The organism is Ruegeria sp. AP7, from assembly GCF_056539905.1.
The window spans coordinates 1-56,878 of sequence record NZ_JBQFVT010000011.1 but is presented as its reverse complement, the minus strand read 5'-3'; the positions used below and the strand labels follow the sequence as shown (position 1 = coordinate 56,878).

Here is a 56,878-nt window from a genome sequence, read left to right as displayed (position 1 = left end):
TCCCCCTGCACGGCGGCAAAGGTGAAATAGACGCCTAACATAAAGGCGACCGAGTAGAATGCGAATGCCCCAAGACCGGGTCGATAGGAACGGGTCACCGTGTAAACCACCGTAGAACGAACTGCCTCAAAACGTGCCCTTAGCGGGCATCTACCGGTACTATGTCACAGGTGATTCGGCTTGTGAATCCCCTGTGAATAAAAAGGTCAAATCTGAGGGTTGGGCGCTTACCGAACCAGAGCGGCGACGCCTGGCAGGGCCTTACCTTCCATCCATTCCAGGAACGCACCACCTGCGGTGGAGATATAAGAAAATTCAGCCGCTGCACCCGATGCGTTCAGCGCGGCCACCGTGTCACCTCCACCCGCGACAGAGGTTAGTTTGCCATCTCGGGTCAAAGCCGCGGCTTGCAGCGCGGCGGCATTGGTGGCGGCGTCGAACGGGGTCAGCTCGAACGCGCCAAGCGGGCCGTTCCAGATCAGAGTCTGGCTTTTCTCCAGCACCTCGGCCACGGCTTCGACGCTTCCGGGGCCAGCGTCCAGTATCATGGCGTCGGCAGGGCATTGATCCGCGGGCAGAACCTGATGCGGTGCGTTTGCCTCGAATGCCTCGGCCACGACGATGTCGCGCGGCAGGACGATCGTGCAGCCTGTAGATTCGGCTTTGTTCAGGATTTCTGCAGCGGTGTCGGTCATGGCGTGTTCGGCCAGAGATTTTCCGACGTCGATCCCTTTGGCCACCAGGAAGGTATTGGCCATACCTCCGCCGATTACGAGGTAATCGACCTTCTCGATCAGGTTGCCTAACAGGTCTAGTTTGGTTGACACTTTCGCGCCACCGACAACGGCAGTGACGGGGCGATTGGGTGCACCCAAGGCAGCCTCAAGCGCGCTGAGTTCCTGTTGCATCAGACGACCGGCGCAGGCCGGTAGCAGGCGGGCAAGTGCTTCGGTCGAGCTGTGCGCGCGGTGGGCGGCCGAGAAGGCGTCGTTGCAATAGACATCGCCCAGTTTTGCCATGCCTTCAGCAAGGGGCAAGCTGTTCTTGGTTTCTTCGGCATGGAAACGGGTGTTTTCCAATAGCAGTACCTCGCCTGCACCCAGCGATGCTGCGGCAGCTTCGGCCTCAGGACCGACGCAATCATCGGCGAACCGAACCGGTGTGCCAAAGGCGGTCTCGAGCGCCGGGACCAATTGCCTGAGAGACATCTCGGCGACGCGTTCGCCTTTCGGCCGACCGAAATGGGCCAGCAGGATCGGCTTGCCGTTTGCGGCGAGGATATCGCGCACGGTTGGCACGATGCGCTGAATGCGGGTGTCATCCGTGACCACACCATCCGCGACGGGCACGTTGATATCCACACGTACCAGAACCCGTTTGCCGTTCAGTTCCATATCGTCCAGAGTTTTCCAGCCCATCGCGTCTATCCTTGCCCATTACATCCAGTTTCAGGCGGTTCTTTTCCTGCATTTTGCCTTCAGGTCAATGCGTCACTTGGCATTCGCGCGTCTGCGTCATAGGTATTTGCGCAAGTTTCAAAGACAGGAGGGCCAGATGGCCGAGATCAAAGACCCCGAAAACACGATCATCATCGAGCTGAAAGACGGCAATGTCGTTATCGAGCTGCTACCCGACGTGGCCCCTCAGCACTCGGCCCGCATGAAAGAGCTGGCGCGTGGTGGCGAATATGACAACGTTGCCTTCCACCGTGTGATCGACGGGTTCATGGCGCAAACCGGTGACGTACAGCATGGCGACATGGAAGACGGTTTCAACATTCGCATGGCAGGCACTGGCGGATCGTCGCTCCCGAACGTACCTGCCGAGTTCTCGAAGCTGCCCCATGATCGCGGCACTTTGGGCGCGGCACGCTCGGCCAACCCGGATTCGGCCAACTCGCAATTCTTCATCAACTTCAAGGACAACCATTTCCTGAACGGTCAGTACACCGTGTATGGTCGTGTCATCGATGGAATGGAGCATGTGGATGCCATCGTTCGTGGTGAGCCGCCTGCGAGCCCTGACCGGATGATCAGCGTGAAGGTGGCCGCCGATGCATAAGCTGGCTGCTGCATTCGTCGTGTTGGCCAGCCCTGCGCTGGCGACAGGCCTTGAGATCGAAATCGAAGGCGAGGGGGCGAATGGAACCGTTACGGTCGACCTCTTCGAAGACCTTGCACCAAAGCATGTCGAGCAGATTACCGCTCTGGCCGCTGACGGTCAGTATGATGGCGTTGTGTTTCACCGCGTGATTGATGGCTTCATGGCTCAGACCGGTGATGTGCAACATGGCCGCGTAGGCGCGGACATGCGTCGCGCCGGAACAGGTGGGTCAGATCGCCCAGACCTGCCTGCTGAGTTCTCGGACTACAATTTTGACCGGGGCGTTGTCGGCATGGCACGGGCACAGGATCCCAACAGCGCAAACTCGCAGTTCTTCATCATGTTCGAGCCCGGTCCGTTCCTGAACGGCCAATACACCGTCGTTGGCCAAGTTACCGACGGGATGGATGTAGTCGATGCGATCAAGCGCGGCGACGGCCCTAACGGTGCTGTTATCGGTCAGCCCGATGCGATGAAAAAGGTCACCGTGACCGAATGAACGAAAAAAGCCCCGGCTCGCGACAGCGGACCGGGGCTTTCAGAAACGGACCGATCAGTCGTCGGACGACATCGCCCGCCAGATCAGCGCGCCAATTGCGCCGCCAATCAGGGGCGCCACCCAGAACAACCAAAGCTGAGCTAGTGCCGGACCGTCGGCAAACAGCGCCACGCCAGTTGACCGGGCAGGGTTTACCGAGGTGTTCGTCACTGGAATCGAAATCAGATGGATCAGCGTCAGCCCCAACCCGATGGCAATCGGCGCGAATCCTGCCGGAGCACCGCTGGACGTTGCCCCCAAAATGATCACGATGAAGAAGGCCGTCATGACGATTTCGATTACCAACGCGGACATCATCGAATAACCTTCGGGCGAGGCCTCGCCATACCCGTTCGAGGCAAACCCTCCGACACCTTCAAAACCCGGCGCTCCGCTTACGATTAAATAGAGCACGGCTGCTGCCGCGATGGCTCCGATCACCTGAGCGATCCAATAAGGGATCAGATCTTTGGCGTCGAACCGCCCGCCTATCATTAGGCCAAGGCTGACTGCCGGGTTGAAATGCCCGCCCGAGATATGCCCGACCGCGTAGGCCATGGTCAGCACTGTGAGGCCAAAGGCAAAGGAAACGCCCAGCCAGCCGATACCCACATCGGCGACGCCCGCAGCCAGAACCGCGCTGCCGCAGCCTCCAAGTACGAGCCAAAAAGTGCCAAAGAATTCAGCCATAAGTTTCGATGACATGAAAAGTCCTCCAGAAAACAATGGTTTTAAGACTAATTCATAAAGTGCGTTTTGTGAAACTGACGTTTGCGGGGAAATTCTTAGGCTCTTTCACAGCGAGTGGAAACTATCCAGTGCGTCCGTAGAACGTCTGGCGCGCGCTTTCCGATAATGAGATGCCGGGTTCAGTATTGTAGGCGAGCACGGCAAGAATACGGGTTTGTTCACCCTCGTTTGGTGCAACCCGATGGATCGAATTCCGGCCGCGGAAGAACACCAGCGTTCCAGCGCTGGCGTCAAGCCTATTAACCGGGGTACGGCCATTAAGGATGTCTCCAACCGCGTCAAAGCTCATCTCACCGGCATCTGCATTGCGCACATCACGAACGTACTCAAATGACCCGCCCTGTTCCGGAGGTTGCACCATCAAAGTGATCGCGAATGAAGAGTTGTCGAAGTGCCAACCCAACTCTTGGCCTTGCTCGGCAAAATGCAGGTTAATGGACGACAACGGGTCGGCATATTCATACAGCGCGTCTTCTTCCAGCACGTCGCACAGAAAGGCGCGGAATACATTTGAATCATATAACGCCCGCAGGGCGGAGGATTCGGCAATTTGATCATCTGTCAGGCAGCCTTTTGAGGATGTAACCAGCCTGTTGCGCGGGTGATCAGGATTGTAGGCAGGGTCCTTCGGGCTGAGATAGACCGTATGTTTTTCGGTCTTCGCATAAACCTTTTCCCGATTGGCTAGACCTTCGGCCCGAATCGAGGATATCGCGCCCTCTTTGACAAAACCCGGCATCTCCAGCACACCGTCGCGTTGATAGCACTGTCTGAGTTTCGCGCAAAATTCCGCATCCTCGATCGGGTATGTGGTGAGGTCAACAATATCTGCCAGTTCCATTGAGCCTCCAGGCCGTTGAGTGCAATTTTCCCAACCGGTGTAGGACTTATTCTGTAACCGAGAAACAAAAAAAACGCCGCGATCAGGATCGCGGCGTTTCAGCAGGACAGAATGACCTGTCGTTATTGTTTGACTTCTGCTGCAGGGTTGGCACCCGATTTGCCGCCGCGACCGGGGTTCAGCGGGTCGTCCTGACGCTGTACGGAACCCTCAAAATGGGCGCCGCTTTCGATCGCGATGGTCTTGTGGATGATGTCGCCTTCGACTCGTGCGGTCGAGGTCAGGCGGACCTTCAGGCCACGTACGCGGCCCACGATGCGGCCGTTGACGACGACGTCATCGGCAGTAACTTCACCCTTGATGGTGGCAGTTTCGCCGATGGTCAGCAGATGGGCGCGGATGTCACCTTCTACGGTGCCTTCAACCTGGATATCGCCCGAGGTTTTCAGGTTTCCGGTGATGTGAAGATCCGAGGACAGGACCGATGCGGGCGGCTTTGGCTTGGGCGGGGTGCTCGCCTTGGTTTCAGCCGGTGCAGGAGCCGCCGGAGTGGCCGGTGCGGCTGGTTTTGCTGCCTCAGTCTCTTTCGATCCGGGTTCGTTGATTTTGCTCTTAGAAAACATTTCTCGCAGCCTTGATATAAGTCATTGGGTTAACAGGTTTTCCGTTCACACGGACCTCGTAGTGCAAGTGTGTGCCGGTCGACCGTCCGGTGCTACCCATATCAGCAATATGATCCCCGCGCGAGACCCTTTGACCAACCTTTACGCGTACCTTGGTGTTATGAGCGTAAAGTGTCTCAATCCCAAAGGCGTGCTTGATCTTAACCAGCCGTCCGAAACCCGATTGCCAGCCTGCATGAGTGACAACACCATCAGCAGTCGCGAAGATATCGGTGCCCGAGGGGCCGGCAAAATCAGCGCCATTATGCATGCGGCGACCGCCGGTCTTGGGATCGCGCCGCGTACCGTAGCCGCTGGTGAAACGAACCGCTGCACGCACCGGGCTGGCGAAGGGGGCCTTTTCGGCAGCGATGCGATAGAGGTTCAGCTGGTCCATCTGTTCCAGCAGGATATTTGCGCGGATCTGGTCGGGGGTCAGTTCCTCACCGCGCGTACTAAGGGATAAAGGGGTCAGCGGACCGCCCATACCGCTATATCCGCGACGAACCTCGTCGAGGATACGATCTGTGGGCATGCCCGCGTTGCGGAACATCTTGTCGAGGGGTTCGACCGAGATCACCATGGCCTCTTCCAACTGGCGGAAAATCTCGTCGCTGCGTTCCTGCATCAGACGAATTTCAAGTTCTAGCTCATCGCGCTGATGCAGCGCGCCTTGTGCGTCAGCTGCAATCTGGTCGCGCTGTGCAGCGGTCCTAGCCAGAGCGTCTGTCATGAATGCCATTTGCGCGGGATTGGCCGATGCCGCCATATACGCAGAATCCCGACCGGCGCTTTGTTGCAGTTCGGCCAATTCAATTCGGGCGTCTTCACGCTGTTTCATCGTGGCGCGCAGTGTGGTCTGGATAACCTCGATGCCGGTCTCCAGCTCGCGGCGGCGGTTCTCGGATTCCAGCAACTCGGACTGCATGACCGAAATCTGTTCCAGCGCCGCGTTGAACCTGTCATGGGCGGCCAAAGCCTCGGCAGCGCGCGTATCACGTTCATCCGACAGGATATTCAGGCGCTCTTGATAGGTTGCTTGATCGCGCTTGGCTTGTTCCCGGAAATTGCCAGACCCAATACTGTCCATCAGCAGGATCGACGTGGCAATGGCGGTCCAGGCGACCATTACCCCGACACCAGCGACGGCGGCGATCTGGGTCTCCGAACTTAGCCGGATAAACCGTGTATCATTGTCAGATTTCAGAAAAACCCGGCGCTCTGGAAAGTGCCGCTCAAGCAGTGAGTGTAGTTTAATTGCCAGACGTGTCCGCACGCGTCCTACCTCAATTGTCCCCATATCTCGGAGCCGGTCGTGAGTGAGTAGCCGCTCCTTGACGCGATTGCATAAAGGGGTCGGGGCATTCGGGCAAGTTTGTTAACCAATCGAGCGCAATGAACGGAGTTTTACCGCACGTGATCGGCGGGAATTTGCCGATAACAGGCGTTTGCTGTCAGTCTGATACAACTCCGGGTGGTGGCAGGTCTTCGGTCAGGGGCCAATAGAAATCAGGGGGCAGTCCGGCCTCGGCGCGCTTCTCTTCGTTGAAGGGGGGTTTCAGCGCTCCGTGGAAATAGCGGCGCACAAGGGCGTGAAACACATCCTTGGGATCCGCATTCTCGCGCCCGCACAGAAAGTGAAACCATTTCGAGCCATAGGCAACATGGCCGACCTCTTCGGCATAGATCACCTCAAGCGCGGCAACGGCGTCATCAGCCTTGGCCTTGCGGAAGATGTCTACCATGCCAGGGGTCACATCAAGCCCGCGCGCTTCAAGAACCATCGGGACGACGGCAAGGCGGCCCATCAGGTCCTCGGCGGTGTCCTCGGCGGCGCGCCACATTCCCGCATGGGCGGGCAGGGCGCCATAATGGCTGCCCATCTGTTCGAGGCAGTCGCAGACCATCTCGAAATGGCGCGATTCTTCTTCGGCACATTTCACCCAATCGTCATAGAAGCCGATGGGCATCGGCACATGGCCAAATCGGGCAATGATGTCCCAATGCAGGTCCACGGCGTTCAACTCTATATGCGCGACGGCGTGTAACAGCGCGATACGGCCCGCCTCGGACCCGGGCCTGCGGCGGGGCACATCCCGAGGCGACAATAGTTCGGGCTTTTCAGGCCGCGCAGGGTAAAGCGGTGGCTCGGCGGTGCCCACTTCGATCTTGGGCGCGTCGCCCTGCCGGGATGTAAACCAGGCAACGGCGTATTGTTTGGACAGGGCGGTTTTCTCGCGTCCGACCGATGTGGTCAAAACCTCAGTCGCCATTTCGGTCAGTGTTTTTGACACGCTTGCCCCCTTACGCTGCAGTCCGCGTGGGTCATACCCTTGATGCCCGCCCGGGTCGAGAGGGTCAGAGTGCGCGCGCAGCCTCAAGCACTTCGTCCACATGGCCCGGCACTTTCACCTTGCGCCAGATACGGGCTATTTTGCCCTCGGCATCGATTAGAAAGGTTGAACGTTCAATGCCCATCGATTTCCGCCCATACATGTTCTTTTCGACCCAAACGCCATAATCCTCGCACACGGTCTGACCCTCATCGGACAAAAGTGGCGTGGTCAGGCCGTGCTTCGCGACGAATTTGTCGTGCTTTGCCAAGGTGTCGCGCGAGATGCCGAAAACGTTAGCACCCGCATCCGCAAAGGCTTGCAGTTGTTCCGAGAAACCGATGGATTCCTTAGTGCAGCCCGGCGTATCATCGCGGGGGTAGAAAAATAGAACGACGGCACGGCCGCGTTGTTCCGACAGGGACACCTCGCCGCCGCCATCGCGGGGCAGAGTAAAGTCGGGTGCGATGTCTGAGACTTCGGGCATATTCAAACTCCGGCTGGGAAATTAACGGTTGCCGCATATCATAGGGCTCCGTTTGCAGGTTGAAAGGCGTGGGACGTAAATTGGTCCAGCAAGAACAGCAGGATGACGCCGGTTCGGTTAAAAAGCCCCGACGTCGGTCGCGTCGACGGACTGCTGGCTTGTGGACACTGCGCGGTGTCTTCATTCTTGTTCTTCTGGCCCTGGTCACAGGCTTCATGGTGGTGGGGCAGCGCATGCACGCGCCGGATTGGCTACGTGATCGGGTTGAAACTCGGTTAGATCAGGCGCTGGGCGGCGTCAAAGTGCGGTTCGGCGATGTCAGCTTTATCATTCATGAAGGCTGGCGTCCTCGATTGCGTTTGACCGATGTCCGCATCAGTGACGCGGACGGACGGCAGATCGCCGAAGTGTCCGACCTGCGGGCCAGCCTCTCTATGCGCCCGCTGCTGCGCGGTCATGTGCGGCCCAAGCGGATCATCCTGCAAGGCGCGCAGATCGCTTTGACAAGGCGTGTGGACGGAGCCCTTTCTCTGACGGTGGGTGCGGGCAGTGCGCCGGTCGGGCAAGCTCCGAATCTGGCGCAGCTGATCGAGGCTTCGGATGAGGTGTTCCAGGCGCCTGTCTTGTCAGCCCTGACCTCGGTTGAACTGGATGCAATTACGCTGGACTATCAGGATCTGCGGCTGGGCCGGTCCTGGGTGCTGGATGGTGGGCGCATTCAGGCGACCCGCAGCGCGCGCGAGGTTCGACTGGCCACCAGCTTTTCGGTACTTGCCGGGCGGGACTACGTAAGCACGATCGAGGCCAATTATACTAGTTCGCTTGGCAGCCCTGCCGCACAGTTTGGCATTTCGATCACCGATCTGCCTTCCGAAGATATTGGCGGACACAGCCCAGCTCTTGCATGGATGCAGGTGTTGCGCACGCCCATCTCTGGTGCTTTGCGTGGTAGCGTGGACCCCGAAGGCGCACTGGGTCCGGTCTTTGCCACACTGAACCTCGGTGCGGGTGCGGTGCAGCCGACACCAGAAACAACACCGATCAAGTTTGAATCGGCGAGGACCTATTTTACATACGATCCAAAGCTGCAGGCGCTGGACTTTAATGAGGTCTCGATCAATTCCGCTTGGGGAACAGTGCAGGCGGATGGAATTACCTTCCTGAAGGGGGTCAAAGCCGGCGGCTTGGAGAGCATGTCAGGGCAGTTCCGTCTGAGCGGGATTGAGATCAATCCGGTCAATTTGTTCCCTGAACCATTGAATCTGGCACGGGCCGATGTGGACTTTCAGATGAAACTGGCTCCGTTTCGGATGCAGTTGGGTCAGATGACAATCGAAGATGGTGCCCATCGCGCGCGCCTTAGCGGGTCATTGGCCGGTCTGACCGAAGGTTGGGTTGCCGAGATTGACGCGCAGATCGACAAGATGAGCTCAGATCAATTGTTGAAATACTGGCCAGAACGTCTTGCGCCGAAACCGCGTCTCTGGATCACTGAAAACCTGTATCAGGGCGAAATGTCGGATCTGGATTTCGCTCTGCGTCTGCGGCCCGGAGAAAAACCCGACATCTATGCCGATTTTGAGTTCGAAGATACCAAGGTCCGGTTCGCCAAGACGCTTCCGCCCATTCAGGATGCGCAAGGGCAGGCAAGCCTGCTGAACGGACGGTTTACGGTTTCGGCCCAGAAGGGGATCGTAATTGCGGACGAGGGCGGTGCGGTTGATGCTTCGGGCACTTCGTTTATCATTCCAGACACCCGTATCAAGAAATCCACGCCCGGGATCGCCCGCGTGCAGGCCAAGGGTAGCGTGACGGCTGCCCTGTCTTTATTGGATCGGCCACCGCTGCAATTATTGACCAAGGCCAATCTTCCCATAGAGCTGGCAGAAGGTCAGGTCAGTCTTTCGGGTACGTTGTCGTTGCCCATGATCAAGGGCTTGAAGCTTGAAGACACACGATTCCATTTTTTGGGCGAACTGGTCGATCTGGACAGTGACAGGCTGGTGCCGGGGTTTGAAGTCAGTGCCGACCAGCTCGATCTGAAAGGGGATCAAACGGAGGTCGCCATTTCGGGCGAGGGCCTGTTTGGCGTCGTACCAGTTAAAGCCACCTGGCGACAGCCCATCGGCGGCGACACCGCGCAACGTAGTGAGCTGACAGGGCAAATTGAAATCTCTCCGCGCCTGATGGAACAGATAAATGCCGGTTTACCCAAAGGGATGCTAACCGGACAGGGGGTCGCCGACTTTTCACTGGGTATCGGCGCAGGTGAACCGCCACTTCTGAACGCAAACTCTGACCTGGTGGGGGTGGCTCTGGCCATCCCCGAGTTGGGGTGGAGGAAAGGGGCAAACAGCAGTGGCGCCTTAACAGCCGAAGCGACGCTAGGCGCGCAACTCAGCGTCGATGAGCTGCGCATCGAGGCGGCGGGGTTGCGAACATCAGCCACGATCTCTTTCAGAGATGGTGGGTTTGACCGCGTGCGCTTCAGCTCATTTGAATTGGGCAACTGGTTGGCTGTTCCTGCGGAACTGATCGGGCGAGGGGCGGCGTTACCGGACATCCGCGTGTTGGGCGGCGTGCTTAATCTGGGTAAATCGACCTTGGGTGAAGGGGCTAGCAGCGGAGGTAGGGCAGCTGGACCTGGGCCGAAACTCGACGTCAAATTGGACCGGTTACAGGTTACCGAGACGGTGGCATTGACCGGGTTAACCGGCTTGTTTCAAACCACAGGCGGGTTGATGGGTGGATTCGCAGCTCAGGTCAACGGTGGCGCGCGGATCAAAGGCCAGGTGACGCCGCGCGATAATCGAACGGCGGTTGGGCTGACTTCCGAAGATGCGGGTGCGGTTCTGCGTTCGGCTGGTGTTCTGACGCAGGCGCGTGGCGGGTCCATGCAATTGCAACTCGACCCGATTGCCGAGCCCGGAAACTACGACGTTGACCTAAAAATCAAGAATACACGGATCACCGACGCTCCGGCGATGGCGGCCTTGTTGAACGCGATCAGTCTGGTGGGGCTGTTGGACGAGATGGCGGGACAGGGCATATTCTTTGCAGCCATCGATAGCAAAATGCGCATCACCCCGACCGAAGTGAAGGTTTTAAGTGGCAGCGCCGTGGGGCCATCTATGGGACTTTCATTCGAGGGCACCATTGATACGGTGACTCAAATGCTGAACCTGCGCGGCGCGATCTCGCCAATTTATCTGGTTAATGCGATAGGCAGTGTTCTGTCGAAGAAGGGCGAGGGGGTTTTCGCCTTCAATTATACCCTGACAGGCCCACTGAGCGATCCAAAGGTTTCTGTCAATCCGCTGTCCGGGCTGGCCCCGTTGTTCCTGCGAAACTTGTTGCGCGAGCCCGCGCCGACTGTCTCGGATGGCCCAAATGCAACGCCTGACCGATCGGACCAACCCCATCCGGCTGTGCAATCACGCGGCGAGGACCGTTGATCTGAGCGGTGGCCGAATCTGTTGGGCCGATGTATGGCGCGGCCATGAAACTCAGCGATTTTGATTTCCATCTGCCTGAACACCTGATTGCGACGCGGCCTGCCAGCCCGCGCTCATCGGCACGCCTGCTACTTGCGCAGCAGGATACCATTCGGGATCAGCGAGTCCACGAACTACCGGACATATTGCTCCCTGGGGACCGGCTGGTCTTGAACGACACGCGCGTCATCCCAGCACGCCTAAATGGCCGCCGCCATCGCAGCAGCGCACAGGGGCCTGTGTCTGCAGCGATCGAAGCGACGCTGCTGGACCCGCAATCCGACGGCTGCTGGGCTGCACTGATCAAACCGCTAAAGAAGGTCAAACCTGGCGAAGAAATCGTGTTTTCAGATGACCTAAGTGCGACCCTGGATCGGGTTGCCGATGGCCAGGCCTTTCTGCGTTTCAACCTGACCGGAGAGGATTTCGACCAAGCCTTGGAGCAGGCTGGCGCGATGCCATTGCCGCCTTATATTGCGGCGAAACGTGCTGCGGACGAACAGGATAAGACCGATTATCAAACTGTATGGGCGCGGAACTCTGGTGCTGTCGCAGCCCCGACAGCGTCGCTGCATTTCGACGATGCGTTGCTGCAGGCGCTTTCAGCACGTGGTGTCGAGTTTACCCATGTCACTTTGCATGTGGGTGCGGGCACCTTTCTGCCAGTTAAGGTCGAGGACGTGGCGACCCACAAAATGCATGCTGAATGGGGCCGTGTCAGCGCGCAGGCCGCAGCCGATATCGCCGCGACCAAAGCAGCGGGTGGGCGGATCATTCCTGTGGGCACGACGGCCTTACGTCTGATCGAAAGTGCTGCACGTTCAGGGCAGATCGAACCGTGGGAAGGTGAGACCGACATATTCATTTACCCCGGATTTCAGTTTCACGTCACTGATGCGTTGATGACTAACTTTCATCTGCCGAAATCCACACTGTTAATGTTGGTTTCCGCGTTGATGGGACAGGATCGAGTCAAGTCAATTTATGATCACGCGATCGCGGATGAATATCGCTTTTTCTCCTACGGCGACGCATCTCTTTTGATCCCCTAGTCGCATCTGTTTCATCCGCGCCGCAACAATGTCGTAGACAGGCGCGACGCGGATAGTATTTGATCGCAAAGCGAACAAAACAAATCAGCAATTTGGGTTGGCAGAATGCTTCAGGTTCTTTCCAGCGCTTGGGCGCTTCTTCTGGGTATGGGATTGCTGATGGTCGGCAACGGCCTGCAGGGCACTCTGCTGGGCGTGCGTGGCGAGATTGAGGGGTTTTCTACCCTCGAAATGTCATTTGTAATGTCCGCCTATTTTGTTGGATTTCTCGGCGGTTCGCGTTTGGCGCCCGAAATGATCCGTCGCGTCGGTCATGTGCGCGTATTCGCAGCACTGGCTTCGTTTATTTCGGCCGTCATGATAATGTATCCGATGCTTGCCGATCCCATTGCCTGGTCGCTGGGCCGGGTCGTGATCGGATTCTGTTTCTCGGGTGTGTATGTGACCGCTGAGAGCTGGCTGAACAACGCCGCAAACAACGAGAACCGAGGACAGGCCCTTTCGCTTTATATGATCGTGCAGATGGCGGGTGTGGTCAGCGCTCAGGCCCTGCTGCTGGTTGGTGACCCCGCCGGGTATGAAACCTTTGTCATCGCGTCGATTCTGGTTTCGATCTCGTTTGCACCCATTTTGTTGTCGATCTCTCCTACACCTGCGTTTGACACCACCAAGCCGATGACCCTGCGCCAGTTGATGGAAACATCACCGCTGGGCTGCGTTGGCATGTTCTTGTTGGGCGGGATTTTCTCGGCTCAATTCGGGATGAGCGCCGTTTATGGTGCGCAAGTAGGTCTGAGTCTGGTTGAAATTTCGATCTTCGTGGCGGTGTTCTATATTGGAGCGGTATTGCTTCAGTTTCCGTTGGGCTGGATGTCCGACCGGATGGATCGTCGCGTATTGATTATATTGGTCTCGGCGGTTGGCGGGGTCGGTGCCGTTATTGGCATGGTGCTGGGGGTAACATTCACGATGCTTCTTGTTGCGGCCTTCTTTATTGGCGGCATGACAAGCCCGCTCTATTCCCTGCTGATAGCTTATACCAACGATTATCTGGAGTATGATGATATGTCGGCGGCCTCGGGCGGGCTGGTATTCATCAATGGCCTTGGAGCTATCGCCGGGCCAATTATTACCGGCTGGCTGATGGGCACAGGCGTTGTCGGGCCAAAGGGTTTCTTTCTGTTTATCGCTACGCTGATGTTTGCCATGGCCGCCTACGCCGCCTATCGGATGACCCAGCGAGTCTACACACCGGTGGATGAGACGGGCGCGATTGCTCCGATCTACCCAACTTCGTCACCTGTTGCGCTGGAAGTCGCCCAAGAGGTTGCTATTGAAGCAGCGCAAGATGAGCAAGATGCGCAAGAACCCGCCCGTGCGCCGGAATTGTGACTTTAGTGTTGCAATATGTTACTGTCACAAATCTGTAAAAGTGATTTTAATGACGTTACGTCCTGGGGAGGACAATTACGGAGTCTAGGGCAATGGCAGGTCCTGAAGAAGTATTGAGTTTTTGGTTAGATGAGGTCGGCCCCGAGGGGTGGTACCTACAGGATGAAGCGCTGGATGCGCGGATCCGAGACAAATTCCTTTCAACCTGGAAAGCAGCGTGTGAAGGCAAGTTTTCGCTCTGGCTGACCTATCCCAGCGGGACGCTGGCTTACATTATCCTTTTGGATCAGTTGCCTCGCAATATGTTCCGGGGCAGCAAGCAAGCCTTTGCATCCGATAGGGCGGCACTGGCGGCAGCAAAATGCGCGGTCGACAAGGGCTGGGATCTAAAGATCGATGAACCCGCGCGGCAGTTCTTCTATCTGCCAATGATGCACTCGGAAAATTTGTGCGATCAGGAGCGTTGTGTACGCATGATGCTTGAGCGGATGCCCGAAAGTGGCGACAGTAATCTGCTGCATGCGCGCGCGCATCGCGAGGTGATCCGAAAATTCGGTCGTTTCCCATACCGAAACGATGCACTGGAAAGGGCAACTACTGATCACGAAGCCGCATATGTGAGCAATGGTGGCTACGGATCAACAGTACGTGAATTGCAGGCCGCGACCTAGGTCGCGGGCTCGCAACCCTTGATGATCAGTATCCGGTTGGTGATGTTGTCTGCAGAAGTCGTGATCGCATAGTTGATCAGGTCTTCCGGACGTTCGACAAGGTTCGCCAAGCGAGATTGGGTGTTTTCAAGCTTCCCCTCCAAACTGTTCAAGCGTTGCAGTGTGGCGCTGAGCTGTTGGCGCATGGTTTCATCAAGCTGTGCTCTCTGGCCAAATGAGGCAAGATCGCTGCGCAGCTCTGTAATCTCTACTCTTATGCCTTGCGCCTGTTCGCGTAATGGCGCCACTGCTTGCAAGTTCTCAGCAAATCCGGTCCGAATTTGGTCTGCGGATTGCAAAAGTTTCCACCCCAGGAAGAGGCATAAGGCCAGCAATATCAATGTCGCGTTCAAAAAAGCCAGTAATAAGTCCTTGAGGGTTTTGGCCATGTTTCGCCTTTCGAAATATGGTGGATATCAAAAACAAATGGTTCCGAAGTCTCCGTTCTAGCCTTTGCGGCGGCACGGGTATAGGCTGAATTCAGCTTGATAATGGCGAAATTACCCTGCGTCACATATGTCGCGGGAAGTTATGTTGATGCGTTGGGAAAAATAGTTTAACGGTAAACTAGTTTTTAAACCGATCTGTGCCGAGAGGGAAACATGGCTGCACAATCCTATGATCTGATCGTAATCGGGGCTGGCCCCGGTGGCTATGTGGCCGCTATTCGCGCGGCACAATTGGGCCTTAAGACCGCTGTCGTTGAACGCGAGCATTTGGGCGGCATCTGCCTGAACTGGGGCTGTATCCCCACAAAGGCGCTGTTGCGGTCATCGGAAGTGTTCCATCTGATGGAGCGTGCCAAGGATTTTGGCCTGAAAGCTGACAAGGTCGGTTACGATCTGGACGCCGTGGTCAAACGCTCGCGCGGGGTTGCGGCGCAGCTTTCCGGCGGAATCGGTCACCTGTTGAAGAAAAACAAAGTGGCCGTTGTGATGGGAGAAGCGACCATTCCGGCCAAAGGCAAGGTCAGCGTGAAAACTGACAAAGGCACCGAGGAGCTGACAGCGAAGAACATCGTTCTGGCCACTGGCGCCCGTGCGCGTGAACTGCCGGGGCTCGAGGCTGATGGCGATCTGGTCTGGACCTACAAACACGCGCTGCAGCCGCCGCGGATGCCCAAGAAATTGCTCGTTATCGGTTCGGGCGCGATCGGAATCGAATTCGCCAGTTTCTACAACACGCTGGGAGCAGACACGACTGTTGTCGAAGTCATGGATCGCGTTCTGCCGGTCGAAGATGCTGAGATCAGCGCGTTTGCAAAAAAGGCCTTCACCAAGCAAGGCATGACCATCATGGAAAAAGCAATGGTCAAGCAACTGGACCGCGCCAAGGGCAAAGTATCCGCGCATATCGAGGTGAAAGGTAAGGTCGAGAAGCACGACTTTGACACCGTGATTTCGGCGGTTGGTATTGTCGGCAATGTTGAGAACCTCGGGCTTGAGGCTCTGGGCGTAAAGATTGACCGCACCCATGTTGTGACGGATGAATTCTGCCGTACCGAGGTTGAAGGACTTTATGCGATTGGCGATATCGCGGGCGCGCCGTGGCTTGCGCACAAGGCGAGCCACGAAGGAGTTATGGTCGCTGAGCTTATTGCTGGTAAGCACGCGCATCCAGTCAAACCCGAAAGCATCGCTGGCTGTACCTATTGTCAGCCTCAAGTCGCCTCGGTCGGATACAGCGAAGCCAAGGCCAAAGAGTTGGGGTACGACATTAAGGTCGGCCGGTTCCCGTTCATTGGCAACGGCAAGGCCATCGCACTGGGTGAGCCTGAAGGGCTGATCAAAACCGTGTTTGATGCCAAGACTGGTGAACTGCTGGGCGCGCACATGATCGGTGCTGAAGTGACCGAGCTGATCCAGGGCTATGTGGTGGGCCGCCAGTTGGAGACCACCGAAGAAGATCTGATGAACACTGTCTTCCCGCACCCAACGCTGTCGGAAATGATGCATGAAAGCGTGCTGGATGCCTATGGGCGCGTGATCCACCTGTAAGGAAGGGGGCTCAGCCCCCGTCGCGGTACGCCGCGACTCTCCGGGATATTTATCGCCAGATGAAGCAGGGTATCCGTACTTCATCTGGCTGGAAATATCCCGGAGCGCGAGGCAGAGCCTCGTAAAATACCATGCTTATTTCCTGGTCAAAGCGTCCAGAATGCGCGCCCACGAGCGGATTCCCTTGTGGAAACTTTTGACGTCGTATTTCTCATTCGGTGAGTGAATGGCGTCGTCGTCATTAGCATAGCCGACCAGCATGGAATCCAAGCCCAACACCGAATTGAAATAACCAACGACAGGGATCGAGCCGCCCATGCCAGTGAAGACGGCCTCGCGGTCCCATTCATCCGAAAGCGCGCCGCGCGCGGCTTCGAATTCGGGGCGATTGAGGTTCATGACCGAGGCGGGCGAGCCCTCAAGGTCGTTATCCCATACTACTTTGGCATCCGATGACAAGCGATCTTCGACATGTTTGCGGATTCGATTGCGCGACGCATCCGGATCCATATCGCCAACCAGACGGCAGGTAATCTTGCAATGCGCCTCGGACGGGATAACGGTTTTGGAGCCAGCGCCGTTGTAGCCTCCCCACAAGCCGTTCACTTCCAGCGTCGGCCGCGCCCATTGTTGTTCGAGCGTCGAATACCCCTTTTCGCCGTGTGGTTCGGAGTAGCCAACGGAGTTCAGGTATTCCGCTTCGTCGAAACCACAATTCTGCCATTGGCGCAGTTGCTCCGCTGGGACTTCGTGCACGCCTTCGTAGAAGCCGTCGACCGCCACGCGACCGGTGTCTTCGTCGTAGAATGAGGCAACGATGCGCGATAGCTCTCGCAACGGGTTCAGGCCGGGTCCGCCATAATGGCCTGAATGCAGGTCGATGCGGGGGCCGATGATGGTGAATTCATCCTTGAGCATGCCGCGCAGTTGCGACGCGATTGACGGCACGCCGCGCGACACCATAGAAGTGTCACAGACCAGAGCCAGATCAGCCTGAAGCTCGGCTTTATTTGCTTCGAGAAACGGAACCAGAGATGGCGATCCGGATTCTTCCTCGCCCTCAAAGAAAAAGGTAATGCGGCAGGGCAGGGAGCCGTGAACCGCTTTCCAGGCGCGGCAAGCTTCTACAAAGGTCATCAACTGACCCTTGTCATCGGAGGACCCACGACCGCGGATCACTTGACCATGTGCGGTGTCTTCCAATGCTGGATCGAAGGGGTCGCGGTTCCACAGTTCCAGCGGGTCAACCGGTTGTACGTCATAATGGCCATAGAACAGAACATGAGGGCCTTCGTTGCCTTCGCCGACATGACCAACAACCATAGGATGGCCCGGGGTTTCTCGCTTTTCAGCGTTGATGCCGATGCTTTTCAAATCATCGACCAACCAGTCTGCGGCTTTGTCGACGTTCTCCTTGAACGCTGGATCAGTGGAAATAGAGGGGATTCGCAGGAACTCCATCAGGCGATCGATAGAGGTTGTCAGATCGGTATCGATCCGGCTCAGTACAGCGTCAAGCGACATGGGTCTCTCCTGAAAGGTCTGGATTTGGCGCAGAGCCTAGCAGCGCAAACGGGGCCGTCCAGCCCGTTTTGCCTTAAGAATCGGTGAATCTGCCTGCGTCGTTTCCTCGCGTCTGGTTGCCGTAACTTTACTTGTCGGATAGCCGCTTAGTAGGTATTTGATGCAAATCAAAGTTGGGTTCAACGGTTTGGCTGTAGGCAGGTCGGACAGGGGAACGCGAAGCCATATATTCGGCCCGTCTGTGATGTGGCAAAAAATATCGCCCGGGGTTATGATAAACCCGGGCATCCAAGGAGGGTCCGTTGGACTATACTGCTCAGCTCGATACTGCGATTGCCAGGCTGCATGACGAAGGACGTTATCGGACCTTTATTGATATCGAACGCCGTAAGGGTCAATTCCCGCACGCCGTGCGGACTTGCCCGGACGGATCACAGCAGAACATCACCGTGTGGTGCGGCAACGATTATCTGGGCATGGGGCAAAACCCCGTGGTGCTGGACGCGATGCATGAGGCGGTAGATGCGACCGGTGCGGGTTCAGGCGGAACACGCAATATATCAGGGACGACTGTCTATCATAAACGTCTCGAAGCTGAGTTGGCCGATCTGCATGGCAAGGAAGCCGCGCTATTGTTCACCAGCGCTTACATTGCAAATGATGCGACCCTGAGCACGTTGCCCAAGCTATTTCCTGGCTTGATCATCTATTCAGACGAGCTGAACCACGCCTCAATGATCGAAGGCGTGCGCCGTAATGGTGGGGCCAAGCGTATATTCCGTCACAATGATGTCGCACATCTGCGCGAATTGCTCGAGGCCGATGACCCGGCAGCCCCCAAGCTGATCGCCTTTGAATCAGTCTACTCGATGGATGGCGATTTTGGTCCGATTGAACAGATTTGCGATCTGGCTGATGAATTCGGAGCTTTGACCTATATCGATGAAGTTCACGCAGTCGGTATGTACGGCGCCCGTGGTGGTGGCGTGACTGAGCGGGATCGCCTTGCTCATCGCATCGACATCATCAATGGAACGCTGGCCAAGGCCTATGGCGTCATGGGGGGCTACATTGCCGCAAGCGAGAAGATGTGTGATGCCATCCGCTCTTACGCGCCCGGTTTTATTTTTACCACGTCCCTGCCACCTGCGGTCGCTGCAGGGGCGGCGGCTTCAGTTGCCTATCTCAAGCGCGCACCGGAATTGCGTGAGCAGCACCAAACCCAGGCCAGTATTCTTAAGCTGCGGCTCAAAGGGCTGGGCTTGCCGCTGATAGATCATGGCAGTCATATCGTGCCGGTGATCGTCGGTAATCCCGTGCATACGAAGATCCTCAGCGACCGGTTGCTGGATGACTATGGAATCTACGTTCAGCCAATCAATTTCCCGACCGTCCCGCGCGGCACCGAACGCCTGCGCTTTACCCCCTCTCCGGTGCATGGGCCTGACGAAATGAACCGTCTGGTGCAGGCGATGGACGAACTTTGGTCACATTGTGCGCTAAATCGCGCCGAACTTGCCGGGTAATGTCACACTAAAGTGTGCAACGAGTTTGCTGCGTGTTACGCTTACGCTAACAAAAGAATTAGACGAATCGTTGTAGGGGCGATTCGCCGCTAGCGTGCAACACGCGACAGGCAAAGATGGGGCAGCAGGAATGATTGGGCGCAGATCACAGCGCGATTCCGAAGAAGACATGGACGTCAGGCCAAAGGGCTTTGACGATTATGAGGTACGACTCGGCGATGTTATGCGCGGCGAACGCGCGACGATGGGCAAATCTCTTTTGGATGTGCAGCGCGAACTGCGGATCAAAGCCAACTACATAGCCGCCATTGAAAATGCTGATCCTGATGCTTTTGACACACCCGGCTTCATCGCTGGGTATGTGCGTTCCTATGCCCGCTATCTGGGGATGAACCCCGATGAGACTTTCGCAAGCTTCTGTCAGGAGAGCGGATTCGAAGTTGCACACGGCATGTCGGCCGAGGCATCGGTAGTCAAGAAAGCCCAAGGTGGTTTGCCTGCCCGCGGCTCGATGGGGCGTGATCCCTTCGTCTCGCCGAACACGCCCTATATTCCCGGTCGCGAATCCGTGGTCAGCCAGATCGAACCGCGGGCCATCGGCTCGACACTTGTGCTGTTGGCCGTAATTGGCGGAATTGGCTATGGCGGCTGGTCGGTTCTGAACCGAATTCAGCAGGTACAGGTCAGCCCGGTCGAGCAAGCGCCGGTTGTTCTGACCGATCTTGATCCGCTGGACGCTGCGCAGGCGCGGTCGGATGAGGCCGAATTGGCCAGCGTCGACGCACCAAGCACAGAAGCGCTGGATCGTTTGTATCGCCCGCAAGCGCTGGATGTACCGGTGCTGGTTGCCCGCGATGCCCCGATTTCAACGCTTGATCCGCGTACAGTCGGCACTTTCCGCGCTCCTGAGCCACCGCAGATTCAGGTGACTGAAGTTCATACGGTCGAGCGTCCGGCGTTACCGCAGGTGGTTGAGCAACTGGATACGACGCTGAAGATCGTAGCCGTTAACCCATCGTGGATGCGCGTAACGGCCGCTGATGGCAGTGTCATTTTTGAAGGTACACTGGGTACCGTCGAACAAGGCAGCACGTTCGAAGTGCCCCTGACCGAAGAGGCTCCGCTATTGCGAGCTGGCGCATCGGGATCCGTGTATTTCTCGATGAATGGTGAACATTTTGGTCCGGTTGGCGCACCCGGCACGGTGACCAAGGGCGTTGTGCTCTCGAAAGATGCAGTTTCCGAGAAATTTGCAGTTGCAGATCTTGAGGCCGAACAGAACAGCGCGCTCAAGCAACTGGTGGCGGAATTGCAGACTAAGACAGCAGAAGCACCTGCTGAGTGATCTAGCCATTGCTCCCCTTGGGTTGGCGAACTATCTAAGGGGCAACTCAGGCTGATCTGGACCCTCCCTCATGTCCCTTAATCACGTGCGTCCCTGGCGCGACATCTATCGCCGCAAATCTCGCCAGATCATGGTGGGCAATGTGCCTGTTGGTGGAGATGCGCCGATTGCTGTGCAAACCATGACCAACACGCTGACGACAGATGTGGCAGCAACAGTCGCGCAGGTTCAGGCGGCAGCAGAGGCCGGCGCGGATATTGTTCGGGTGTCGGTGCCGGACGAGGCCTCGGCCAAAGCGCTGAAAGAAATCGTGCGCGAAAGCCCGGTTCCAATCGTGGCTGACATTCACTTTCACTACAAACGTGGTATCGAAGCCGCCGAGGCGGGTGCCGCTTGTCTGCGGATCAATCCCGGCAACATCGGCGATGAAAAGCGGGTGAAAGAGGTCATCAAGGCCGCGCGTGACCACAATTGCACGATACGGATCGGGGTGAATGCGGGCAGTCTGGAAAAACACCTGCTTGAGAAATATGCCGAACCATGCCCCGAGGCGATGGTTGAAAGCGGGCTGGAACACATCCGTATCCTCGAAGACAACGACTTTCACAATTTTAAGATCAGCGTGAAGGCCAGTGACGTCTTTCTAACGGCAGCCGCCTATCAAGGCATCGCCGAAGCCACGGACGCACCGATTCACCTGGGCATCACCGAGGCTGGCGGGCTGGTATCGGGCACGATAAAGTCTGCCATCGGCCTGGGCAATCTGCTGTGGATGGGCATTGGCGACACGATCCGGGTCAGTCTGTCCGCCGATCCGGTGGAGGAGGTGAAGGTGGGCTTTGAGATCCTGAAATCTTTGGGCCTGCGCCATCGCGGCGTGAACATCATCTCATGCCCTTCCTGCGCGCGTCAGGGCTTTGATGTGATCAAAACGGTTGAGGCGTTAGAACATCGACTGGAACACATCAAGACTCCAATGAGTCTGTCGATCATTGGCTGTGTGGTGAACGGGCCGGGCGAAGCCCTAATGACCGATGTCGGCTTTACCGGCGGCGGGGCAGGGTCTGGCATGGTCTATTTGGCGGGAAAAGCCAGCCACAAGATGTCAAACGATCAGATGATCGATCACATCGTGGAACAGGTCGAAAAGAAGGCGGCAGAGTTGGACGCTGCAATTTCAAACTGAAACAACGCACGGCGCTTCTTGTATGAAGCGCCGCGTCTAAAGAAATCCAATGCTCACAGATTTGTCAGACTGGGCGTGATTTCCGTTTGCCAATTACAATCAAACCACCAAGTCCAGCCAACAACATCAACACCGCAGGCGGCAACGGTATAGGTGCTACGGTTCCAAACGCATCTAATCCGCTTAGCCCTTTACCATCCCAAGTGAAGGTGTTGTTTTCAGAATTGTTCCTGATCAGTATATAACGAGGATCAAAGGCACTCCAAGCCAGATAGTATTGGCCAGAGCCAGTCCAGGAAAAGAGTGAGCTCCCACTAGGGTCATCTATACCACCGCCACCAACGTTCCCATCGCTTGAGCCCGACTGAGTAGTGAATGAATCTAGCCCAGCAAATCCAAGAACTGTATTCACAAATGAAAGCCGATTGGCGTTGCTATTGTTACTACCAGGTCCAGGCCCTACTAAACCACCATATGAAGCTGCCAGCCAAGATCCAGCGGATGCATTGAAACCGTCGGGATCCAACGCCAAATCCCAAAAATCACATGATCCTGAACAGGTAATATCAACGCTTTTTGTTGAAGTTGCGATAGTCACGGCTGATGCCGAATTAGCAAATATCATGCCAAAAAAGGCTATCGCCAAAACAATTCTCAACCGAAGGCGCGCAGTGAAACCCTTATTCATACCCAATTACTCTCCAAAAAGTAGAGAAAACTCGAACTGCCTGAATTATACCTTAGTTTTCGCAGCGTGTCAAAAAAGAACAATAGCCGGCAAACTTAATTCTGCAGAAGCGTTTTCAATGGTGAAAACTGCAGAGTATCCGCTTCGTCAAATATCGCGTCGTCACCTTGTTTGGCGTATATCCAGAACGCAAGCGGCAACATCTGGTCTGCGATCAAAAACCGCCACTTGATCTTGGAGATGAACAAAAATGTGCTCGTTGGAAACTTGCATCTTTTTTGAGCCATTTTACGTGCCTTGACACCTTTTTCGTCGATATTCGTTACCGCTCGATCCATGCTGAGCTTATCCAAGACGCAAACCTTCTGCTGAAGCACAACAGACGCAAAAAGGGATGGGGTTACTCTGCAAACTTCGGATATATGAAACCGTTCACCGGGTATGAACTGCCGTACCGACCCGGATTGGTTTCCACCCGCACCAGCGTCCAATCATTGTTTTTGGATACGTCCATGACGCCCATTTTCAACGACACTTTGTTGCGGTGCCAGTTTGCATGGTTGATGATGACTTCTCGGTCGGTGACGATATCGGAGACGACGGCGACATGACCCAGAGGCATTCCGCGGGTTGCACGAAACGACATCACAGCACCAACCTCTGGCTCATTGCCCCGGTCAAAGATATTACCAGCCTTGCCCCACCAGTCCTTGGCATTACCGCGGATTTGGATGCCGCTGAGGTTTCGGGCGTAGGGTACGCACCACACTCTTTGCCCGCGGGCATGCTTTTTCGAAACCTCTTGCAGCGCCATTGCCTGTCGCTCCGGATCAAGATCACTATCGTTTGGATTCTGAGCGCAGGCCGAGACAAAACCGATAAGGCCCATCGCAATCACAGCGCGGGCGGTGACTGGCAGGCGCGGCCAAATCGTATTTGTTCTACGGTTGCTGATTTGCAAGAATCTTTGATGCCGGTTTGAGTGGTTACAGAGTTTTAAGGTGATCATGCAGCTTGTGAAAAGAGCCCAAAAAGTTCCCGGCAAAATTTTGCCGGTTCCCTAGTTCCGAGGCGGTCCAATGTATGCTCAGGAAAGCCCAATCAATCGCTTCAATTCAATTGATAGGTTTGAAGAGAAGGCTCACAAAAGGTTCAATATCCGATGAAGATGGCTGTTGGGCCAAAGGTGAGTTGAACCCATCTGTAAAGTGAACGTCGGGCGATCATTCCAACCTCTGCTCTTAACCTTGTTCTGCACGAACTCCGTTCGCAATCTGCAGCATCTGATCTGCGGGTAGGTAACCGCGCAGCATTTCAGTGCCCAGAACAAATGAAGGCGTTCCAGAGATTCGTAGTTTTTGTGCCAGCGCGCGGGTTTTGGCGATCTCCTCGGTGACTTCTTCACTGTCCATCGCCGCGATGATCGCGTCGCTGTCCAGTCCCAGCCCGTCAGAGATGCGGCGCAGGGTGACTTCGGACGGCTCACCGCTAAAGGCCAGGAGGGCATCATGAACCTGTTTGTATGCATCATCTCCCGCCACCTGTTTGGTCGCGATGGCAAAGCGGGATGACACGACGGAGGCATCGCCTAAAATTGGCAATTCCTTAATAACCAGACGGATATTGCCGTCCTGGGCCAGCAGGGTCGCCACTTCGGGCATGGCGCGCCGGCAATAGCCGCAGCGATAGTCCATGAACTCAACCAGAGTTATGTCGCCGTCTGGGTTGCCGCCCACCCAGCTATAACCATCGTTGAACAGGTCTTCCGCATTGGCAGCGACGAGTTCTTTGTCGGCATTCGCCTCGGCTGCGGCGTTGCGCTCTTCAAGGATGTTGATCGCCTCGATGATCACTTCCGGATTTGCCAGCAGATATTCGCGCACCTGCGCGCCAAACTCGGCTCTCTCTGCGTCGCTCATGGCGTTCAGGTCGAGCGCCTGCGCGGGGCTAGTGATCAGGGAAAGACCCAATAGGGCCGGTGCAGCATGTCTCAGGATCATTTCCGTTTCCTTCTTTTGTTCTTTTTCAGGCGCTCCGAGGCAATCAGCACATCCTGCGCCCTTTGCCAACCCGGAGACCCTTCGGGGAGTTGTGCAACCGCGCGTTTAGCATGGATGCCAGCATCAGCAAGACGACCCTGCAGCGCATATCGCTCTGCGGTCACAGCAGACGCCATTCCATTGTTGCCCACCTGCGAATAGGCTAAGCCAAGATCACGCATCAATCGGGCGTTTCGGTAATCTCTTGCCCTTGCTTTTTCAAGAACTTGCAGGGCTTTCTTGGTTTGGCCATCCGCCAGCAGAGCGCGCCCATATCCCGCCAGAATCAGAGAATTGTTCGGTGCCATATCGACTGCGGCACCATAGGCTGCAACAGCCTCGCTCAGGCGTCTGTTCTCCAGCAGAATCTGACCTTTCAGTTCATAGAAAAACGGATCATCGGGGCGGATTGCCAACGCTCCGTCAATCGCGGCGCGGGCGCGGGACAAGTCTCGGTTCTGGTGGTAGGCCGATGCTTCACGCATCAGACGGATGTCGCGGTCGGTTTCCTCGGCTGCACGGCGTAGTGTCCAGGTCGGGGATCGCAAGAAGGCTGACAGTTTTCCTTTTACGCGGGCAAACCAGTAATCTGCGTTTGGGTTCTTTTTAGCTTTGTCGCCATATTGATCCAGAAACGTCTCAGCCGCGCGAAGGCGCTCTCGGCTGGTTGGGTGCGAGCGCATATACGGGTCCTGCCTGATTTCGCTCAGTAGTTCCTGCCCTGCAAACTTGCGGTGCAAATCAACCATCCCGCGTGGTGAGATCCCAGCCCAACGCAGATAGCTGGCAGCACTGCGATCGGCCGAGGCCTCTTCGGCGCGTGTATGCCCCAAGAAACTGCGCAATGCCGAAGCCTGAGTGCCCACAGCAATGCCTGCCGCAGCCTCTCCGCCGCCCGCTGCTGCGGCCGCGAGCGCCAGCAGCGTGCCTAGCTGCGCGTTGCGCTGTGCCGCCCGCAGGTTTTCCGAACGGCGTGCAAGGTGACCGTTGGCGATATGGGCGGCCTCATGCGCGATCACCGCCTGCAACATCTCGGGGGTTTCGACGGTCAGGATCAGACCGTAATTCAGGTAGATGGTGTTGTAGTCTATAACAAAAGCATTGAATACGCTGTCATTTACCACCAGCACCCTAACCCGGTTGGTGTTCAGGCCAGCCGCGCGCAAGATCGGAAAGGCCAGTTCTCGTAGGCCGTGTTCTATATCGGGATCGCGGATCAAGCTTTGCGCGTTGGTCTGAACGACACTGACCAACCACGTCACTGCGATCAGCAACACAGCCGGGATTGACGCCAGCCGGGATAAGCGTTCAAAAGCCATGGCTGCAACATGGGAGATGGCCATGAGAAACTCAACCCGTTCCGGGGTCGATCCCTTCATCGTGATGGATGTGATGGAGGCCGCACGCAAGGCAGAAGAGGCCGGGCGGCATGTCATTCATATGGAGGTAGGCCAACCGGGAACCGGGGCACCTAAAGGGGCGACCGAAGCGCTGGCGAGGGCCATGGAACAGGGGCCGCTGGGGTATACGGTGGCTTTGGGTTTGCCCGCGCTCAGGCAGCGGATCGCGCGGTTGTATGGCGAGTGGTATAATGTTGATCTTAACCCCGAACGGGTGGTGATCACACCGGGGTCGTCCGGCGGGTTCCTGCTGACCTTCACGGCGCTTTTCGACAGCGGTGATCGGGTAGGGATCGGGGCACCGGGGTATCCGTCTTATCGGCAAATCCTCAAGGCGCTGGGGTTGGTTCCGGTTGATCTGCCGACTGCGCCTGAAAACCGGCTGCAACCAGTGCCCGCTGATTTCGCGGGGCTCGATCTGCAGGGATTGATGGTTGCTTCACCTGCGAACCCCACAGGAACGATGTTGGACCATGCCGCGATGCAGGCACTGATCGAAGCCGCGCAGGGGCAGGGCGCGTCGTTCATCAGTGACGAGATTTATCACGGGCTGGAATACGAAGCCAAAGCCGTCACTGCGTTGGAGCTGACGGATGAGTGCTATGTGATCAACTCGTTCTCCAAGTATTTCTCGATGACCGGCTGGCGTGTTGGCTGGATGGTTGTGCCCGAAGATCAGGTGCGCGTGGTCGAGCGAATTGCGCAGAACATGTTCATTTGTGCTCCCCATGCGAGCCAGGTGGCGGCATTGGCTGCGATGGATTGCGAATATGAGCTGCAGGCCAATCTGGATGTTTACCGCCGTAATCGTCTGTTGATGCTGGATGGGTTGCCCAAGGCCGGGTTTGCCAATATCGCACCGCCGGATGGGGCGTTTTATGTCTACGCAGATGTCTCGGATTTGACGCAGGATAGCCGTGCCTTTGCGGCCGAGATTCTGGACAAGGCCGGGGTTGCCGTGACACCGGGGCTGGATTTCGATCCGGTGCGCGGGCACACGACGTTGCGATTTTCTTATGCGCGGTCGAGCGAAGACATTCAGGATGGGCTGGATCGGCTGCAGCGTTTTATGACCGAGCGAGGCGCGATCCCGCAAACGGCCTAAAGCGTTCACAAAGGCAGGGGATTGCTATAGGCTCTGCCTCAAACGATCTCGGGAAAACTTGAGGCCATGAGCAGGATTTTCTTCGCACTCGCCCTGATCTGGGCGCTGACTGGTGCTGCTATCGCGCAGGACTTCAGCGCACTTGCACGCGCCCTTCCGGAGCAGAGCCGCATCGTCGATGAGGGCAATACCGGGGTGCGGCTGGACCTTGGCCTCAGCCAGGGTGTGCCATACCGCGTGTTCACATTGCGTGATCCCTACCGGATGGTGCTGGATTTCCAGGAGGTCGATTGGTCTGGTTTGGACCGCGGGACCTTCCTTCAAACTGACCGTATCAGTGGTGTTCAGTACGGAGCCTATGTGCCCGGCTGGTCGCGCCTAGTGCTGGAGCTTGGTGCTCCTTTGGCTGTAGAAACCGCCGATCTGCGGATTGATCAAGCGACGGGTGCTGCACATTTGTCGTTGCATCTGAAAGGGACTGACTTTGACAGTTTCGCGGCCAGCGCGGGTGCTCCGCGCCAGCCAGGGTGGGACCTTCCGGAACCCGCGGTGACACCGGCGATGCCCGGGCGCGTTGATCAACATGTGTTGCTTGTCATGTTGGACCCCGGCCATGGGGGCATCGATCCGGGTGCCGAAGTCGCTGATACCAATGAGAAAACGCTGATACTGACCTTCGCACGCGAACTGCGCGAGGCGCTGCTGCGTACCGGCGGATACGAAGTGGTGATGACACGCGTCGACGATCAGTTTGTCTCGCTAGAGCGGCGCATTGCTTTGGCGCACAGGGCCGGGGCGGACGTGTTCATCTCGCTGCATGCGGATTCGCTTTCCGAAGGGTTGGCGCATGGGGCTGTCGTCTACACACTGTCAGAAGAGGCCTCGGATGTTGCCAGCCAGAAGCTGGCTGAACGTCACGACCGAGGCGATCTGATTGCGGGTATCGATCTGAGCGGAGCGGACGATCAGGTCGCTGATGTGCTGCTGGATTTGGCCCGGCAAGAGACCAAACCGCGCAGCAAAGCGCTGGCCCGCTCGTTGGTCGATGGTATGGCACAGCAGGGTGGGCCGATGAATCGCAGACCCGTGCGTTCTGCGTCATTCTCGGTATTGAAGGCCGCAGACATCCCATCTGTGTTGGTCGAGTTGGGGTTCTTGTCCAGCCCGCGTGATTTCAAGAACATCTCTGATCCGGACTGGCGGGCCTCGATGGCGCGCGGGCTAGTGCAGGGGCTTGAGAACTGGCGTCAGGACGATTTAGTGAAACGATCGCTGATTGGTCAATAACGTAGCGGCGCAAAACGGCCATTGTAGCCTTTCGTGTTTTGACCCTGCGGGGGGGCGACACTATATAGGCGTCACCGCGAGTAAAAGGCAGTAACGTGATCCGGTTCATTCTTTCGTTTTTCGGGGCGATTTTCAGCCTCGTGACCTTGGGTATTTTTATGGCCGCGCTGGTCGTTGGCGCAGTGTTCTGGATGTATGGGCGCGACCTGCCCAGTCATGAATCGCTCGCGCAATACAAACCGCCGACCATCAGCCGGATTTACTCGGGCGAAGGACAGCTGATCGACGAATTTGCACAGGAACGCCGTCTGTTCACGCCGTCCGAGGAAATCCCCGATCTGGTGAAACAGGCGTTTATCTCTGCGGAAGATAAGAATTTCTATACCCATCAGGGCTATGACCCGCGCGGTATCATTGCTGCCGGGGTCGAGGCCGTGCGCACCAAGGGCGAAACCGTACGTGGTGCGTCAACGATCACGCAGCAGGTGATGAAGAACTTCCTGCTGTCCGGCGATCGCCGGGCCGAGCGCAAGATCAAGGAAATCATCCTCGCCACTCGGCTTGAGGATACGCTGGACAAGGAACAGATCCTCGAACTCTATATGAACGAGATATTTCTGGGCCAGAACTCCTATGGCGTGACCGCCGCGGCGCAGACTTACTTCAACAAGACCCTGCAAGAGCTGGCACCACACGAAGCGGCGATGCTGGCCGCTATGCCCAAAGCGCCGTCCGACTACCATCCGGTTCGTCAGAAGGAACGCCTGCTCAACCGCCGCAACTATGTGCTGCGCGAAATGCAGCAGAACGGGTATATTGATCAGGCGACCTATGAGACCGAGGTCGAGATGCCCCTGCGCTCGGTCCAAAACGGTGACTTTGAAAGCTTCCGTACTGCATTGCCACCCCGTGATTACTTCACTGACGAAATCCGCCGCCAGCTGAGTGAGGATTTTGGTGAAGGTGAGTTCTTCACTGGCGGCTTTACCGTCCGGGCGTCGGTTGATGAAGAAATGCAGGTCGAAGCGGCGAAAGCCCTGCGCACGGCGCTGCAGAAATACGACCGCTCGCGCGGGAAATGGCGTGGTACGGGTGAGGTGATCCCTGAAGAGAAGCTGGCAGATGAAGCTCAGTGGCGCGAGGCGCTGGCGATCATGGAAATCCCCCGCGACGTGGTGCTGCCGACGCAATGGTATCCGGCCGTTGTTCTGAACGTGGCCGACCAATCCCTGACCGTCGGTATCGAAGATGGCCCAGCAGATGGCACCGTCCCCCGCGAAGATATCAAGTGGATGCAGGGTGATTTCGCAGCCAATTTCAAACGCGGCGATGTCATTCTGGTAATGGCCGGCGAAGAGGGGCAGTGGTCTGCTCGTCAGGTGCCAGAAGTGCAGGGCGGCTTTGTCGCGATGGACGTGAATTCGGGCCGTGTTCTCGCGATGCAGGGTGGGTTTTCTTATCAGGACACGGTGTTCAACCGCGCCACGCAAGCGCAGCGGCAGCCTGGGTCCAGCTTCAAACCCTTCGTTTATGCAGCCGCACTGGATAGCGGATATAGCCCAGCCACAATCGTTGTGGATGCGCCGATCGAGGTGAATACACCGCAGGGCCTTTGGCGTCCCAAGAACTCGACCAACAAGTTCTATGGTCCGACGCCGTTGCGCACCGGGATCGAGATGTCGCGGAACTTGATGACCATCCGCTTGGCGCAAGAGGTCACCATGCCCGTTGTTGCGGGGTATGCCGAACGGTTCGGCGTTTATGACCGTATGGGCGCATTCCTTGCGAACTCGCTGGGGTCCGAAGAAACCACGCTTTATAAAATGGTTGCTGCCTATGCGATGTTCGCCAATGGCGGTGAGCGGGTTGAGCCGACTCTGGTTGACCGTATTCAGGACCGGTTCGGCAAGACCATCTATCGCCATGACGATCGCCAGTGTGTGGATTGTAACTCCAGCTGGCTTGAGCCCGATGAATCGCCCACGATCCTGACCGATCGCAGTCAGGTCATGGATGCCATCACCGCCTATCAGCTGACTTCAATGATGAAAGGCGTGGTGGATCGCGGCACCGCGTCGCGTGTCGTGAACCTGCCCGTGCCCACGGCGGGCAAGACCGGCACTACGAACGAATCCAAGGATGCGTGGTTTATCGGTTTCACCTCAAACATCGTGGCAGGTTGCTACATCGGTTATGACCGCCCGCGCCCGATGGGCCGAGGGGCCTATGGCGGCACGCTGTGTGGCCCTGTGTTCCAGAGCTTCATGGAAAAGGCCGTCGAGAAATACGGCGGAGGCCCCTTTGAAGTGCCTCCGGGCGGCCATTTCATCAAGATCGACCGGTTCAGCGGCGCGCGCCTACCTGAAGATGCCAGCGGAGAATACGTGGTCGCCGAGTATTTCCGTGATGGCGTCGACGGCTTCATCGACCGCATCTATGATGGTGGCTTTGCTATGGGCTCGGATTTGCCGTTGTTTGAAGAGGCCAGCTCGGGCCGTCAGGTAACCACCTCGACGGGTGATACGATCACGGTCGGCCCCAATGCTAGCCAAGGTGAACTGCAGGGCGGTGGGCTTTACTGATCCGCTATATCTAAGAAAAGGTGGAGCAGATCGGCCTCACGGTCGGTCTCGACCGAACCATGTGAGCGCCAGAAAATTGAAAGTGCGCACTTTGCAGCAGCCCATTTTGCCAGTCGGTCTTCGCTCACAAGCAGCGCATCGGCGTAGAGCTTTAGACATCTTTTGATCTGGCTGCGCTGCTGCACTAGAGAGGGCATGCCTTTGGGATGGCGCAGGGCATTCGCCAGCTCGAACGCGGGATCACCCAAATACCCTTTTGCGTCTATCACGCGTGGCCCGGTTGCAGTATGAATAACATTGTCGGGATGCAGGTCACCATGCAATGCGACTGTCTGAACCTGGGTGTCCAACAGGCGACGCGCCAGACTGATCGCTCTCTTCATGTTGCACTGTAATGCTGCGGTGCAGTCCGGCAAAAATCGGCAGGAGAGTAGGGGCTCAAAGACATCACTGAGCGGCTTCAACCCTTTGGGTGATTTGATCGGCATGTGATGCAGGCCTCGCGCTGTATCAGCCAGACTGGCAAGGGCTATGCCTGGCTGACCAGTACGCGCAATATCGCCGAGAGACGGCCCCTCCAACCACTCCATCAGCACGGCATTTTGCGCTTCCGACAGTATTTGAACAGCACCGCGATTCTCCCAATGCTTCAGCAGCGTAGAACCTGCCGCCTCATTGCCCCGATCCGTGCGATGGTAAAGTTTCAGCGCCGCGCTTCCATTGGCTGTTTGAACCTTCCAAACCTGTGCATGGCCGGTATCTGCGACGTAAGACAGGTTATGCAGCACCCAATTGTTCGCTAACTTTTCCACTGCGCTCTGCATTACGATCCTGCCCGTCTTGTGGTGGCTTGCACCTCTTGCTATCACGCAACCCTGATTGAGCAAGTTGGGACCTGACCATGCGCGCCGAAACCCAGAATATCGTGGCGGAGATCGAAAAGTCGCTGGAGCTGCTGGCGCAGCGTATGGACTATGAAACCGCTCCGCACCGGCTAGAGGAATTCAACGCACGTGTTGAAGATCCAAACCTGTGGGACAATCCTGAAAACGCGCAAAAACTGATGCGCGAACGGCAGATGCTGGTCGACGCAATCGAGACCTACGAATCCATCAAAACCGATCTCAGCGATAATATTGAACTGATCGAATTGGGCGAGATGGAAGAGGACGAAGAGGTTGTCACCGACGCTGAGAACGCCATCAAAAGCCTTCAGACCAAAGCCGCCAAGAAAGAGCTTGAGGCGCTACTGGATGGCGAAGCCGACGGAAATGATACGTTTCTTGAGATCAACTCCGGCGCCGGAGGTACGGAAAGCTGTGACTGGGCTTCGATGCTGGCGCGGATGTACGTGCGTTGGGCCGAGAAAAAGGGCTATACGGTCGAACTACAATCCGAGACGGCGGGGGAAGAAGCGGGCATCAAATCTGCCGCTTACAAGATCACCGGTCACAACGCCTATGGTTGGTTGAAATCGGAAAGCGGCGTGCACCGGCTGGTGCGCATTTCGCCCTTCGACTCGGCAGCCAAACGGCATACCTCGTTCAGTTCGGTCTGGGTTTATCCGGTGGTGGACGACAATATCGAGATCGAGGTCAATCCTTCGGACATCCGTATCGATACATACCGGTCCTCGGGCGCAGGTGGTCAGCACGTGAACACTACAGATTCAGCGGTACGTATCACGCACATCCCGACTGGGATTGTTGTGACGAGTTCGGAGAAATCGCAGCACCAGAACCGCGATATTGCGATGAAGGCACTGAAATCGCGCTTGTATCAGCAAGAGCTGGATCGCCGGAATGCTGATATCAACGCAGCGCATGAGGCCAAAGGTGATGCGGGTTGGGGCAACCAAATCCGGTCCTACGTGCTGCAGCCCTATCAGATGGTTAAAGATCTGCGAACCAACCATGAAACCTCGGATACCAAGGGCGTACTGGACGGCGACCTTGATGAGTTCATGGCAGCGACGCTAGCGCTGAATGTCTCGGGTAAAAGCCGGTCCGAGGCGCAAGGCGAAGGCTAGTTGCGAAAGCACCTGACCTCTGTTGCAAACCTGATCAGAGGCCACTGGCAACTGATCATCATTGTCGCGTTGGTGTTTGTGTTCTGGAACACGGTGCTGGTGCTTCCATTGAAAATCCTGGTTGTTTTTCTGCATGAGCTTTCGCACGCCCTTGCTATCGTTCTGACCGGAGGATCGGTCGAAAGCTTTTCGGTCTCACCGCAACAGGGTGGTCTGGTGGTCGGCCGAGGCGGCAACCGGTTTATCAGCCTTTCAGCCGGATATCTGGGCTCATTGATGCTTGGGATGGGGCTGCTGATGATCGCCCTACGCACGAATGCAGATCGGATGGCGCTTGGTCTCTTTGGTGGCGTCATGCTGGTGGTCACTCTGCTGTATATCCGTGACCCGTTTGCCATGGCGTTCTGTGCGTGCACCGGCGTGGTGATGGTGGCGATCGCCTGGTACCTGAGCCGCAATCTGTGCGATCTGATTTTGCGAGTCATTGGATTGACCAGCATGATCTACGTGCCCTTTGATATCTTCGATGACACCATCCGGCGCTCGGGCTTGAGTTCAGACGCGTACATGCTGGCCGACGAGTTCGGTGGAACGACAATGATGTGGGGTGGGCTGTGGCTGACAATCAGCCTAGTCATGATCATCTTTGGCCTGAAGAACATGCTTGGCCGCGATAGCAATGTCCGGATCGACGTCAGTATCAGGTAAGCATAACCTTTGCTCACATCCAAAAAAGATACATCTAAACAGTGGCTTTAAATGGTCCGACCACGTCGTTAGGCTGATCGGGAACAGGCAAAGGGCCAACCCACATGGATCTGAACAGAGCCTCTGCAAAGGACATTCTCGATAGCTTGTCCAACCGTCAGCTTTCAGCAGTTGAGTTGATGCGCGCGACACTGGACCGTATTGCTGAGGTGAATGGCCCGGTGAACGCGATTGTCGCGCTCCGAGAGGACGACGCATTGATGGAAGAGGCGCGGGCGGCGGATGCGGCCCTCACGCGTGGGTCTCTGCACGGGCTACCGATTGCGGTGAAAGACCTGGTGAATGTGGCGGGGATCGCCTCGACCCAGGGTTCGTCATTGTTCAAGGATCTTGTCCCACAAACTGACGATCTGTTGGCCGCCCGGTTGCGCGCAGCCGGAGCGATCCTGATCGGTAAGACCAATACGCCGGAAATCGGACTTGGCTCGCACACGTTCAACCCCGTCTATGGCGCAACCCGCAACCCGTACGATACGGCAAAATCCTGTGGCGGCTCGTCGGGTGGCGCGGCTGTGGCGTTGGCGACGGGCATGCTGTCGCTGGCCGACGGGTCCGACATGATGGGCAGCTTGCGCAACCCCGCGGCATGGAACAACGTCTATGGGTTCAGGCCTACTTGGGGGCGGGTTCCTTCCGAACCAGCTGGCGACAGCTATCTGCACCAGCTTTCAACATTGGGGCCGATGGCGCGCAGCCCGGAAGATATCGGGCTTTTGCTCGACGTGATGTCTGGCCCAGACCCAAGAATGCCCCTGAGCGCCGAGGTTGCGGCAGTGTCCCCCATTCAGGCGGCCGATCTGACAGGAATGCGTATCGGCTGGATGGGTGACTGGGGCGGGGCGTTTCCATATGAGCCAGGCATACTTGAGCTTTGCAGAGATGCGTTGCGGGTTTTCGAAGGAAACGGCGCGCGGGTTGACACGCTTGAACCACCCTTTGATGCGGACCTGATCTGGGACAGCTGGATCACATTGCGCTCATGGAGCGTGGCAACTGGGCTTGAGCCTCTGGCTCGGGATAAAGCCGTACTCAAAGATACAGCGCAATGGGAGTTGGAGCGTGGGCTGTCTTTCAGCGCAATGGATGTGCACCGCGCCAGTGTTATTCGATCAGACTGGCACAGACGCGCGGTAGAGATATTTGCTGATTATGACGCTCTGGTATTGCCAGCTGCGCAGGTCTGGCCATTCGAGATCGAAACACCATACCCAACCAAAATCGAAGGGCAGCGGATGGATACCTACCATCGCTGGATGCAGGTTGTCACGCCAGTCAGCCTGCTGGGTCTGCCCTGTTTGGGAGCTCCAGCCGGGTTTGGGGCCAATGGGTTGCCGATGGGGCTGCAACTATTTGGCCCACGTGGATCGGATGCGAAAATCTTGTCGATGGGCGCCGCTTATCACGCAGAAACGCACTGGCCACAGAAACGACCCGCCATGTAGAAAGAAAGGGCTGGGAGGAGCAAACAGGAATGAATAAACCCTTTGGTGTGCCGACGTTGAAACCGGTCGATACTGCGATGCTGAAACAAGCGCTGCGTCGCGCCTGGCAAGATTTTCGCAGCGCGCCGCTATACGGGCTTCTTTTTGCTGGTTTTTACGTCTTGGCCGGGTGGCTCATGGCCTGGGTTACACTAAAGACCGGTACATCATTCTGGCTGGTTCTGGCCGCAATCGGGTTTCCTTTGATCGGGCCGTTCGCCGCCGTAGGACTGTACGAGGTGTCGCACCGATTGGAGCAGGGCGAACCGTTGAACCCTGCTGCGATATTCGGCGTCGTCGTTCAGCAAAGCCGCAGGCAACTGCCGTCTATTTGCGCGATCATAGTGGTGATTTTTCTGTTCTGGTTCTTTCTGGGTCACATGATCTTTGCCCTGTTCATGGGTCTGTCGACGATGACCAACATCTCGACTTCGTTTGAAGTCTTTCTGACCCCTAATGGTTTGGGCATGTTAGCTTTGGGCACATTGGTCGGTGCCGTGTTTGCGATCATTTTGTACATGATCACGGTACTATCGATACCAATGTTGCTGGATCGCGAATTAGATTTCGTGACAGCGATGATCTCAAGCTTTGGTTACGTCAAGGCGAACATGAAAGTGATGCTGGGGTGGGGTGGATTCATCGCGATTGTCACATTTCTCGCGATGGTGCCCTGGTTCTTGGGTCTGTTTCTGGTTCTGCCGTTGCTTGGACACGCAAGCTGGCATCTCTATCGTTTGATCTCAGATGGTGGAACATCAGAAACTGCTGAACCTGAGAGTGCCTGAACGCGCAATCTCAGGTCAGAGTGCCCTAGCGCGGGTGCGCTGAGCGCTTTGCTTTGCGCGCCAATTTCAACGCAGCAGACAGGTCATGTCCCAAGTGCCGTAGCTCAACCCGTTGGGTGCTCTGGCCTAGCTCGGATCCTTCTGCCAGCCGATAGACATAGCCCAACAATCGGGTGCCGTTCTCTTCGCTTGTCTCAGACAGAACCATCATTCGACGATCTTGCGCGCCTTTTCGTGAAATCAACGCGCAGATCTTTCCATCTGCATAAGACACGATACCCCGAACCTCACGCGTGGCGGGTCTCTCGGATAGCGGGGAACAGGGGTCATAACCACGTAGCAGGGTGCAATTGAAGATCTCACGCACATGGTACAGCCGGTGATGGGGCTGGCTCGCGGCTGTCTGGTCACGCTCAATGGCTTGGTAAAAGCCGGTCGCAAACGTCGTATCGACGTTAGCCGAGAGGTAACGATCGATGACATTTACCGCCGGATGCGGGGCGTTGGGCTCGATTTCATCCAGTGGTTTTAGAAGGATACGCGCATCGACATCAAAAAACTGACAAATCCTGTCCAAAATATCCGGGCGCGGAAAGCTCTCACCGGCCAGATATCGGTTGAACTGCGTTCGATTGATTCCCAGTTGGCGGCATAGCTCAGACACCGATGGGTATCTTTGTGCAAGCTGCCGAAGGTTCGCGCCAAACATTCTACGTAATTTTGCAGGGCTGCGATTGCTGTCAGTCACGTCAATTCCACGGTTCTGCTTGAGATTCGAAATAACAAGAAGACGTCAACACAGTGGCTGCACGTCAGTCAGAAATCGTAAAAATGACAAAAGGGGGCGCCGGATGAGGTCCCGCTACGCAGGTCAGGCTAACGTTACGTCATGCAAAATCAATAGCGATTCAGCTTTTTTGCATGATCTTTTACATACTATTGTTCATGAATTGCGCGGAATGCGGACTAATTTCGGATTATTGTTTAAACTTATTGCGTGGCCGGGTCCTCGGCTGGGCAAGCACAGCCGAGGATGGTGCCAAAATGTCAGTCACCACGCAGCAGGGCAGCAACACCGGTCCGGGCGATTTCGATTAGCCCCAGAGGGCGCATCAGGTCAGCAAACGCATCGATCTTGTCTGGCGCGCCGGTGATTTCAAAAATGAATGAATTCAGCGTGCTATCGACCACATTGGCGCGGAAAATATCGGCCAGACGCAACGCCTCGACCCGTTTGTCTCCTTCGCCGACAACCTTGATGATCGCCAGCTCGCGCTCGACCGAGGCGCCTTCAACGGTCAGATCATGGACATCGCGAACCGAGACGATGCGTCCGAGCTGCGCTTTGATCTGTTCGATGACCTGCGGGGTGCCGGTGGTAACAATCGTGATCCGGCTCAGGTGGCCTGTATGATCCACCTCGGCGACCGTGAGGCTTTCGATGTTATAGCCGCGGCCCGAGAACAGTCCGATCACCCGCGCCAGAACGCCCGGTTCGTTTTCAACCAGAACAGCAATTGTATGCTGTTCCTGAACGTCCGAGAAAGTTGGGCGTAGGTTGTAAGCAGAATGGCGAGTTGCGCCTTTTTTGATTTGTAGGGCAGACATTTACGTCCCTTTCATCATCTTTCGATGGCCGGGCACCTAAGCGCCCGACAAAATTCGTCGAATTTTGTTATACCAGTACCGAGCCTTTGCTATCGATCACGCCCTGCGTCTCGGCCTCGCCCAGCAGCATTTCGTTATGGGCTTTGCCTGATGGGATCATCGGGAAGCAGTTTTCATGCTTTTCGACTACGCAGTCGAAGATCACCGGGCCGTCGTAGTTGATCATCTCCATGATCGCGTCGTCCAGATCTGCTGGGTCGGAACACAGGATACCCTTGGCACCAAAGGCGTCGGCGAGTTTGACGAAATCAGGCAGTGCTTCGGACCAGCTGTGCGAATAGCGTTCGCCATGCAGCAGCTCCTGCCATTGGCGCACCATGCCAAGGCGTTCATTGTTCAGGATAAACTGCTTCACCGGCAAGCGGTACTGTGCTGCGGTGCCCATTTCCTGCATGTTCATCAACCATGAGGCCTCGCCCGCCACGTTGATGACCAGTGCATCGGGATGTGCCATCTGCACACCGATCGAGGCGGGGAAACCATAGCCCATTGTGCCGAGACCACCCGATGTCATCCAGCGGTTTGGATCTTCAAAGCCGAGATACTGAGCCGCCCACATCTGGTGTTGCCCAACCTCAGTCGTGACGTATCGATCGTGGTTCTTTGTCAGCTCTTCAAGCCGTTGCAGCGCGTATTGCGGCTTGATGGTTTTCTCGCTGTTGGTGAAGGCAAGGCAGTTAACTTTGCGCCACTCGTTGATCTGGTCCTGCCACTGTTTGATATTGGCGGCATCTGTTTTGCGACCGCGTGCCTTCCAGACTTTCAGAATGTCCTCAAGCACATGGGCAACATCGCCAACGATTGGGATGTCCACACGGATAACCTTGTTGATTGAGGATGGGTCGATATCCACATGAGCTTTGGTCGAATTTGGCGAGAACGCATCGATACGGCCGGTGATCCGGTCGTCAAAACGCGCGCCGATATTGATCATCAGATCGCAATCATGCATCGCCATGTTGGCCTCGTAGAGCCCATGCATCCCCAGCATACCGATCCAGTTTTCACCCGAGGCCGGATAAGCCCCAAGCCCCATCAGGGTCGAGGTGATCGGGAAGCCGGTTGCGTCCACAAGCTCGCGCAACAGCTGGCTGGCTGCAGGGCCCGAATTGATGACACCGCCGCCAGTGTAGAAGACCGGTTTCTTCGCGGTCTCAATTGCCGCAACCAGTTCGGTGATTTCTTCCAGATCGCCCTTCAATACTGGCTGATAGTGGGAGGTTGACGGTTTTGGCGTCGTGTATTCACCCGAGGCAAACTGAACGTCCTTCGGAATGTCGACCAGCACGGGGCCGGGACGACCCGCGGTTGCCACGTGGAAGGCTTCATGCATTGTTGCCGCCAGCGAGTCCGTATCCTTCACCAGCCAGTTGTGCTTGGTGCAGGGGCGGGTGATGCCTACGGTGTCCGCCTCCTGAAAGGCATCAGAGCCAATCATGAAGGTTGGAACCTGACCGGTCAGAACAACGATCGGAATCGAATCCAGCAACGCATCGGTCAGGCCGGTCACCGCATTTGTCGCACCGGGACCGGATGTGACCAAGGCAACGCCCGGCTTGCCGGTTGAGCGGGCATAGCCTTCAGCGGCATGTACCGCACCCTGCTCATGCCGTACCAGAATGTGGCGAATGTCGTTTTGCAGAAAAATCTCATCATAGATCGGTAGGACGGCGCCACCGGGGTATCCGAAAACTGTGTCCACGCCCTGATCTTTGAGGGCCTGAACTACCATCTTTGCGCCGGTCATCTCACGTGTCATCTGCTTTGCTCCGTTCGCGACATGTGTCTTGCGTGTTGCCAAAAAAAAGCCCCCGAGATTTTCGGAGGCGCATGGGTTCGATTATGGTTTACCGTTACCGGCCCATGCGCGTGTTTCCTACGATTACGACTAGCGCTTTCATCGCCAGAGGCTCCTTCTTTGCGTGCAGGGACATTATGTTTGAGGGGAAGGGGCGTCAACAGGCAAATACAAAAATATTGTAAGTCAGTGTTCATATTTTTTGTTACTTTATTGCGCAAAATGACGCAGCTCGAGAAACATCCGTGAAATTTGGGTGAAATTTTGAGTGCATGACCTTGCGTTAGGCTGGTCTGATTGCGTCAGGTCCATGTCTGAAACAGACCAGAGCAACCCCCGATGCTGAGGCAGGCTGATGAAAACAGCACTACATCGGGAGGTCAGACATGTTGCACGATCTTGTAGATTTAGGGCGATATCCGATCGATCGGCCTGACTCCTATGGATATAGGCAGTTGATCGCGGACCTGCGGCGGGATCTGGATGCTGATGGATGTGCAGTCCTGCCGTCCTTTGTGCATGAAGAGGGATTGGAAAGACTGATTGCCGAGGCCGACGAGGTCGCTCCCAAGGCGCATCGGTCATTCAATCGCACGAACGCCTATTTCACTCAGGACGACCCGAGCTTTGGTATCGGGCATCCGATCCGGCGGTTTTTTGACCGCTCCAATGCCTTTGTGCCAGCGGATAATTTTATAGCCACAAGCCCTTTGCGACGTATTTATGAGTATGAAGGTTTCATGCCCTTCATCCGCGAGGCGCTGAACGAGCCAGAGGATCGGTTCTTTAGATATGACGATCCGTTGGCGGACGTGATCATCAATGTTGTCGAGAAGGGAGGCGGCTTCCCGTGGCACTTCGACACCAATAATTACACTGTGACGCTGGCAATTCAGAATGGCGAAGCAGGCGGCGCGTTCGAATACGCACCCAACCTACGAACCGGTGAAGACGAAAATTTCAAAGGCGTCGCTGCGATTTTAGATGGCAGCAGGAGGGGTGTGCACCAACTGGAACTGCAACCAGGAGACCTGCAGATTTTCAAAGGGCGTTATGCCTTGCACCGGGTTGCTCCGGTCGAAGGTGATCGTAAACGCTATGTCGGAATTTTTTCATTTGTAGAAACCGAAGGGATGTGCGGCGGGGTTGAGCGTACACGGCAACTTTATGGTCGGGTTTTGCCCCATCATTACGCGCGTGCTGGGCTTCGGGATGACGAATTGCTGGATTGAGTTAAGCGAGAGGCTAGACTGGCCACTATATTATCTGCGGAGAAACCATTAATGTCGCAAATACTGCAACTCACACCATTTGTTCTTTGTTCGTCTTTGGAAGCGCAGATTGAGTATTATTGCAAGAAGCTGCGATTTACCTGCAATTTCAGGCAGGAGAACTACGCGTTTCTAAGGTTGGATCAAGTTGCCATTCGTTTATTGGAATGCCCGCCGCGATCGGATGGTAAGCCATTGGGTGATAACCAATCCTTCTATGTTGATGTCGATGGAATTGATGCGCTTTATGAAGAGATGAAAGGGCAGTTGGCCGATTTGCCAGAAGGCCGCGTGCGCCCGCCTTTCGATCAGCCCTATCAGCAGCGCGAATTTCATGTGATCGACGAAGATGGAACGCTGATCTTCTTTGGTCAGGACATGCGCCCCAGGTAACCGGGCAAAGCTCCCGCCCGTCATCAACGCGCCATTCGGCGCGCCTTTTCCGGTTGGGCCGGGCAGCGCGTATCGCGCTGCGGTCAGAGCCCGGGACTGGTGCCCTGCAGAACGCCGTGTTCCAGCGCATAGCGGGTCAGACCGGCAGTCGAAGAGATCCCCAGTTTACGTTTGATATTCTTACGGTGAGTTTCGACCGTGCGGACAGAAATATCCAGAGACTGCGCGACTTCTTTGTTGGATTTGCCCTGCGCGAGCTCCAGCAAGATGGTCTGTTCGCGCCCGGTTAGCGCTTCACGCGTGTCACCCTCTTTCGGTTCCAAAGAACCTCTGGCACCGGTGCAGAGATAGCGCTCGCCACGCATCACCGCGTCGATAGCTTGCTTGATTTCTTCGGTCGGAACGTCCTTGAGGATATAGCCCTTGGCTCCGTGACTGAGCGCCGTCGAGATATATTCGGGACTGTCGTGCATTGATAGGATCAGAATACGGGTTTCAGGAAGGCGTTCCAAGATAATCTCAGTGGCGTTGAGCCCGCTGAGGCCGGGCATGTTGAGATCCATCAGGATCACGTCTGGTTCGAGCTGGGTCGCCTGATCAACCGCCTCTTGCCCGTTTGAGAGCGTGCCAACCACGTCTATTTCATCAAAGCTTTCCAGTAGTGACTGAATGCCTTCGGCGACCATGGGATGATCGTCGACTATAAGTACACGGGTGGTCGTGTCGGACATCAGAGACCGGCCTTTCGTTTTGGCGTTGGATCTTCCTGCGGCGGCAGCATATGGCTGAGTGGCAGGCTGACTTCAATCACAGTGCCGCTTTGCCCGCCGCGAGAGGAGAGGATACGCAGGCTGCCGTCAAGCTGCTCAATCCGCTCTTGCATGTTGCGCAATCCGATCCCGGCGCTGACTTGACCGGGTTCGCTACGTAATCCGCGCCCATTGTCGGTGATCCGCATCGTGGCGCCTTTCTTATGCCCCCGCAGATCTATGGTAACACGGGTCGCGCCCGAGTGGCGCTCGATATTGGTCAGGGCTTCCTGTGCAATCCTATAAAGGGCGATCTTGCTGTCCTGATCCAGCCGGTTACGGAACACGACTGTCGAAAACTCGGTCTCGATCCCGGTGCGTTCGCTGAAGTCGTCTGTCAGTGCTTTCAGGGCAGGCCCAAGACCCAGATCGTCCAGAACGCCGGGGCGCAGATCGCGGCTAATACGGCGGACTTCGGTGATGGCGGTGGCCAGATTATCGATACCTGTTTGCAGCGGAGCTTGCGCGGCTGCGTCGTCTCCGCGGCCCAACCGTCGACGGGCATTGTCCAGCGCATAACGGACGCCGACCAGTATTTGGCTGATGCCATCGTGCAATTCACGGGCAACGCGCCCGCGCTCTTCCTCTTGGGTATCAAGCACGCGCTGGGTTAGTTCCTTGAGTTTGGCGTCAGCCAACCTGCGTTCGCGAAAATTCAGCAACATTCCGGATGCAAAGACGATCAATACGGCTGCAAGAACGATACCCCCGATATAAAGGAATGTGCGCTGCACGCGCGCCTCGACCTCGGCGCGGGCGTTGGCCACGGTGGCGACGATATCGTCAATGAAAACGCCGGTGCCTACAACCCAGCGCCAATCCTGCAAGCCAACCACATAGGCGATCATCTGCGCCTCTTCCCCGGTTGAAGGTTTTTGCCACATAAAGCTGTGCCATCCTGCGCCTTGGCGGGCGAGGCTTATGAACTCATCCACAATGGGCGTGCCATCACTATCCGTTAGGCCAACCCAGTTGCGGTTGATAAACTCGGTCTGGCGCGGGCTGACCAGATTGTTGCCGTCATAATCGTAGACGAAGAAGAACCCGTCTTTGCCGTAGATCATCGCCGACAGGATTTGCGTGACCAGGTTCTTTGCCACCGCGTCATCGGGCGAGGCGCGACCGTAGATATAGGCAAACCCGTTGCGCGCTTGTGTGACGTAGTTGCGCAGTTCGTCCTTCTTGGCTTCGATCAGGCGGCGTTCAAGCGCTTGTATCTCGCTTTCAGCGGTTGCGCGGGATTCATATGCGACGACCAAGGCGATCGCCGCCACCGCCGCAATCAGTGGGATTGCAGCGACAAGCGACAATTTCTGCGCGTAAGTCAGCGAGATGAGATTCCGGAAACCTCTCATGATCGAATCGATACGCAAGCCGCAGCGAAATTGCAAAAAGATTGGTTGATCAGTGACCTCAGGCAACGCGATTTAGCGCTGGGCACGCGAAATCAGCCCGAATTGCGCCCTCAAATCCAAAAAAATCTGACTGGCTACGTAGTAGTAGGTATTCACATTCATGTGTGCGGAACTAGGCTAACGCGCACTGGAAACGATCGACCCGGCATCACCCGGGGAATGAATATGAAGGGGAGGATCACTCATATGGATCGTCGTAAGTTTCTAAAAACATCAGCACTGGGCGGCTCGGCCGCTGCAGCCACCACGCTGGCAGCGCCCGCCTATGCGCAGGGCAAGCGCACGCTGACCATGGTTACCTCGTGGGGCCGTGGCCTTGCGGGTGTGTTTGACAGCGCGCAGCGCTGCGCCGACAGCATCACCACGATGTCGGATGGCGACCTGAACGTTGAAATCAAAGCAGCCGGTGAATTGGTTGGTGCTTTCGAAGTATTTGACGCGGTATCGTCCGGTCAGGCTGATATGTACCACGCGGCAGACTACTACTTTGTGGGTCAGCACCCGGGCTATGCCTTCTTCACCGCTGTTCCGTTCGGCATGACCGCGCAGGAACTGGTGAACTGGTATTACCATGCCGGCGGCATGGAGCTGCATGATGAGCTGGGCGAAATCTTCGGCCTGAAATCCTTCCTGGCCGGTAATACTGGCGCGCAGGCAGGTGGCTGGTACTCGAAAGAGATCAACAGCCCTGAAGACTTTAACGGCTTGAAGTTCCGTATGCCGGGTCTGGGCGGTAAGGCGCTGGGCAAGCTGGGTGCCTCGGTTCAGAACATTCCGGGTTCGGAAGTGTATCAGGCGCTGTCGTCCGGTGCGATTGACGGAACCGAGTGGATCGGTCCTTGGGCTGACGAAAAAGCGGGCTTCCAGGAAATCACCAAGACCTATTACACCGCAGGCTTCCATGAGCCGGGTGCGGGTCTGTCGTTGGCCACTAACCGCGAGGTTTATGACAGCCTGTCCGCTGCGCAGCAGAAGATCATCGAGATCGCAGCAGCCGAATGCCACCAGTGGAACTTGGCACAATTCCTGGCCAACAACGGTGCCGCGCTGGCGCGCTTGCAAGCCGGTGGCGTCAAGGTCATGGAATTCCCTGACAGTGTTTGGGACGCATTTGGTGCAGCCAGCCAGGAAGTTCTGGACGAGAACATGGGTGACGAGTTGTTCAAGCGCATCCACGACAGCGCCATGGCGTCGATGGCTGAGTCCTCGGCATGGAACAACCTGTCGTCGGGTGTTTACACCGCACAACGCGACCGCGTTCGCGGCTAAGTAAACCGCTCAATGCAATCGGTTCCCCCGTAAAGGCGGGGGAGCCTTTCCCGTTGCACATAAGCGGTTCGGACATGCCGCAATAATCAAACGTGCAACCGATACGACCTGGGGACAACATGCAGGACGAAAACGGTATCTCGTTCTTCGGCGCCCTGTGGAATGGACTGATATGGTTCATTCAGAACATTGCCGAAGCCTTCTATAATTTCGGATACGCCATCACGCATCCGCAGCTCTGGCTGAACTGGTCGGACAAAGAAGCGATCATGCGCTTTGTCTATTACGGCGGGTCTGTCGAGTTCTTCTTCGTGATCTTCGCGCTGTTTCTGGTGCTGACGGCCGTAGGGCTCTACTACCGGAACTTTATGTGGGGGATGGTGCGCGGGCTCGAGGGTTTTGCCAACACCACTGGACGTTTCTTTGCCTGGGCAGGACTGCTGATGGTGATCCAGCAGATCGTGATCGTATTCATGCAGCGGGTGTTCACGCGACCAGATATGTCCTTTGGTTTGGGTATCCCTTTTCAGATGGATATCAGTTGGTTTGCCGAAGAACTTAAACTTTATAACGCGATGGTTGTCTGCCTGTGCTGCACTTACACATTCGTGCAAGGCGGTCACGTCCGCGTTGACCTGATTTATGCTGGTATCAGCCACAAGGCCAAACGCGTCGTTGATATGTGTGGGGCGGTTCTGTTCATGATGCCCATGGCCGTGCTGACCTGGATGTATGGCTGGTACTTCATGTGGCGGCACCTGATCGTGCCGAAACCCTCGGCCAGTGATACGCTGGACCGGCTGCTGGCCAAGTCCCGAGCGCTGCGTTGGAACGTGGAAACCATCGGGTTCAGTCCCAATGGGTTCAACGCCTACTTCCTGTTCAAAATTCTGCTGGTGGCCTTTGCCGCCATGGTGTTCCTGCACGCGATTGCCTTCCTGTATCGCTCGTATCTGGAATACGTGGAAGGGCCGGAAAGTGAAGGAAAATACCTCGACAAGGACAGCCTTGGCGAGGGTGAAGAAGCCTACGAAGGCGCGCATTAGGGACGGAGAACCAGACAATGCTATTCGGACTTGATGGCGTCGAGATAGGCCTCATTATCGTATTCTTCTGCCTGTTTGGTGGAATTCTTAGCGGCTTTCCGGTGGCTTTTGCTATCGGTGGGGCCGGGGTGATTTCCTTCGGGATAATCGCCGCATTAGACAGCGCCGGACTGTTGATCCACCAAGCGATCGACACCGGTTCGCAAGCCTACCGTGACGTGGTGAATTCGGGTGTCAAACCTGACGTGATATCCGTGTTCCGATACCCGGATTTGCCAAGGATCGCCGAGCCGGTCTTTGTACAAGGCTGGGAAACCGCGCTGGACCGGAACGTCTCTTTCATCGTGAACCGTATGAACGAGCGTGTTCTGGCCGGGCAATCGATTGAAACCCTGCTAGCGGTGCTGATGTTCGTCCTGATGGGCATCACGCTGGAGCGGTCGAAGATCGCAAACGACCTGCTGACCACGATGGCGCGCGTCTTCGGGCCCTTGCCCGGTGGCCTTGCGGTCTCGATTGTGGTCGTGGGTGCATTCCTTGCGGCTTCGACCGGTATCGTGGGCGCGACTGTGGTGACCATGGGCTTGTTGGCCCTGCCCACCATGCTGCGGAACAACTATTCGCCGGAACTGGCGACGGGTGTGATCGCGGCCTCGGGTACGTTGGGGCAGATCATTCCACCGTCCATCGTGATCGTTCTGCTGGGGACGCTGGCGGGTGACCTCTATTCCACCGCACAGGAAACGCGAGCGGTCGAGGCCGGGTGTACCGATGCGCTGACCTATCTGGGCGAGCCTGCAGTCGTTTCGGTGGGCACCTTGTTCCAGGCGGCGCTGCTGCCAGGGATCATGCTGGCGCTGCTATATGCGCTCTATGCCTTTGGTTATGCGCTGCTGAACCCGGAAAAGGCCCCGGCGGTTGAGCTGTCGGGCGGTTCGGGTGAAACCATCACGCGCTCGGAAGGTCTGACTTGGCTGCTGGGTGCTCCGGTTGCTCTGATCGTTGGCGCTGTACTGCTGGGCAGTGCGGGCGTGATCGGAAGCCAGAATGTCTCAGTCTCGGCATTCTCGGATATCGGGCAGGGCGCATCACTGCGCACAAACGTCTCGGAAGAGTGTCAGGCTTCGATGATCGAACTGCATGGTCAATCCGCCTGGGATCAGGCGGTGGCCGAGCAGGAAGCGATCGATGAGGCAGGAGGTGCGGCTGAATCCCAACGTCTGAGCGAAGAGGAACTTGCGGCTGCACAAGAGGCCAAGATCGCTGCCGCTGCACCAATAGGAAACGGTGTTGCCGTTATTGTGGTTCTGCTGGGGCTCACGTTGGTACTGGGACGCGGGATTGCTCCATCGCGGTCGCCGCAACCTCTGATCGTCGGGGCTATCGGCTTGTTGCTGATGCTGCTGGTCGATGTGCTGCTGATTGCGCCGACAACGTCGTCCGGGGCGACGTTCCTGTTGCTGGCGATACCCTTTGCGTTTGCCATGTATGGCTGCAAAGAGGCGGCCGCACGATGCGCCACCAATGATCTGATCCGTGTGGTTTTCCCGCCATTGGTTCTGATCATCGCGGTGCTGGGATCGATCCTTGGCGGTGTCACCAACCCCACGCCCGCAGCGGCACTGGGGGCGGGTGGGGCTATCATGCTGGCAGCCTATCGTAAGCTGCAGGATCAGGGTAGGTCGGGCAAGGTGATCATATGGTCGACCTTTGCAGTGATCATTGCGCTGCTGATGGGCGTGAACTTTGATCTGCGTATCAATCAGGGCGGTGTCACGGTCGAAAGCTGGATTGCCTTCATCATTGCCTATTCCGCTTATCTTTACGCGCTGTTCGGGCTGTTGTTCGCATGTTGGGTGCTGTTCTCGAGCGGGGTTCTGACACCTGTAGTGCGCGAGACGGCTAAGGTGACCTCGATGGTCTTTACCATCCTGATCGGATCGCAACTGCTGAACCTGGTGGTGATCTCGTTCGGAGGCGAGCACTATATCCAGCAATTCCTCAAGAGCTTCGACAATGAATTCACAGTCTTCCTGATTGTGATGCTGGTGTTGTTTTTCCTGGGCTTCGTTCTGGATTTCCTTGAGATCATTTACATCGTGATCCCAATCGTGGGACCGGTGATCTATGGCGGGTCATTCGATCCGAAATGGGTGACGATCATGGTTGCGGTGAACCTTCAGACCTCGTTCCTGACGCCACCTTTCGGGTTTGCGCTGTTCTATCTACGCGGAGTTGCTCCCAAAGAGGTCACAACCGGCCACATCTATCGTGGCATCATACCGTTTGTGATCATTCAGGTGGTGGGTATCGCGATCTTGTGGTTCTTCCCCTCGATCGTCACCATTGTGCCCGATCTGATACCAAGCTGATTGAGGCGATTTATGTCCAAGGGAAAGGGGGCTTCGATGCCCCCTTTGCTTTATGCAACTGTGAAGGGGATCAGGTGAACTGGATCAGGTCCCAGCGATTGCCGAAGGGGTCACGCCAGACCGCTACGGTACCGTAGGGTTCGTAGCGAGGCGGTTCTTCAAAATGAACGCCGTTGACGCGCATGTTTTCGTAGTCCCGATTGAAATCATCTGTTTCAAGGAAGAAGCCGACACGGCCCCCTGTCTGGTTCCCGATGCACGAGCGCTGGACGCCATTCGCAGCCCTGGCAAGCAACAGCGTACCCTCGGATGATCCCGGAGGCGCGACGCGCACCCAGCGTTTGCCACCACCCAGATCAATATCCTGGAGCAGCGAGAAGCTCAGCACATTGGTGTAGAACGCAATCGCATCATCGTAATCCGGCACTACAAGAGTGACCGCGTGAAGGCTCTGCCTCATTGCAGGTTAGCCTTTCGTCGGATGTCTGTCAGGCAGTTGGATATTGGCCACCTGCTCGGCAATGGGGGCCGATGACAGAGGGTGGTGCGCTGTCTGGGCGTATTGTTCCGGGTCTTCAATCTGCTTCCATTCGCCTCGAATATAGGCCTGAAGCCCCGAAAATTTGGCTTTATAGTCCATCTTCGGACTGCCGGGGACCCAATATCCCAGATAGATGTAAGGCAATCCTGCCTCGCGCGCGATCTCAATATGGTCGAGGATCATATACGTACCCAGAGAGTGTTGCTGAAACTGTGGATCGTAGAACGAGTAGACCATGCTCAACCCGTCATCCAGCACATCGGTCAGGCTGACTGCGATCAATTCGTCTGTATCGGGATCGGCATATTCCACTACGCGACTGCGGATCGGGGTTTCCTCGATCATCGCGGCAAATTCAAACACATCCATATCGGCCATACCGCCATCAGCATGGCGAGCATCGAGATAGCGCCGGAATAGGTCGAATTGCTCATCCGTGGCCCACGGCGATGTGGCACGCCGAGTCAGATAGGAATTGCGCCGATAGGCCCGTCTCTGGCTTTTGCTGGGGCGAAAGCTTGAAACATCGATGCGCGCTGACAGGCAGGCGGCGCAATCGGTGCAGGACGGTCGATAAAGCACATTCTGCGAACGGCGAAATCCTTGTTGCGACAAGCAATTATTCAGCTGGTCCGCGCCTTCTCCCTGAAGGGCGGTGAACAGTTTGCGCTCCATTCTACCCTCAAGATAAGGGCAGGGTTGGGGTGCTGTCACATAGAATTGTGGCGCGATTGGCAGCGTGTGTCGCATGAAGGTCCCGCATTTCCTCGGGACCGATGATAGCAACGGTTTTTGGTGTCGCCAAGTGTCTCACTCAGGTGTTTAGTTAGGCGCGTTGATTGATCATCACGGTGCCAAGGAAGGCATCGGTAAGGCCCTGACGACGGGCGCTGGTCATCATCATGATAACCGAGATGATCTGCAGTACCGGAAACGCCATGCTAACGAAATAGCCTGCCGTGTGTGCGATGGCTTTGCCTGTATCCATCCGGGCACCAAACGCATCACGCAACTCAATCCCCATGAAGCGCATCCCCAACGTGGCCGAGCCATTCGCGATAGTGACAACGCGGTAGACGAAGCTAACCACGGCATAGATCAGGGCCAGGATGAAAAAACCCATGCCAAAGGTCAGTAGAATTGCAACTGTACACAGCAGCGAGATGAAGGCGATGTCGAACAGCCAAGCAAAGAAGCGTTTGGTCGCCACGGATTGATAGAATTCGGGCTGGCTGTCGGGATCAGGCAGGTGAGTCATAGAGTGCGGTCCGGAAGTTTGTCAGAAACACCCTGTCCCGACAACCGGGACAGGGCAAGTTCAGATCAGACGGGTTTATTGCCATCGTCTGCGTCGTCGCGATTGTCGCGGGCGCGTTCGTCCATGAACTCGTCGAATTCGGCCTTATCCTTGGCTTCGCGCAGGCGGTGCAGGAAGGCCTCAAAGTCCTTCTGTTCACGCTCGAGCCGCGCCAGCGTGTCAGCCTTATACGCGTCAAATGCGCTGTTGCCCGAAGGTTTCATTGCGCTCATGTGACTGTTCCACGATGAACGACGGCTGCAGGATTTGCTGAACATGCGTTTGCTCCAGATCATATAGGCAAGGAAGGCAAGGCCGATCGGCCAGAAGAAGATAAAGCCAAGGACCATTGCGGCGATCCAGGCGCCTTTGCCCTTGCTGTCAAGCCAGGCTTCGCTTCGGTGCAGCCACCCCGGGTTTTGGGGAACGGCGTGGTCGGACAATGCGGTCATGTGCTCTCTCCAGTTAGGATGTAAATGCTTTTCACATTTCCTAGATGGGAGGGGTACAAGGCTGATGCAAGGGGTGTATGTGAAAAAGATTTACATTTTATGGATCATCGCTCCTGATTGGTTGACGCGGTCGCGGATCGGGCGCAATTTCAGCTCATGCAAGATATTGAAAATAATCCCGCCCCATCACTTGATCAGATTCTATCTTTGGAAAAACAAGTGTGGACTGCACTTGTTGAAGGGAACGCCGAGGCGGACCGTGCCTTGCTGAGCCCAGATTTCCTGGGCGTATACCCATCCGGGTTTGCAAATCGAGATGATCACGTGGGCCAGTTCGCCGATGCGCCGACGATGGCACAGTATGAACTCAGCGACACCAGACTGCGTGTTTTGTCGGCGGACATAGTTTTGCTCTCGTACCGCGCAGATTATCGGCGACCCGACAGAGAAGAATGGGAAGCGATGCTGATCTCATCACTTTGGGAGCGGCGGCATGACGTTTGGGTCAACAGCTTCAGCCAGGACACCCCTTTGGATAAAGCATGAGTGACGCTCTCGCCATAAACCGTCTACCGCGTGCATTTCATGCCGAACTAGGGCAGGAAACACGTGCTGCACTGCCCGATCTGACGGCCGAACAGGGTGAGTTGATCGCAGGAACTGCTGGCTCCAGCCCCTATCTTAAGGGATTGATCGATCAAGAACGGGATTGGCTGCCGCAAGCGCTGCAGCGACCAGACCAGTCATTCGCGGAGGTGATGGAGGCGACTCGGAAGCTGCCATCGGATCAGTTGAAACCCGGATTACGGCAAGCAAAACGGCGCATGGCATTGCTGACGGCCCTCGCAGATCTGGCGGGTGCGTGGCCGCTGGAAAAGGTGACTGCTGCGCTGACCGATTTCGGCGCACTGGCTGCCGATGTGGCAGCGAAGGCTGAGATTGCCGCACTGATCCGGCGCGGAAAGCTGCCGGGCATGACTGAAGACGATGTCGAAACCGCTGCCGGTATGGTCATTCTGGCGATGGGCAAGATGGGTGCGCACGAGCTGAACTATAGCTCGGATATCGACCTGATCGTGATGTTCGATGAAACACGTTTCGACCCTGATGATTTTTACGAGGCCCGGCAGGGAATGGTTCGCGCCACGCGTAACTTTTGTGCGACGCTCAGCGACAAAACGGCGGATGGATATGTATTCCGCACTGATCTGCGCCTGCGCCCTGACCCGGCAGTCACGCCTGTGTGTCTGGCGATGGAAGCGGCTGAGCGGTACTACGAAAGCCTTGGACGCACGTGGGAGCGCGCGGCCTATATCAAGGCGCGACCTTGTGCCGGGGATATCGCGGCGGGGCAGAGGTTTTTGGATGCGTTGCGCCCGTTCGTCTGGCGCCGGCACTTGGATTTTGCCGCGATTCAAGACGCTCATGACATGCGTCTGCGCATTCGCGAGAATAAGGGAACTGGTGGCAGCCTCTCGATTCCAGGTCATGATATGAAGCTGGGGCAGGGCGGTATACGCGAGATTGAGTTCTTTACTCAGACCCGCCAACTGATCGCAGGAGGCCGCGACCCTGACCTGCGGGTGCGGGGAACCGTGCCTGGTTTGGCGGCGCTGGCGTCGAAAGGCTGGGTGCCCGAGGATGTCACCGTAAAACTAACGGATCATTACCGCGCCCATCGCGAGGTCGAGCATCGCATCCAAATGGTACATGATGCTCAAACCCATAAAGTTCCAAACTCAGAAGACGGGATCGAACGGGTTGCCTGCCTGATGGGCATCAGTAGCGACGAACTGACCGCCGATCTGACCCGCCGCCTGACCGAAGTGCACGAATTGACTGAAGGGTTCTTTGCCCCCGGACCGGGCGCGCAGCCTGCGCAGCTACAAGAGTTCGAATTCGACAAGGGTGTTCTGGCCCGCTGGCCCACCTACCCGGCGCTTCGGTCTCAGCGGGGGGCTCGGATATTCGAGCGGCTAAGGCCCGAGCTTTTATCGCGACTGGCAAAGACCGCGAAACCCGAAGAAGCGTTGCTTGCGTTGGACGGGTTTCTGTCTGGATTGCCAGCCGGGGTGCAGCTGTTTTCACTGTTTGAGGCGAATCCGCAACTGATCGATCTGCTGGTCGATATCGTCGGTACATCTCACGCTCTTGCCACCCATCTTTCGCGCAATGCCTCTGTTTTTGACGCGGTGATAGGCGGAAGTTTCTTCAGCGACTGGCCGGGGCTGACTACGTTGCGGGCCGATCTTTCACGGGCCCTGACAGAAGAAGACGACTATGAAACGCAGCTGGATTTTGCGCGTCGCTGGTGCAAGGAATGGCACTTTCGCATCGGCGTGCATCATCTGCGCGGATTGATCAACGGGGCGCAGGCCGGGCGGCAATATGCTGAACTTGCGCAGGCCGTTATCGCGGCGGTGCTGCCTTGCGTTGTCGAGCAGTTTGCCAAAAAGCACGGCCCTGCGCCGGGGCGTGGCGCCGCGGTTCTGGGCATGGGATCGCTTGGGGCAGGGCGCATCAACTCGCAATCCGATCTGGACATGATTGTCATCTACGACCCACAGGATCAGGACATGTCTGATGGCCCCCGCCCGCTGGCCACGCGGACATATTACGCTCGGTTTACCCAAGCCCTGATAACGGCGCTCAGCGCGCCGATGTCGCAGGGGCGTCTTTATGAGGTCGACATGCGCCTTCGACCTTCGGGCAATCAGGGGCCAGTAGCCACCAGTTGGGGCAGCTTCACCAACTACCAGCAGAATGAAGCCTGGGTGTGGGAACACCTGGCGCTGACCCGAGCTCATGTTGTTGCGGGCGATGCTGAGCTGGCGGAGGATATCGAGACCTTTCGCGCTGAATTCCTGTCGCAACCACGCGATAGGGACATGGTTCTGAAAGAGGTTGCCGAAATGCGCGCCCGGCTTGCTGCCGCCAAAGCACCCGCCGGAGTGTGGGACGCCAAGAACGGACCGGGCCGCATGATGGATATCGAATTGTTGGCTGAAACTGGAGCTTTGATGGCGGGGCTTTCTCAGCGCGACGTGGCTTCGGGTCTTGACGGCGCTGTCGCAGCCGCGTTGCTGGATGTCGCGCAGGCACAAACCCTCAGGGACTGTTACGACTTATGCTGGTCGGTGCAATGCGCAGCGCGGCTGCTGTCGGGAAAAGTGATTGAGGCCGATAAGATTGGCGAGGGAGGCACAGCCTTCCTGTGCCGGGCCACCGGGTTCGATCAGGTCGAGCAGCTGCAATCTGCCTTGAAGGACAGTTACAGTAGGGCCGCCCAGTTGATCAGCGGCGTGGTTGGGGAGATTGAAGATGGCACGCAATGATGATCCGAACGACCATAAAGGTCTGATCCGCGAAGCTTATCGGATTGAAGGCATCACCTTGCCTGAATGCCGCAGCATTTTTCTGGACTGGGCGCTGAGCCTGCCTGTAGACCGCGATCAGAAACAGGCCGTGAGCTCTCTGCATTCGATTTACTCGGCTCAGACAGAAGACCACCCAATGACGCAGGTACTGGCCGAAGGGCTGCAAACTGCCCAAGCGCCCAAGCGGCGTGGCGGCTGGCGCAATCGCAACCGCTAACAGGGCTTTTACCCCTGCGTATTCGCGACTATGAGGGCGCCATGACAAATTCATCCGAACGCCCCCGTATCCGTTTGAAACCCAAGGCCAACGCGCGTGGCCTTCGCCATGGGTTTCCATGGGTCTATGCCAATGACATCGTGACCGACCGCCGGACTCGAAAAATCGAAGCCGGAGCATTGGCTGTGCTCGAAGATGATAAACGCGCACCCATCGCTCTGGTCGCAGTAAACCCGGCCTCGAAGATCATGTGCCGGGTGCTGGATCGCGATATCGGGACACAGCTGACCGCGGATTGGTTCGAAACGCGACTTCGCCATGCGCTTGAGATGCGCGAAAACTTGTTTGATGCCCCATACTACCGTCTGATCCATGCTGAGGCGGATGGGTTTCCGGGTGTCATCATCGACCGCTTCGGAGATGCCTGCGTGATCCAGCCAAACGCCGCATGGGCCGAGGCGCATCTCGATGCGCTGACCGACGCGCTGGTCAAAGTCACCGGGGTATCTACGGTGTTGAAAAATGCCTCGGGCCGCACGCGCGGTTTGGAAGGGCTGGACGATCTCAGCCTGGCCCTCCGCGGCACTGCGCCCGAGGCACCGCTGCCGGTGCCCATGAACGGTGCAACATATATGGCCGACCTGACGGGCGGGCAGAAAACCGGCCTGTTTTATGACCAGCGCCCCAATCATGCGTTTGCCGCCAAGTTGGTTCACCCCGGTGCGCGTGTACTGGATGTTTTTAGTCATGTCGGTGGATTCGGCTTGGCCATGCTGGCGGGCGGCGCGGCACACGCCGTGTCGGTTGATGGATCGGCGGCGGCTTTGGAATTGGCGGCAAAGGGCGCTGAGGTATCAGGGTTTGCCGATCGTTTTCAGACCCGTCAAGGGGATGCCTTCGATGTGCTGGCCAAGCTGGGGGAAGAGGGTGCAGAATTCGACGTTGTAATCTGCGATCCTCCAGCCTTTGCACCCTCGAAACAGGCGCTGGACGCAGGCTTGCGCGCGTATGAGCGCATCGCACGTCTGGCAGCACCGCTGGTCAAGCCCGGCGGTTACCTTGGCCTCTGCTCCTGTTCTCATGCCGCCGATTTGGGACGCTTTCGTGATGCGTCTTCGCGCGGGATCGGACGCGCAGGGAGACGAGCCCAACTGATCCATACCGGATTTGCGGGCCCTGACCACCCGCAACTGCCGCAACTAGCCGAAAGCGGTTACCTCAAAGCTGTGTTTTACCGGCTGTGAAAGCGGTTCTGGATACCTGCGTCATCTATCCAACGGTGATGCGAGAAATGTTGCTGGGCGCCGCCAAGCTTGGCCATTTTACACCTGTCTGGTCCGCGCGCATCTTGGAAGAATGGGCCCGCGCGGCGCGCAAACTCGGCCCGGAGGGCGAGGTACAGGCACGTGCCGAAATCGCATTGGTTCAGGCAAATTGGCCAGATGCCGAGCATCCTGCCGCACCCGGAGCAGAGCAACGTCTATGGCTGCCGGATGCGGCAGATATCCATGTTCTGGCAACAGCAGTCACAAGCTCGTCGGATGCCATAGTCACCGTCAACGCCAAAGACTTTCCAAAAAACATCCTTGCCGAAGAAGGGCTTGATCGGCGCGACCCCGATGGGTTGCTGCACGGTTTCTGGCTTTCGGATCCAGAAGGCATGTCGCAAATCGCTACCAGCGTTCTGTCAGTCGCCAACCGCCTATCGGGCGATAACTGGACATTACGCGCACTGATGAAGAAAGTACGGCTGCCAAGACTAGGCAAAGCGCTCGCCGACTGACGCAGGATTTTCTTCATCTGGCCAAAAATACTCCGGGGCGTGTGCGGGGCTGGCCCCTCGCTTCCAAACTAACCACCAACGCCCCACTTTTGTTCCAACACCTCCAACGCTGCAATCCGCTCATCCGTCTTCGGGTGGCTCATCAGCCAGGCTGGTACTACGCCTGCACGCTGTTGTGTCAGATCTTCAAGCTTGTGGAACAATGACTTCTGCGGCCCAATCCCAATTCCGGCTTTGGTCAAAAGCGCCGCGGCATACTCATCTGCCTCATACTCGTCGCCACGCGACAATCGCGAGGCCAACAGATGTGTCAGCATATTCGCGATCCACGCACCGATGAACGGAATAAAACGGTTCAACAGCATCATCAACGCGGCCCGCAGCGCATTCTGGCCGGAAAAATCGATCATGCGCCGCCGGGCGTGTCCCAGTGCTACATGCCCAAGCTCGTGCGCGATGACGCTCGCCATTTCTTCTGCCGAAACCTCGCCATTGTGAAACTTTCGATAGAATCCACGCGTAATGAAAATGCGTCCATCAGGTGCTGCCAGACCGTTCACCGGATCGATTTCGTAGATGTAGACCGGCACACGATCGATTTCCAAAGCTGCCGCCAATCGGTCGGTCATACGTTTGAGAGCGGGATCAGCCAACTCAGTCGATTTTGCATCCAGCTCGCGATGCGTGCGCCAAACGGAAATCCGATACATGACGACGGCATAGGCGATGGCCAGCAAGATGGGTGTTAATCGGAGCATGTGTTAGATATGGGCGGCTCGCCCTGTAGAGGCAAGTCGCTATTCCAGATACAGGCCCGATTGGAGGGTGTTGCGTAGACGATTGCTACTGACTTGGCGTTGGCAACTGAAGGTTCGAGTGGAACTCGGAGAGCGACTGCTTAGTCAAAACCGCGCCCTTTGAAGCTTCGAAAAACGCATGTTCGGCCTCTTTCTCTGCGACCAAGGTGTCAATTCTCAGATCCCTCACATCCGCGCGCAGATCGTCGCGCGCCTCTTCATAGGCCTCAGCATCGCGCAGTTCATCCTCAAGCGCACTGAGATCG

The 56,878-nt window shown here is 56.7% G+C and carries 54 protein-coding genes (1 of these 54 cut by a window edge); 27 read left to right on the top strand and 27 right to left on the bottom strand.

Features of this window, described 5'->3' with window-relative positions:
• Together ACR0KN_RS17345 and ACR0KN_RS17340 are read right to left on the bottom strand one after the other, a co-directional pair.
• Window positions 1–98 carry the 5' portion of a septum formation initiator family protein gene (locus tag ACR0KN_RS17345; protein WP_170540555.1) on the bottom strand. Its footprint begins 202 nt before the window's first position, so 98 of the gene's 300 nt are visible here — the first part of the coding sequence; its start codon is at window positions 96–98; the stop codon falls past the left edge of the window.
• A 129-nt stretch (window positions 99–227) separates the two neighbouring features.
• Entirely contained in the window at window positions 228–1,418 is a 1,191-nt protein-coding gene (locus ACR0KN_RS17340) for a phosphoglycerate kinase (RefSeq protein WP_480655303.1), read from the bottom strand.
• A 136-nt stretch (window positions 1,419–1,554) separates the two neighbouring features.
• Here ACR0KN_RS17340 and ACR0KN_RS17335 point away from each other — a divergent pair, with 136 nt between their 5' ends.
• Window positions 1,555–2,061, top strand: a complete 507-nt coding sequence (locus tag ACR0KN_RS17335; protein ID WP_170396522.1) for a peptidylprolyl isomerase — start codon at window positions 1,555–1,557, stop codon at window positions 2,059–2,061.
• Window positions 2,054–2,602 carry a peptidylprolyl isomerase gene (locus ACR0KN_RS17330; RefSeq protein WP_170540549.1) on the top strand — a complete coding sequence of 183 codons (549 nt, stop codon included), beginning with the start codon at window positions 2,054–2,056 and terminating at the stop codon, window positions 2,600–2,602. The genes ACR0KN_RS17335 and ACR0KN_RS17330 overlap by 8 nt, the downstream gene beginning before the upstream one ends.
• 54 nt (window positions 2,603–2,656) lie before the next feature.
• Here the strand turns inward: ACR0KN_RS17330 and aqpZ are convergent, their stop codons facing one another.
• From aqpZ to ACR0KN_RS17300, 6 genes are all read right to left on the bottom strand, one after another.
• Window positions 2,657–3,346 (bottom strand): aquaporin Z, encoded by a 690-nt coding sequence (aqpZ, locus tag ACR0KN_RS17325; protein WP_170540546.1) that lies wholly within the window; start codon window positions 3,344–3,346, stop codon window positions 2,657–2,659.
• Window positions 3,347–3,452: 106 nt separating this feature from the next.
• On the bottom strand, window positions 3,453–4,232 hold the full coding sequence (locus ACR0KN_RS17320; protein WP_480655300.1) for a HalD/BesD family halogenase: 780 nt from the start codon (window positions 4,230–4,232) through the stop codon (window positions 3,453–3,455).
• Between the two features lie 122 nt (window positions 4,233–4,354).
• On the bottom strand, window positions 4,355–4,855 hold the full coding sequence (locus tag ACR0KN_RS17315) for a bactofilin family protein (RefSeq protein ID WP_010442130.1): 501 nt from the start codon (window positions 4,853–4,855) through the stop codon (window positions 4,355–4,357).
• On the bottom strand, window positions 4,845–6,170 hold the full coding sequence (locus tag ACR0KN_RS17310) for a DUF5930 domain-containing protein (protein WP_480655298.1): 1,326 nt from the start codon (window positions 6,168–6,170) through the stop codon (window positions 4,845–4,847). Before ACR0KN_RS17310 ends, ACR0KN_RS17315 begins: the two co-directional genes overlap by 11 nt.
• 178 nt (window positions 6,171–6,348) lie before the next feature.
• Window positions 6,349–7,167: a ferritin-like domain-containing protein gene (locus ACR0KN_RS17305; protein ID WP_480655403.1), complete on the bottom strand. Its 819-nt coding sequence runs from the start codon at window positions 7,165–7,167 to the stop codon at window positions 6,349–6,351.
• An 85-nt stretch (window positions 7,168–7,252) separates the two neighbouring features.
• The gene (locus ACR0KN_RS17300; protein WP_170773220.1) at window positions 7,253–7,714 is read right to left on the bottom strand and encodes a peroxiredoxin family protein; all 462 of its coding nucleotides are present in this window, start codon (window positions 7,712–7,714) and stop codon (window positions 7,253–7,255) included.
• A 68-nt stretch (window positions 7,715–7,782) separates the two neighbouring features.
• On the opposite strand from ACR0KN_RS17300, the gene ACR0KN_RS17295 reads away from it, so the two are divergent.
• From ACR0KN_RS17295 to ACR0KN_RS17280, 4 genes are all read left to right on the top strand, one after another.
• A complete protein-coding gene (locus tag ACR0KN_RS17295) occupies window positions 7,783–11,169 on the top strand; it encodes a YhdP family protein (protein ID WP_480655296.1) in 3,387 nt (1,128 codons plus the stop codon).
• A 44-nt stretch (window positions 11,170–11,213) separates the two neighbouring features.
• On the top strand, window positions 11,214–12,260 hold the full coding sequence (queA, locus tag ACR0KN_RS17290; RefSeq protein ID WP_480455133.1) for a tRNA preQ1(34) S-adenosylmethionine ribosyltransferase-isomerase QueA: 1,047 nt from the start codon (window positions 11,214–11,216) through the stop codon (window positions 12,258–12,260).
• A 105-nt stretch (window positions 12,261–12,365) separates the two neighbouring features.
• Window positions 12,366–13,652 carry an MFS transporter gene (locus ACR0KN_RS17285; protein WP_170472195.1) on the top strand — a complete coding sequence of 429 codons (1,287 nt, stop codon included), beginning with the start codon at window positions 12,366–12,368 and terminating at the stop codon, window positions 13,650–13,652.
• A 92-nt stretch (window positions 13,653–13,744) separates the two neighbouring features.
• Window positions 13,745–14,323, top strand: coding sequence for a DUF924 family protein (locus ACR0KN_RS17280; RefSeq protein ID WP_170472193.1), 579 nt, complete (start codon window positions 13,745–13,747; stop codon window positions 14,321–14,323).
• On the opposite strand, the gene ACR0KN_RS17275 is transcribed toward ACR0KN_RS17280, so the two are convergent.
• Window positions 14,320–14,610: a hypothetical protein gene (locus tag ACR0KN_RS17275; protein WP_480655293.1), complete on the bottom strand. Its 291-nt coding sequence runs from the start codon at window positions 14,608–14,610 to the stop codon at window positions 14,320–14,322. The two genes, ACR0KN_RS17280 and ACR0KN_RS17275, sit on opposite strands and share 4 nt — an antisense overlap.
• Before the next feature lie 354 nt (window positions 14,611–14,964).
• On the opposite strand from ACR0KN_RS17275, the gene lpdA reads away from it, so the two are divergent.
• Window positions 14,965–16,359 (top strand): dihydrolipoyl dehydrogenase, encoded by a 1,395-nt coding sequence (lpdA, locus tag ACR0KN_RS17270; protein WP_480655291.1) that lies wholly within the window; start codon window positions 14,965–14,967, stop codon window positions 16,357–16,359.
• 135 nt (window positions 16,360–16,494) lie between these two features.
• On the opposite strand, the gene ACR0KN_RS17265 is transcribed toward lpdA, so the two are convergent.
• Window positions 16,495–17,883: a dipeptidase gene (locus ACR0KN_RS17265; RefSeq protein ID WP_480655289.1), complete on the bottom strand. Its 1,389-nt coding sequence runs from the start codon at window positions 17,881–17,883 to the stop codon at window positions 16,495–16,497.
• A 302-nt stretch (window positions 17,884–18,185) separates the two neighbouring features.
• On the opposite strand from ACR0KN_RS17265, the gene hemA reads away from it, so the two are divergent.
• The 3 genes from hemA (at window position 18,186) to ispG (ending at window position 21,940) form a co-directional block, all read left to right on the top strand.
• Window positions 18,186–19,409, top strand: coding sequence for a 5-aminolevulinate synthase (gene hemA, locus ACR0KN_RS17260; protein WP_170472185.1), 1,224 nt, complete (start codon window positions 18,186–18,188; stop codon window positions 19,407–19,409).
• Between the two features lie 130 nt (window positions 19,410–19,539).
• The gene (locus ACR0KN_RS17255) at window positions 19,540–20,754 is read left to right on the top strand and encodes a helix-turn-helix domain-containing protein (RefSeq protein WP_480655401.1); all 1,215 of its coding nucleotides are present in this window, start codon (window positions 19,540–19,542) and stop codon (window positions 20,752–20,754) included.
• 70 nt (window positions 20,755–20,824) lie between these two features.
• The gene (gene ispG / locus ACR0KN_RS17250) at window positions 20,825–21,940 is read left to right on the top strand and encodes a flavodoxin-dependent (E)-4-hydroxy-3-methylbut-2-enyl-diphosphate synthase (protein ID WP_480655287.1); all 1,116 of its coding nucleotides are present in this window, start codon (window positions 20,825–20,827) and stop codon (window positions 21,938–21,940) included.
• A gap of 64 nt (window positions 21,941–22,004) precedes the next feature.
• Here ispG and ACR0KN_RS17245 read toward each other — a convergent pair whose 3' ends face one another.
• The 5 genes from ACR0KN_RS17245 to ACR0KN_RS17225 all read right to left on the bottom strand — a co-directional run bounded on the left by ACR0KN_RS17245 (window position 22,005) and on the right by ACR0KN_RS17225 (window position 26,010).
• Window positions 22,005–22,628, bottom strand: a complete 624-nt coding sequence (locus ACR0KN_RS17245; protein ID WP_480655285.1) for a hypothetical protein — start codon at window positions 22,626–22,628, stop codon at window positions 22,005–22,007.
• 95 nt (window positions 22,629–22,723) lie between these two features.
• Window positions 22,724–22,981: a hypothetical protein gene (locus ACR0KN_RS17240; RefSeq protein WP_480655283.1), complete on the bottom strand. Its 258-nt coding sequence runs from the start codon at window positions 22,979–22,981 to the stop codon at window positions 22,724–22,726.
• Window positions 22,982–23,028: 47 nt separating this feature from the next.
• Window positions 23,029–23,637, bottom strand: a complete 609-nt coding sequence (locus ACR0KN_RS17235; protein WP_480655281.1) for a CHAP domain-containing protein — start codon at window positions 23,635–23,637, stop codon at window positions 23,029–23,031.
• A gap of 232 nt (window positions 23,638–23,869) precedes the next feature.
• Window positions 23,870–24,628, bottom strand: coding sequence for a DsbA family protein (locus ACR0KN_RS17230; RefSeq protein WP_170773239.1), 759 nt, complete (start codon window positions 24,626–24,628; stop codon window positions 23,870–23,872).
• A complete protein-coding gene (locus ACR0KN_RS17225) occupies window positions 24,625–26,010 on the bottom strand; it encodes a M48 family metalloprotease (protein WP_170773241.1) in 1,386 nt (461 codons plus the stop codon). Before ACR0KN_RS17225 ends, ACR0KN_RS17230 begins: the two co-directional genes overlap by 4 nt.
• Between ACR0KN_RS17225 and ACR0KN_RS17220 the strand changes: the two genes are divergently transcribed.
• The 3 genes from ACR0KN_RS17220 (at window position 26,009) to ACR0KN_RS17210 (ending at window position 31,041) form a co-directional block, all read left to right on the top strand.
• Complete coding sequence (locus tag ACR0KN_RS17220) at window positions 26,009–27,172, top strand: pyridoxal phosphate-dependent aminotransferase (RefSeq protein ID WP_480655279.1); 1,164 nt, start codon at window positions 26,009–26,011, stop codon at window positions 27,170–27,172. The two genes, ACR0KN_RS17225 and ACR0KN_RS17220, sit on opposite strands and share 2 nt — an antisense overlap.
• A 66-nt stretch (window positions 27,173–27,238) precedes the next feature.
• Entirely contained in the window at window positions 27,239–28,459 is a 1,221-nt protein-coding gene (locus ACR0KN_RS17215; protein ID WP_480655277.1) for an N-acetylmuramoyl-L-alanine amidase, read from the top strand.
• Between the two features lie 95 nt (window positions 28,460–28,554).
• Window positions 28,555–31,041, top strand: a complete 2,487-nt coding sequence (locus tag ACR0KN_RS17210; RefSeq protein WP_480655275.1) for a penicillin-binding protein 1A — start codon at window positions 28,555–28,557, stop codon at window positions 31,039–31,041.
• Here ACR0KN_RS17210 and ACR0KN_RS17205 read toward each other — a convergent pair.
• Window positions 31,035–31,865: an aminoglycoside phosphotransferase family protein gene (locus ACR0KN_RS17205; protein WP_480655273.1), complete on the bottom strand. Its 831-nt coding sequence runs from the start codon at window positions 31,863–31,865 to the stop codon at window positions 31,035–31,037. The two genes, ACR0KN_RS17210 and ACR0KN_RS17205, sit on opposite strands and share 7 nt — an antisense overlap.
• 77 nt (window positions 31,866–31,942) lie before the next feature.
• On the opposite strand from ACR0KN_RS17205, the gene prfB reads away from it, so the two are divergent.
• The 4 genes from prfB (at window position 31,943) to ACR0KN_RS17185 (ending at window position 36,107) form a co-directional block, all read left to right on the top strand.
• Entirely contained in the window at window positions 31,943–33,070 is a 1,128-nt protein-coding gene (gene prfB, locus ACR0KN_RS17200; protein ID WP_010442151.1) for a peptide chain release factor 2, read from the top strand.
• Window positions 33,071–33,778 (top strand): M50 family metallopeptidase, encoded by a 708-nt coding sequence (locus ACR0KN_RS17195; RefSeq protein ID WP_480655271.1) that lies wholly within the window; start codon window positions 33,071–33,073, stop codon window positions 33,776–33,778.
• Between the two features lie 104 nt (window positions 33,779–33,882).
• Window positions 33,883–35,280 (top strand): amidase, encoded by a 1,398-nt coding sequence (locus ACR0KN_RS17190; protein WP_480655269.1) that lies wholly within the window; start codon window positions 33,883–33,885, stop codon window positions 35,278–35,280.
• Between the two features lie 29 nt (window positions 35,281–35,309).
• The gene (locus ACR0KN_RS17185) at window positions 35,310–36,107 is read left to right on the top strand and encodes a DUF2189 domain-containing protein (protein WP_010442154.1); all 798 of its coding nucleotides are present in this window, start codon (window positions 35,310–35,312) and stop codon (window positions 36,105–36,107) included.
• A gap of 25 nt (window positions 36,108–36,132) precedes the next feature.
• Here ACR0KN_RS17185 and ACR0KN_RS17180 read toward each other — a convergent pair whose 3' ends face one another.
• From ACR0KN_RS17180 to ACR0KN_RS17170, 3 genes are all read right to left on the bottom strand, one after another.
• The gene (locus tag ACR0KN_RS17180; RefSeq protein WP_480655267.1) at window positions 36,133–36,816 is read right to left on the bottom strand and encodes a helix-turn-helix domain-containing protein; all 684 of its coding nucleotides are present in this window, start codon (window positions 36,814–36,816) and stop codon (window positions 36,133–36,135) included.
• Window positions 36,817–37,154: 338 nt separating this feature from the next.
• Entirely contained in the window at window positions 37,155–37,715 is a 561-nt protein-coding gene (ilvN, locus tag ACR0KN_RS17175) for an acetolactate synthase small subunit (protein ID WP_010442156.1), read from the bottom strand.
• A 67-nt stretch (window positions 37,716–37,782) separates the two neighbouring features.
• A complete protein-coding gene (locus tag ACR0KN_RS17170) occupies window positions 37,783–39,534 on the bottom strand; it encodes an acetolactate synthase 3 large subunit (protein WP_260022583.1) in 1,752 nt (583 codons plus the stop codon).
• Window positions 39,535–39,959: 425 nt separating this feature from the next.
• Here ACR0KN_RS17170 and ACR0KN_RS17165 point away from each other — a divergent pair, with 425 nt between their 5' ends.
• Together ACR0KN_RS17165 and ACR0KN_RS17160 are read left to right on the top strand one after the other, a co-directional pair.
• Window positions 39,960–40,805, top strand: a complete 846-nt coding sequence (locus ACR0KN_RS17165) for a HalD/BesD family halogenase (RefSeq protein WP_170540484.1) — start codon at window positions 39,960–39,962, stop codon at window positions 40,803–40,805.
• A gap of 51 nt (window positions 40,806–40,856) precedes the next feature.
• The gene (locus ACR0KN_RS17160; RefSeq protein WP_170703172.1) at window positions 40,857–41,237 is read left to right on the top strand and encodes a bleomycin resistance protein; all 381 of its coding nucleotides are present in this window, start codon (window positions 40,857–40,859) and stop codon (window positions 41,235–41,237) included.
• Window positions 41,238–41,320: 83 nt separating this feature from the next.
• On the opposite strand, the gene ACR0KN_RS17155 is transcribed toward ACR0KN_RS17160, so the two are convergent.
• Complete coding sequence (locus tag ACR0KN_RS17155) at window positions 41,321–41,968, bottom strand: response regulator transcription factor (RefSeq protein WP_010442161.1); 648 nt, start codon at window positions 41,966–41,968, stop codon at window positions 41,321–41,323.
• Entirely contained in the window at window positions 41,968–43,401 is a 1,434-nt protein-coding gene (locus ACR0KN_RS17150; protein ID WP_170703174.1) for a cache domain-containing protein, read from the bottom strand. The genes ACR0KN_RS17155 and ACR0KN_RS17150 overlap by 1 nt, the downstream gene beginning before the upstream one ends.
• Before the next feature lie 246 nt (window positions 43,402–43,647).
• Between ACR0KN_RS17150 and ACR0KN_RS17145 the strand changes: the two genes are divergently transcribed.
• The 3 genes from ACR0KN_RS17145 to ACR0KN_RS17135 all read left to right on the top strand — a co-directional run bounded on the left by ACR0KN_RS17145 (window position 43,648) and on the right by ACR0KN_RS17135 (window position 48,148).
• The gene (locus ACR0KN_RS17145; protein ID WP_170473331.1) at window positions 43,648–44,730 is read left to right on the top strand and encodes a TRAP transporter substrate-binding protein; all 1,083 of its coding nucleotides are present in this window, start codon (window positions 43,648–43,650) and stop codon (window positions 44,728–44,730) included.
• A 119-nt stretch (window positions 44,731–44,849) separates the two neighbouring features.
• A complete protein-coding gene (locus ACR0KN_RS17140; RefSeq protein ID WP_170773266.1) occupies window positions 44,850–45,776 on the top strand; it encodes a TRAP transporter small permease subunit in 927 nt (308 codons plus the stop codon).
• 17 nt (window positions 45,777–45,793) lie between these two features.
• Window positions 45,794–48,148 carry a TRAP transporter large permease subunit gene (locus ACR0KN_RS17135; RefSeq protein WP_170773268.1) on the top strand — a complete coding sequence of 785 codons (2,355 nt, stop codon included), beginning with the start codon at window positions 45,794–45,796 and terminating at the stop codon, window positions 48,146–48,148.
• A gap of 70 nt (window positions 48,149–48,218) precedes the next feature.
• On the opposite strand, the gene ACR0KN_RS17130 is transcribed toward ACR0KN_RS17135, so the two are convergent.
• From ACR0KN_RS17130 to ACR0KN_RS17115, 4 genes are all read right to left on the bottom strand, one after another.
• A complete protein-coding gene (locus tag ACR0KN_RS17130; RefSeq protein ID WP_480655262.1) occupies window positions 48,219–48,608 on the bottom strand; it encodes a VOC family protein in 390 nt (129 codons plus the stop codon).
• 6 nt (window positions 48,609–48,614) lie between these two features.
• Complete coding sequence (locus ACR0KN_RS17125) at window positions 48,615–49,439, bottom strand: arginyltransferase (protein WP_480655260.1); 825 nt, start codon at window positions 49,437–49,439, stop codon at window positions 48,615–48,617.
• A gap of 76 nt (window positions 49,440–49,515) precedes the next feature.
• Window positions 49,516–49,947: an RDD family protein gene (locus ACR0KN_RS17120; RefSeq protein WP_480655258.1), complete on the bottom strand. Its 432-nt coding sequence runs from the start codon at window positions 49,945–49,947 to the stop codon at window positions 49,516–49,518.
• 65 nt (window positions 49,948–50,012) lie between these two features.
• Window positions 50,013–50,438, bottom strand: a complete 426-nt coding sequence (locus ACR0KN_RS17115; protein ID WP_170540470.1) for a DUF2852 domain-containing protein — start codon at window positions 50,436–50,438, stop codon at window positions 50,013–50,015.
• Window positions 50,439–50,594: 156 nt separating this feature from the next.
• On the opposite strand from ACR0KN_RS17115, the gene ACR0KN_RS17110 reads away from it, so the two are divergent.
• From ACR0KN_RS17110 to ACR0KN_RS17090, 5 genes are read left to right on the top strand one after another with little or no spacing between them, the layout of a single operon-like run.
• Window positions 50,595–50,984, top strand: a complete 390-nt coding sequence (locus ACR0KN_RS17110; RefSeq protein ID WP_480655256.1) for a DUF4440 domain-containing protein — start codon at window positions 50,595–50,597, stop codon at window positions 50,982–50,984.
• Complete coding sequence (locus ACR0KN_RS17105) at window positions 50,981–53,773, top strand: [protein-PII] uridylyltransferase family protein (RefSeq protein ID WP_480655254.1); 2,793 nt, start codon at window positions 50,981–50,983, stop codon at window positions 53,771–53,773. The genes ACR0KN_RS17110 and ACR0KN_RS17105 overlap by 4 nt, the downstream gene beginning before the upstream one ends.
• On the top strand, window positions 53,760–54,032 hold the full coding sequence (locus tag ACR0KN_RS17100; protein ID WP_480655252.1) for a hypothetical protein: 273 nt from the start codon (window positions 53,760–53,762) through the stop codon (window positions 54,030–54,032). Before ACR0KN_RS17105 ends, ACR0KN_RS17100 begins: the two co-directional genes overlap by 14 nt.
• 41 nt (window positions 54,033–54,073) lie before the next feature.
• Entirely contained in the window at window positions 54,074–55,276 is a 1,203-nt protein-coding gene (locus ACR0KN_RS17095; RefSeq protein WP_480655250.1) for an RSP_2647 family RNA methyltransferase, read from the top strand.
• Complete coding sequence (locus tag ACR0KN_RS17090) at window positions 55,273–55,815, top strand: RSP_2648 family PIN domain-containing protein (protein ID WP_480655248.1); 543 nt, start codon at window positions 55,273–55,275, stop codon at window positions 55,813–55,815. The genes ACR0KN_RS17095 and ACR0KN_RS17090 overlap by 4 nt, the downstream gene beginning before the upstream one ends.
• A 68-nt stretch (window positions 55,816–55,883) precedes the next feature.
• Here the strand turns inward: ACR0KN_RS17090 and ACR0KN_RS17085 are convergent, their stop codons facing one another.
• Both ACR0KN_RS17085 and ACR0KN_RS17080 read right to left on the bottom strand, forming a co-directional pair.
• Entirely contained in the window at window positions 55,884–56,573 is a 690-nt protein-coding gene (locus ACR0KN_RS17085) for a M48 family metallopeptidase (RefSeq protein ID WP_170779970.1), read from the bottom strand.
• Window positions 56,574–56,658: 85 nt separating this feature from the next.
• A partial coding sequence (locus tag ACR0KN_RS17080) for a hypothetical protein (protein ID WP_480655246.1) occupies window positions 56,659–56,878 on the bottom strand: 220 nt, incomplete at its 5' end.

Coding starts and splice junctions, on each gene's coding strand:
- ACR0KN_RS17245 (WP_480655285.1), bottom strand. CDS start 22,628: ATGAATAAGGGTTTCACTGCGCGCCTTCGGTTGAGAATTGTTTTGGCG.
- ACR0KN_RS17130 (WP_480655262.1), bottom strand. CDS start 48,608: ATGAGGCAGAGCCTTCACGCGGTCACTCTTGTAGTGCCGGATTACGAT.
- ACR0KN_RS17115 (WP_170540470.1), bottom strand. CDS start 50,438: ATGACCGCATTGTCCGACCACGCCGTTCCCCAAAACCCGGGGTGGCTG.
- ACR0KN_RS17150 (WP_170703174.1), bottom strand. CDS start 43,401: ATGAGAGGTTTCCGGAATCTCATCTCGCTGACTTACGCGCAGAAATTG.
- ACR0KN_RS17205 (WP_480655273.1), bottom strand. CDS start 31,865: ATGCAGAGCGCAGTGGAAAAGTTAGCGAACAATTGGGTGCTGCATAAC.
- ACR0KN_RS17180 (WP_480655267.1), bottom strand. CDS start 36,816: ATGTTTGGCGCGAACCTTCGGCAGCTTGCACAAAGATACCCATCGGTG.
- ACR0KN_RS17285 (WP_170472195.1), top strand. CDS start 12,366: ATGCTTCAGGTTCTTTCCAGCGCTTGGGCGCTTCTTCTGGGTATGGGA.
- ACR0KN_RS17220 (WP_480655279.1), top strand. CDS start 26,009: ATGAGAAACTCAACCCGTTCCGGGGTCGATCCCTTCATCGTGATGGAT.
- ACR0KN_RS17300 (WP_170773220.1), bottom strand. CDS start 7,714: ATGCCCGAAGTCTCAGACATCGCACCCGACTTTACTCTGCCCCGCGAT.
- lpdA (WP_480655291.1), top strand. CDS start 14,965: ATGGCTGCACAATCCTATGATCTGATCGTAATCGGGGCTGGCCCCGGT.
- ACR0KN_RS17095 (WP_480655250.1), top strand. CDS start 54,074: ATGACAAATTCATCCGAACGCCCCCGTATCCGTTTGAAACCCAAGGCC.
- ACR0KN_RS17330 (WP_170540549.1), top strand. CDS start 2,054: ATGCATAAGCTGGCTGCTGCATTCGTCGTGTTGGCCAGCCCTGCGCTG.
- ACR0KN_RS17340 (WP_480655303.1), bottom strand. CDS start 1,418: ATGGGCTGGAAAACTCTGGACGATATGGAACTGAACGGCAAACGGGTT.
- ACR0KN_RS17155 (WP_010442161.1), bottom strand. CDS start 41,968: ATGTCCGACACGACCACCCGTGTACTTATAGTCGACGATCATCCCATG.
- ACR0KN_RS17120 (WP_480655258.1), bottom strand. CDS start 49,947: ATGACTCACCTGCCTGATCCCGACAGCCAGCCCGAATTCTATCAATCC.
- ACR0KN_RS17100 (WP_480655252.1), top strand. CDS start 53,760: ATGGCACGCAATGATGATCCGAACGACCATAAAGGTCTGATCCGCGAA.
- ACR0KN_RS17305 (WP_480655403.1), bottom strand. CDS start 7,167: ATGGCGACTGAGGTTTTGACCACATCGGTCGGACGCGAGAAAACCGCC.
- ACR0KN_RS17235 (WP_480655281.1), bottom strand. CDS start 23,637: ATGATCACCTTAAAACTCTGTAACCACTCAAACCGGCATCAAAGATTC.
- ACR0KN_RS17105 (WP_480655254.1), top strand. CDS start 50,981: ATGAGTGACGCTCTCGCCATAAACCGTCTACCGCGTGCATTTCATGCC.
- ACR0KN_RS17170 (WP_260022583.1), bottom strand. CDS start 39,534: ATGACACGTGAGATGACCGGCGCAAAGATGGTAGTTCAGGCCCTCAAA.
- ACR0KN_RS17320 (WP_480655300.1), bottom strand. CDS start 4,232: ATGGAACTGGCAGATATTGTTGACCTCACCACATACCCGATCGAGGAT.
- ACR0KN_RS17125 (WP_480655260.1), bottom strand. CDS start 49,439: ATGCGACACACGCTGCCAATCGCGCCACAATTCTATGTGACAGCACCC.
- ilvN (WP_010442156.1), bottom strand. CDS start 37,715: ATGTCTGCCCTACAAATCAAAAAAGGCGCAACTCGCCATTCTGCTTAC.
- ACR0KN_RS17225 (WP_170773241.1), bottom strand. CDS start 26,010: ATGGCCATCTCCCATGTTGCAGCCATGGCTTTTGAACGCTTATCCCGG.
- queA (WP_480455133.1), top strand. CDS start 11,214: ATGAAACTCAGCGATTTTGATTTCCATCTGCCTGAACACCTGATTGCG.
- ACR0KN_RS17190 (WP_480655269.1), top strand. CDS start 33,883: ATGGATCTGAACAGAGCCTCTGCAAAGGACATTCTCGATAGCTTGTCC.
- ACR0KN_RS17255 (WP_480655401.1), top strand. CDS start 19,540: ATGATTGGGCGCAGATCACAGCGCGATTCCGAAGAAGACATGGACGTC.
- ACR0KN_RS17140 (WP_170773266.1), top strand. CDS start 44,850: ATGCAGGACGAAAACGGTATCTCGTTCTTCGGCGCCCTGTGGAATGGA.
- aqpZ (WP_170540546.1), bottom strand. CDS start 3,346: ATGTCATCGAAACTTATGGCTGAATTCTTTGGCACTTTTTGGCTCGTA.
- ACR0KN_RS17265 (WP_480655289.1), bottom strand. CDS start 17,883: ATGTCGCTTGACGCTGTACTGAGCCGGATCGATACCGATCTGACAACC.
- ACR0KN_RS17230 (WP_170773239.1), bottom strand. CDS start 24,628: ATGATCCTGAGACATGCTGCACCGGCCCTATTGGGTCTTTCCCTGATC.
- ACR0KN_RS17215 (WP_480655277.1), top strand. CDS start 27,239: ATGAGCAGGATTTTCTTCGCACTCGCCCTGATCTGGGCGCTGACTGGT.
- ispG (WP_480655287.1), top strand. CDS start 20,825: ATGTCCCTTAATCACGTGCGTCCCTGGCGCGACATCTATCGCCGCAAA.
- prfB (WP_010442151.1), top strand. CDS start 31,943: ATGCGCGCCGAAACCCAGAATATCGTGGCGGAGATCGAAAAGTCGCTG.
- ACR0KN_RS17315 (WP_010442130.1), bottom strand. CDS start 4,855: ATGTTTTCTAAGAGCAAAATCAACGAACCCGGATCGAAAGAGACTGAG.
- ACR0KN_RS17165 (WP_170540484.1), top strand. CDS start 39,960: ATGTTGCACGATCTTGTAGATTTAGGGCGATATCCGATCGATCGGCCT.
- ACR0KN_RS17335 (WP_170396522.1), top strand. CDS start 1,555: ATGGCCGAGATCAAAGACCCCGAAAACACGATCATCATCGAGCTGAAA.
- ACR0KN_RS17085 (WP_170779970.1), bottom strand. CDS start 56,573: ATGCTCCGATTAACACCCATCTTGCTGGCCATCGCCTATGCCGTCGTC.
- ACR0KN_RS17145 (WP_170473331.1), top strand. CDS start 43,648: ATGGATCGTCGTAAGTTTCTAAAAACATCAGCACTGGGCGGCTCGGCC.
- ACR0KN_RS17135 (WP_170773268.1), top strand. CDS start 45,794: ATGCTATTCGGACTTGATGGCGTCGAGATAGGCCTCATTATCGTATTC.
- ACR0KN_RS17185 (WP_010442154.1), top strand. CDS start 35,310: ATGAATAAACCCTTTGGTGTGCCGACGTTGAAACCGGTCGATACTGCG.
- ACR0KN_RS17160 (WP_170703172.1), top strand. CDS start 40,857: ATGTCGCAAATACTGCAACTCACACCATTTGTTCTTTGTTCGTCTTTG.
- ACR0KN_RS17110 (WP_480655256.1), top strand. CDS start 50,595: ATGCAAGATATTGAAAATAATCCCGCCCCATCACTTGATCAGATTCTA.
- ACR0KN_RS17280 (WP_170472193.1), top strand. CDS start 13,745: ATGGCAGGTCCTGAAGAAGTATTGAGTTTTTGGTTAGATGAGGTCGGC.